Annotated in this window: 55 protein-coding genes and 1 other RNA gene (2 of these 56 cut by a window edge); 29 read left to right on the forward strand and 27 right to left on the reverse strand. The window is 47.4% G+C overall.

Features of this window, described 5'->3' with window-relative positions; genetic code table 11:
• From AC56AD_RS10780 to AC56AD_RS10790, 3 genes are all read left to right on the forward strand, one after another.
• On the forward strand, nt 1-280 hold the end of the coding sequence (locus AC56AD_RS10780; RefSeq protein WP_012508816.1) for a DEAD/DEAH box helicase. 2,504 nt of this gene lie to the left of the window's left edge; 280 of the gene's 2,784 nt are visible here — the last part of the coding sequence; the start codon falls outside the window, past its left edge; its stop codon occupies nt 278-280.
• A gap of 143 nt (nt 281-423) precedes the next feature.
• Nucleotides 424-1,665, forward strand: coding sequence for a HEPN-associated N-terminal domain-containing protein (locus AC56AD_RS10785; protein ID WP_012508817.1), 1,242 nt, complete (start codon nt 424-426; stop codon nt 1,663-1,665).
• Between the two features lie 1,012 nt (nt 1,666-2,677).
• Complete coding sequence (locus AC56AD_RS10790; RefSeq protein WP_012508819.1) at nt 2,678-3,271, forward strand: HEPN domain-containing protein; 594 nt, start codon at nt 2,678-2,680, stop codon at nt 3,269-3,271.
• 33 nt (nt 3,272-3,304) lie between these two features.
• Here AC56AD_RS10790 and AC56AD_RS10795 read toward each other — a convergent pair whose 3' ends face one another.
• The gene (locus AC56AD_RS10795) at nt 3,305-3,604 is read right to left on the reverse strand and encodes a hypothetical protein (protein WP_012508820.1); all 300 of its coding nucleotides are present in this window, start codon (nt 3,602-3,604) and stop codon (nt 3,305-3,307) included.
• Between the two features lie 300 nt (nt 3,605-3,904).
• On the opposite strand from AC56AD_RS10795, the gene AC56AD_RS10800 reads away from it, so the two are divergent.
• The 3 genes from AC56AD_RS10800 to AC56AD_RS10810 all read left to right on the forward strand — a co-directional run bounded on the left by AC56AD_RS10800 (nt 3,905) and on the right by AC56AD_RS10810 (nt 4,641).
• Complete coding sequence (locus AC56AD_RS10800; RefSeq protein ID WP_317623612.1) at nt 3,905-4,138, forward strand: hypothetical protein; 234 nt, start codon at nt 3,905-3,907, stop codon at nt 4,136-4,138.
• 52 nt (nt 4,139-4,190) lie between these two features.
• On the forward strand, nt 4,191-4,310 hold the full coding sequence (locus tag AC56AD_RS10805; protein WP_397234048.1) for a hypothetical protein: 120 nt from the start codon (nt 4,191-4,193) through the stop codon (nt 4,308-4,310).
• A gap of 121 nt (nt 4,311-4,431) precedes the next feature.
• Nucleotides 4,432-4,641, forward strand: coding sequence for a DUF2283 domain-containing protein (locus AC56AD_RS10810; RefSeq protein WP_012508821.1), 210 nt, complete (start codon nt 4,432-4,434; stop codon nt 4,639-4,641).
• 189 nt (nt 4,642-4,830) lie between these two features.
• Here the strand turns inward: AC56AD_RS10810 and ssrA are convergent.
• From ssrA to bcp, 3 genes are all read right to left on the reverse strand, one after another.
• Nucleotides 4,831-5,234, reverse strand: a transfer-messenger RNA (tmRNA) gene (ssrA, locus tag AC56AD_RS10815).
• A gap of 117 nt (nt 5,235-5,351) precedes the next feature.
• On the reverse strand, nt 5,352-5,915 hold the full coding sequence (locus tag AC56AD_RS10820) for a YqgE/AlgH family protein (protein ID WP_012508822.1): 564 nt from the start codon (nt 5,913-5,915) through the stop codon (nt 5,352-5,354).
• Nucleotides 5,916-5,924: 9 nt separating this feature from the next.
• Nucleotides 5,925-6,395: a thioredoxin-dependent thiol peroxidase gene (gene bcp, locus AC56AD_RS10825; protein ID WP_012508823.1), complete on the reverse strand. Its 471-nt coding sequence runs from the start codon at nt 6,393-6,395 to the stop codon at nt 5,925-5,927.
• 84 nt (nt 6,396-6,479) lie between these two features.
• On the opposite strand from bcp, the gene AC56AD_RS10830 reads away from it, so the two are divergent.
• On the forward strand, nt 6,480-6,995 hold the full coding sequence (locus tag AC56AD_RS10830; RefSeq protein WP_012508824.1) for an NUDIX hydrolase: 516 nt from the start codon (nt 6,480-6,482) through the stop codon (nt 6,993-6,995).
• Nucleotide 6,996: 1 nt separating this feature from the next.
• On the opposite strand, the gene AC56AD_RS10835 is transcribed toward AC56AD_RS10830, so the two are convergent.
• Both AC56AD_RS10835 and AC56AD_RS10840 read right to left on the reverse strand, forming a co-directional pair.
• A complete protein-coding gene (locus AC56AD_RS10835) occupies nt 6,997-10,371 on the reverse strand; it encodes a GAF domain-containing protein (RefSeq protein WP_012508825.1) in 3,375 nt (1,124 codons plus the stop codon).
• A 31-nt stretch (nt 10,372-10,402) separates the two neighbouring features.
• Entirely contained in the window at nt 10,403-11,386 is a 984-nt protein-coding gene (locus tag AC56AD_RS10840) for an ABC transporter ATP-binding protein (protein ID WP_012508826.1), read from the reverse strand.
• An 83-nt stretch (nt 11,387-11,469) separates the two neighbouring features.
• Here AC56AD_RS10840 and mfd point away from each other — a divergent pair, with 83 nt between their 5' ends.
• The 4 genes from mfd (at nt 11,470) to AC56AD_RS10860 (ending at nt 17,629) form a co-directional block, all read left to right on the forward strand.
• Nucleotides 11,470-14,781 carry a transcription-repair coupling factor gene (gene mfd, locus AC56AD_RS10845; protein WP_012508827.1) on the forward strand — a complete coding sequence of 1,104 codons (3,312 nt, stop codon included), beginning with the start codon at nt 11,470-11,472 and terminating at the stop codon, nt 14,779-14,781.
• A gap of 115 nt (nt 14,782-14,896) precedes the next feature.
• The gene (locus AC56AD_RS10850; RefSeq protein ID WP_012508828.1) at nt 14,897-15,514 is read left to right on the forward strand and encodes a 2Fe-2S iron-sulfur cluster-binding protein; all 618 of its coding nucleotides are present in this window, start codon (nt 14,897-14,899) and stop codon (nt 15,512-15,514) included.
• Between the two features lie 162 nt (nt 15,515-15,676).
• A complete protein-coding gene (locus AC56AD_RS10855) occupies nt 15,677-16,357 on the forward strand; it encodes a 2Fe-2S iron-sulfur cluster-binding protein (protein ID WP_012508829.1) in 681 nt (226 codons plus the stop codon).
• Between the two features lie 51 nt (nt 16,358-16,408).
• Nucleotides 16,409-17,629 (forward strand): alanine dehydrogenase, encoded by a 1,221-nt coding sequence (locus tag AC56AD_RS10860; RefSeq protein WP_012508830.1) that lies wholly within the window; start codon nt 16,409-16,411, stop codon nt 17,627-17,629.
• Between the two features lie 9 nt (nt 17,630-17,638).
• Here AC56AD_RS10860 and AC56AD_RS10865 read toward each other — a convergent pair whose 3' ends face one another.
• Nucleotides 17,639-19,165, reverse strand: coding sequence for an FAD-dependent oxidoreductase (locus AC56AD_RS10865; protein ID WP_012508831.1), 1,527 nt, complete (start codon nt 19,163-19,165; stop codon nt 17,639-17,641).
• A gap of 135 nt (nt 19,166-19,300) precedes the next feature.
• Here AC56AD_RS10865 and AC56AD_RS10870 point away from each other — a divergent pair, with 135 nt between their 5' ends.
• From AC56AD_RS10870 to pscD, 6 genes are all read left to right on the forward strand, one after another.
• Nucleotides 19,301-19,930 carry a sigma-70 family RNA polymerase sigma factor gene (locus tag AC56AD_RS10870; RefSeq protein WP_012508832.1) on the forward strand — a complete coding sequence of 210 codons (630 nt, stop codon included), beginning with the start codon at nt 19,301-19,303 and terminating at the stop codon, nt 19,928-19,930.
• 27 nt (nt 19,931-19,957) lie between these two features.
• The gene (locus AC56AD_RS10875) at nt 19,958-20,215 is read left to right on the forward strand and encodes an anti-sigma factor family protein (protein WP_012508833.1); all 258 of its coding nucleotides are present in this window, start codon (nt 19,958-19,960) and stop codon (nt 20,213-20,215) included.
• Nucleotides 20,216-20,367: 152 nt separating this feature from the next.
• Complete coding sequence (locus tag AC56AD_RS10880) at nt 20,368-20,757, forward strand: ArsR/SmtB family transcription factor (protein WP_012508834.1); 390 nt, start codon at nt 20,368-20,370, stop codon at nt 20,755-20,757.
• Between the two features lie 247 nt (nt 20,758-21,004).
• Nucleotides 21,005-21,403, forward strand: coding sequence for an Hsp20/alpha crystallin family protein (locus AC56AD_RS10885; RefSeq protein ID WP_012508835.1), 399 nt, complete (start codon nt 21,005-21,007; stop codon nt 21,401-21,403).
• 84 nt (nt 21,404-21,487) lie between these two features.
• A complete protein-coding gene (dnaK, locus tag AC56AD_RS10890; RefSeq protein WP_012508836.1) occupies nt 21,488-23,410 on the forward strand; it encodes a molecular chaperone DnaK in 1,923 nt (640 codons plus the stop codon).
• Between the two features lie 140 nt (nt 23,411-23,550).
• On the forward strand, nt 23,551-23,985 hold the full coding sequence (gene pscD, locus AC56AD_RS10895) for a photosystem P840 reaction center protein PscD (RefSeq protein WP_012508837.1): 435 nt from the start codon (nt 23,551-23,553) through the stop codon (nt 23,983-23,985).
• 260 nt (nt 23,986-24,245) lie between these two features.
• Here pscD and AC56AD_RS10900 read toward each other — a convergent pair whose 3' ends face one another.
• From AC56AD_RS10900 to AC56AD_RS10940, 9 genes are all read right to left on the reverse strand, one after another.
• On the reverse strand, nt 24,246-25,034 hold the full coding sequence (locus AC56AD_RS10900; RefSeq protein ID WP_012508838.1) for a tetratricopeptide repeat protein: 789 nt from the start codon (nt 25,032-25,034) through the stop codon (nt 24,246-24,248).
• Nucleotides 25,035-25,038: 4 nt separating this feature from the next.
• A complete protein-coding gene (gene pal, locus AC56AD_RS10905) occupies nt 25,039-25,560 on the reverse strand; it encodes a peptidoglycan-associated lipoprotein Pal (protein ID WP_012508839.1) in 522 nt (173 codons plus the stop codon).
• A gap of 84 nt (nt 25,561-25,644) precedes the next feature.
• Nucleotides 25,645-26,118, reverse strand: a complete 474-nt coding sequence (gene pal / locus AC56AD_RS10910) for a peptidoglycan-associated lipoprotein Pal (RefSeq protein ID WP_012508840.1) — start codon at nt 26,116-26,118, stop codon at nt 25,645-25,647.
• A gap of 42 nt (nt 26,119-26,160) precedes the next feature.
• The gene (tolB, locus tag AC56AD_RS10915; RefSeq protein ID WP_012508841.1) at nt 26,161-27,483 is read right to left on the reverse strand and encodes a Tol-Pal system beta propeller repeat protein TolB; all 1,323 of its coding nucleotides are present in this window, start codon (nt 27,481-27,483) and stop codon (nt 26,161-26,163) included.
• A gap of 174 nt (nt 27,484-27,657) precedes the next feature.
• Nucleotides 27,658-28,554 (reverse strand): energy transducer TonB, encoded by an 897-nt coding sequence (locus AC56AD_RS10920; protein ID WP_012508842.1) that lies wholly within the window; start codon nt 28,552-28,554, stop codon nt 27,658-27,660.
• A gap of 8 nt (nt 28,555-28,562) precedes the next feature.
• Entirely contained in the window at nt 28,563-28,958 is a 396-nt protein-coding gene (gene tolR / locus AC56AD_RS10925; RefSeq protein ID WP_012508843.1) for a protein TolR, read from the reverse strand.
• A 29-nt stretch (nt 28,959-28,987) separates the two neighbouring features.
• A complete protein-coding gene (gene tolQ / locus AC56AD_RS10930; protein WP_012508844.1) occupies nt 28,988-29,647 on the reverse strand; it encodes a protein TolQ in 660 nt (219 codons plus the stop codon).
• A 24-nt stretch (nt 29,648-29,671) separates the two neighbouring features.
• Complete coding sequence (locus tag AC56AD_RS10935) at nt 29,672-31,252, reverse strand: DUF92 domain-containing protein (protein ID WP_012508845.1); 1,581 nt, start codon at nt 31,250-31,252, stop codon at nt 29,672-29,674.
• Between the two features lie 70 nt (nt 31,253-31,322).
• Nucleotides 31,323-31,547, reverse strand: a complete 225-nt coding sequence (locus AC56AD_RS10940) for a hypothetical protein (protein WP_012508846.1) — start codon at nt 31,545-31,547, stop codon at nt 31,323-31,325.
• A gap of 157 nt (nt 31,548-31,704) precedes the next feature.
• Between AC56AD_RS10940 and ilvD the strand changes: the two genes are divergently transcribed.
• From ilvD to cimA, 10 genes are all read left to right on the forward strand, one after another.
• Nucleotides 31,705-33,402, forward strand: a complete 1,698-nt coding sequence (gene ilvD / locus AC56AD_RS10945) for a dihydroxy-acid dehydratase (RefSeq protein WP_012508847.1) — start codon at nt 31,705-31,707, stop codon at nt 33,400-33,402.
• Nucleotides 33,403-33,409: 7 nt separating this feature from the next.
• Complete coding sequence (ilvB, locus tag AC56AD_RS10950; RefSeq protein ID WP_012508848.1) at nt 33,410-35,131, forward strand: biosynthetic-type acetolactate synthase large subunit; 1,722 nt, start codon at nt 33,410-33,412, stop codon at nt 35,129-35,131.
• A 239-nt stretch (nt 35,132-35,370) separates the two neighbouring features.
• Complete coding sequence (locus AC56AD_RS10955) at nt 35,371-38,817, forward strand: PAS domain S-box protein (protein ID WP_012508849.1); 3,447 nt, start codon at nt 35,371-35,373, stop codon at nt 38,815-38,817.
• 229 nt (nt 38,818-39,046) lie between these two features.
• Nucleotides 39,047-39,523 carry an acetolactate synthase small subunit gene (gene ilvN / locus AC56AD_RS10960; RefSeq protein WP_012508851.1) on the forward strand — a complete coding sequence of 159 codons (477 nt, stop codon included), beginning with the start codon at nt 39,047-39,049 and terminating at the stop codon, nt 39,521-39,523.
• 42 nt (nt 39,524-39,565) lie between these two features.
• Nucleotides 39,566-40,558: a ketol-acid reductoisomerase gene (gene ilvC, locus AC56AD_RS10965; RefSeq protein ID WP_012508852.1), complete on the forward strand. Its 993-nt coding sequence runs from the start codon at nt 39,566-39,568 to the stop codon at nt 40,556-40,558.
• Between the two features lie 16 nt (nt 40,559-40,574).
• Complete coding sequence (gene leuB / locus AC56AD_RS10970) at nt 40,575-41,633, forward strand: 3-isopropylmalate dehydrogenase (protein ID WP_012508853.1); 1,059 nt, start codon at nt 40,575-40,577, stop codon at nt 41,631-41,633.
• A gap of 24 nt (nt 41,634-41,657) precedes the next feature.
• Nucleotides 41,658-43,226, forward strand: a complete 1,569-nt coding sequence (locus AC56AD_RS10975) for a 2-isopropylmalate synthase (protein ID WP_041526849.1) — start codon at nt 41,658-41,660, stop codon at nt 43,224-43,226.
• A 7-nt stretch (nt 43,227-43,233) separates the two neighbouring features.
• Nucleotides 43,234-44,529, forward strand: a complete 1,296-nt coding sequence (locus tag AC56AD_RS10980) for a 3-isopropylmalate dehydratase large subunit (protein ID WP_012508855.1) — start codon at nt 43,234-43,236, stop codon at nt 44,527-44,529.
• A gap of 34 nt (nt 44,530-44,563) precedes the next feature.
• Nucleotides 44,564-45,130, forward strand: coding sequence for a LeuD/DmdB family oxidoreductase small subunit (locus AC56AD_RS10985; protein ID WP_012508856.1), 567 nt, complete (start codon nt 44,564-44,566; stop codon nt 45,128-45,130).
• A 3-nt stretch (nt 45,131-45,133) separates the two neighbouring features.
• Nucleotides 45,134-46,744, forward strand: a complete 1,611-nt coding sequence (gene cimA / locus AC56AD_RS10990) for a citramalate synthase (protein WP_012508857.1) — start codon at nt 45,134-45,136, stop codon at nt 46,742-46,744.
• A gap of 97 nt (nt 46,745-46,841) precedes the next feature.
• Here cimA and AC56AD_RS10995 read toward each other — a convergent pair whose 3' ends face one another.
• Nucleotides 46,842-47,096 carry a hypothetical protein gene (locus tag AC56AD_RS10995; protein ID WP_012508858.1) on the reverse strand — a complete coding sequence of 85 codons (255 nt, stop codon included), beginning with the start codon at nt 47,094-47,096 and terminating at the stop codon, nt 46,842-46,844.
• 188 nt (nt 47,097-47,284) lie between these two features.
• Here AC56AD_RS10995 and AC56AD_RS11000 point away from each other — a divergent pair, with 188 nt between their 5' ends.
• A complete protein-coding gene (locus AC56AD_RS11000) occupies nt 47,285-47,827 on the forward strand; it encodes a coenzyme F420 hydrogenase/dehydrogenase beta subunit N-terminal domain-containing protein (protein WP_223293904.1) in 543 nt (180 codons plus the stop codon).
• A 54-nt stretch (nt 47,828-47,881) separates the two neighbouring features.
• Complete coding sequence (locus AC56AD_RS11005) at nt 47,882-48,493, forward strand: Coenzyme F420 hydrogenase/dehydrogenase, beta subunit C-terminal domain (protein WP_263053207.1); 612 nt, start codon at nt 47,882-47,884, stop codon at nt 48,491-48,493.
• On the opposite strand, the gene AC56AD_RS11010 is transcribed toward AC56AD_RS11005, so the two are convergent.
• The 10 genes from AC56AD_RS11010 to AC56AD_RS11055 form a co-directional block, all read right to left on the reverse strand.
• Nucleotides 48,462-48,620, reverse strand: a complete 159-nt coding sequence (locus AC56AD_RS11010; RefSeq protein WP_012508859.1) for an SDR family oxidoreductase — start codon at nt 48,618-48,620, stop codon at nt 48,462-48,464. The two genes, AC56AD_RS11005 and AC56AD_RS11010, sit on opposite strands and share 32 nt — an antisense overlap.
• Before the next feature lie 406 nt (nt 48,621-49,026).
• Nucleotides 49,027-49,272, reverse strand: a complete 246-nt coding sequence (locus AC56AD_RS11015; RefSeq protein ID WP_041526537.1) for a type II toxin-antitoxin system Phd/YefM family antitoxin — start codon at nt 49,270-49,272, stop codon at nt 49,027-49,029.
• A 372-nt stretch (nt 49,273-49,644) separates the two neighbouring features.
• Nucleotides 49,645-50,169, reverse strand: a complete 525-nt coding sequence (locus tag AC56AD_RS11020; protein ID WP_012508863.1) for a lipocalin family protein — start codon at nt 50,167-50,169, stop codon at nt 49,645-49,647.
• Nucleotides 50,170-50,244: 75 nt separating this feature from the next.
• The gene (locus tag AC56AD_RS11025) at nt 50,245-53,256 is read right to left on the reverse strand and encodes an SUMF1/EgtB/PvdO family nonheme iron enzyme (RefSeq protein ID WP_150085681.1); all 3,012 of its coding nucleotides are present in this window, start codon (nt 53,254-53,256) and stop codon (nt 50,245-50,247) included.
• Between the two features lie 83 nt (nt 53,257-53,339).
• Nucleotides 53,340-54,737, reverse strand: a complete 1,398-nt coding sequence (locus AC56AD_RS11030) for an SUMF1/EgtB/PvdO family nonheme iron enzyme (protein WP_273278675.1) — start codon at nt 54,735-54,737, stop codon at nt 53,340-53,342.
• A gap of 82 nt (nt 54,738-54,819) precedes the next feature.
• A complete protein-coding gene (locus AC56AD_RS11035; protein ID WP_012508865.1) occupies nt 54,820-55,047 on the reverse strand; it encodes a type II toxin-antitoxin system Phd/YefM family antitoxin in 228 nt (75 codons plus the stop codon).
• 142 nt (nt 55,048-55,189) lie between these two features.
• Nucleotides 55,190-56,221: an RNA-directed DNA polymerase gene (locus AC56AD_RS11040; protein WP_012508866.1), complete on the reverse strand. Its 1,032-nt coding sequence runs from the start codon at nt 56,219-56,221 to the stop codon at nt 55,190-55,192.
• 182 nt (nt 56,222-56,403) lie between these two features.
• Nucleotides 56,404-56,541 carry an SUMF1/EgtB/PvdO family nonheme iron enzyme gene (locus AC56AD_RS11045; protein ID WP_083765329.1) on the reverse strand — a complete coding sequence of 46 codons (138 nt, stop codon included), beginning with the start codon at nt 56,539-56,541 and terminating at the stop codon, nt 56,404-56,406.
• Nucleotides 56,542-56,616: 75 nt separating this feature from the next.
• Complete coding sequence (avd, locus tag AC56AD_RS11050; protein WP_012508867.1) at nt 56,617-56,937, reverse strand: diversity-generating retroelement protein Avd; 321 nt, start codon at nt 56,935-56,937, stop codon at nt 56,617-56,619.
• A 60-nt stretch (nt 56,938-56,997) separates the two neighbouring features.
• A protein-coding gene (locus tag AC56AD_RS11055; RefSeq protein WP_012508868.1) for an NACHT domain-containing protein crosses the window boundary here: on the reverse strand, nt 56,998-57,671 show its end. The gene runs 2,476 nt beyond the window's last position; 674 of the gene's 3,150 nt are visible here — the last part of the coding sequence; the start codon falls outside the window, past its right edge — the gene reads right to left on this strand; the stop codon is at nt 56,998-57,000.

Genomic DNA, 57,671 nt, shown 5'->3' on the forward strand with positions numbered 1-57,671 from the left:
CACAGGTAATGGTGACCGCCGTATCGTCATTCAACCTATAGCCATTACACTGGACGGCATAAGGGTTCCCGCCATTGAACGTCAAGGTGGACACTACCTGCAGGCCACTCCAGCCCGGCCTTGGCTTTTGCCTGAACAACGCTTTGAAATTTTCTCCCGTATAGTCGAACCAACCCTTCAACGAGAGCTTAAACACAAAGGCACCACCAACGGCGACAGCAGCTATTCTGCCGAATTGATTGCCTATGTTGAAATAAGCACCGGAAAAATTCATGGTTGATAACGGTTAAAATATAAAGGCAAAGCGGTTGATGCCTGGGCATATCGGCATCAGGTAAAGCTGGTATTCAAGAGACTGAGCAATCCTGTCATAGCCATACAAGGTTGGGGCGGTAAAAGAAATGATGTAACCGTTAAGATGAAATGGGACAAGTAAAGAAAATGTGGGAAGAAGCCATGGAGCGCGGCTATTATGTTGATGAGGAAATTGTTGTATGTCCTCATTGTTTCGAAGAAGAATCGCTACAGGATTTCATCAGAAGCCGAGGTGGAAAGTCCCCCTGTACATATTGTGGAGCCGTTGCCGAAGGTACCTGTATGCTTGATGAGTTGCTGAATCATGCAATGGATTGCATTAGGACAGAATGGAGACACCCAGCGGACGAAGGGCTGCCTTGTGAAACAAGAGAAGGTGGATGGCAATTCGCAGAAGTAATTGGCACGCAAGAGTTGTTTGAACGAGTAGGTTTCTATGCATTGAACGACGATTTGCAAAATAAAATAAACACCACCGTAGATGATGATGAGTGGTGCGAACGCAGTCCGTATTTACTCCGTAGAGATCAGACCCTTTTGTATGGATGGAAAGAGTTCTCAACGTTCGTTATGCATGAAGCCAGATACGTTTTTTTGAATGCAACACCTGAGAGCTACGATGATTCAAGGCCTGATGAAATCCATCCAGTCAAAATTCTTGACGCACTTGCAAACCTGGCTGAGGAAATTGGCCTAATTGGCAAAATTGAACCAGAGACCAGTTTATATCGTGTACACATCGTAGATCAAAGTGAATCTCTTACGTCAGCCAAACGACTCGGCTCCCCTCCACTTGATCAGGCATTATATTCAAACAGGATGAGCCCGGCAGGGATATCAATGTTTTATGGCGCATTGGATATGAATACCGCTATTCTTGAGATATTTGACCCATGCAAAGGGAACAGGAAAAAAGCCGCTTACGGTATTTTTTTCCCTGTGCGACCATTGCGAGTACTGGATCTTTCAAAGATACCTGATGTGCCCAGTATATTTGATTTGGCAAAACATAACATTCGACCAGGAATTATGTTCTTGCATGATTTTCTTCGAGATTTTACCAAACCTATTTCAAAAGACGAAAAAGCTCATGTAGAATATGTTCCCACTCAAGTTGTAACAGAATATTTCCGTCATATTTTTCGTACAGCAACCGGGGAGCGACTGGATGGAATAATGTACCCAAGTTCCAAGCATGAAAACCAAACGGCCGTCGTAATCTTTGCAAACAACGATGCCTGCGTCGAGGCGGGAGACATTTCGCTACCCAATGCTCTGCTCGTCCTCAGAAGCTATGGAATTACGGAACTGGTGAAAACCCTTCCAACAACCTTGAAAAAATTAATTTAGCTCTATCGAATCTATCAGCAGGAAATCTATGAGGGCACTCACAAATTCATAAAATTATAAAGCAGCAGAAGCCCTTACCATTTTGTTCACCACCGACAGAATGCACACACAACCCAAAAACATAATCTCCCAAGCGCCGTACTCCGCTTCGCTCCGTTTGCGCAGCCCGGCCAGCCCCATTCATCCCTGCACCCTCCCAAAAGCAGGATCGAAAGCGGACTACCGCCTTCTACCTGGAGCAGCTCACCCCGATAACCACGACCCCCGGCGCCCTTGGTTCCAAGAGCGCCAACAAAATACAAGCTTGCGCCCGTCACCTCCGCTCCGCGCCATTCCCCCTCCCCAAAGGTGAGACGTGCCTGATGAATAAAATGAGGCTGTCGAACCGCTTTAAATCAAAGCACTTGTGTATATTATTGCGTAGATATTCCTGCTTATCGACTAACTTGTCCAAGAGTGCAATGGAAAACAATAGGTAAAGCAAACAACCCTTTTCTTTACATAGCAACCACGACATGTAAAAAAAACAACCCTTTCTTTCCATGTCAACAATCTCACAGATAAAAAGCAACCAATTTTTTACACCGGTAACCAGCCATGTCCTATAGCATACCCACATTACCCCTTGCGATTGAACTGGAAACAGTTCCTGTGCTTAAAAAAGCCGCATCAACTTGCTACATTTTCATGGATAGGGTAAAAGTCAGACCTTACTGGAAAAGGAGGTATGAAGAAATGGGAGAAAATCAAACCCGTCGCAAGTTCAGCAAGCAGTTCAAATTGATGAAGTAGAACTGTCGCTACGAAGCAACAAAATGGTTATCGAAATAGCTGGGGTTCTTGGAATCCATGCTGAACTATTCTATCCTTGGAAAAAAGAGTTTCAGGCAAAGCAAACCGCATCCGTTCCCTGTAACGGTCATTCGCTTCGCTTTCATTTTTTTATATTTTCTTAATAGCAACAGGAAATACTTGTCATCGTCGTTTAACACAAATTGTTCTGGAAATTCCCATGCAAAACCGAAAAGTTAACTGGGATGATGTTCACGTCTCAAATTATGAGTCAGCAGCATTCTGGGACGTGAAATGGATATCGAAGGCACGTGACCTGTACGAGTGTGCAAAAAAACTTGAACCCGAAGTAGTTCGTATATGGGAAAACTGGCGAGCAGTGTCAAGTAATGAAAGTGTAAAACTTCAGGCTGACCACTATCAGGGGGTCTATTTCATGCTACTTTCATATGCTTTGGAAAACCTTTTAAAGGCGTCACTGGTCGCCAAGAATGGGAGTCAGTATAAGGAAAAAAAGAAATTCCCAGAAGATCTCAAATGTCACGATCTTGTCAAGCTTGCTAATCGCATCAATCTGAAACTTGAGGCTGGAGAGGAAGATCTTTTTCGACGTCTTACACGCAGTGCTATTTGGCACGGGCGATACCCTGCGCCGCTGAAATACTCTGATATGAGCGGTGTCGACGCATTTCTTGACGGTAGTAAACATTCGGTAAGTTGGTATGGCGAAAGCGACATAGAACGTTTGAATGCGCTCATATCAGGTCTTCCCGCACGATTAGCTCTTGATGTGCAGTATTGGGAAAGATGCTGATTATAGCTTTGGTTTACCTGTTTAACCATTCTATTACCCAATAACCACCACCTCATTCCTCGGCCCGTCATCCGCCGGAGGAGCCTCCCATTTAGCCCACCGCTCAGGATGCTTCCGCTCCAGAAACCACGCCGACGCAAACCAGCTCTTCGCCGAAGCCGTCTCAATATTCTTCAGGTGAAACACCTCCGCCTTAGCCTCAGCCTGCTCAACCGCCAGGTACAGCTCATGGTATATCCCTGACCGTTCCCGCTCACCCCGCTTCAGCCAATTCAACAGCACCTTCCCAATCCCCGCAAGCTTGCAATCCACCTCCCGATAATGACCCGCCACAAGGCACCTCGGTGATCCACCAGATAATCTCCGCTTCGTTCCATTTGCGCCGCATCCCTGGTGCGCAGGCCAACAGAAGCTTGCCTGCACTGCAACAGAAGTTCATACGAAAACAATCACAAGAAAACGTACATTTCCGATACAACAATTTCCATGAGCAAAGAACCGATAATCAACAACAGGTGTTATGCCGACGATAGCCATGTTCTATGGAATTATAATCCGGATGTATTGCTCACCCGGTGAACATAATCCCCCCATATCCGTGCTTACTATCAGGAATTCAAGGCGATTATTGACATAAATAATTGTGAATTGTCAGAGGGAAGGCTCCCATCGAAGCAAATGAAGCTTGCTTTGGCATGGCCGAAATTCATAAAGAAGAACTTTTGGCAGATTGGGAACTGGCTTCGAATGGGGAACTTCCGTTTCCCATCAATCCATTACAATAAGGAGTTCGTCATGTACCCTTCAGTGGTAAGTGTTAAACCATTAAACGATTACAAGTTATTGCCTGTGTTCGAAACCCCGTGAAAAAAGAATTTTTGATGTAGCTCCCTACCTCAATACCGGTAAATTTGCAGAACTGCGAAACCCCTCGGTATTTCATACGGTAAAGGTCAAGTTCGACACGATAGAATGGTCAAACCAGTTAGATATCGATCCAGAGTTTTTGTATGAAAAAAGTGTAAAAGCTGAGCTCTAACTCTTTGCTGTGGCCCGCTACGGCTTCAGAACCTGCAATGCGCCCTGCCGGAGTACCGGCAAAAGATGGCGAAACCGTTCATAATGCTTTTTTCGATCGATCATACAAGGAGAGCTAAACCATGAAAGTGAAATATTTTGAAGATACTGATACCGCTTATGTTGAATTACTTGATAAACCGGTGTTTGAAACTCGCGAGATTAGTGAAAACATCTTGATTGATGTTGATGAGAAGGGAAATCTTGTCAGTATGACTATTGAGCATGCCAAAGAAAATGCTGGTTTATGGGAATTTTCTTATCAGGAAATCCCTCATCGGGAAACAGCGTAAACCTGTTTTGTATCGACAACCCGCTTAAGAAATAATCAGGCACGATATTCATTTCAGCTTTAAGCCTCTGAATTTCTACGATATACAGAATTTGCGGCATCTGCAAAAAGGGATTTGGGTATATCCCTGTGGACTGCCTGAGAAGCAGGAAACAAAAAAGCCCGTACCGAAAATGTCGATACGGGCCAATTGTGGAGATGGCGGGAGTCGAACCCGCGTCCAAAACATTGCTCAATAAAGCTGCCACACTCATCTCAGGTGTTCAGTGTTTCATGAACCGGTGCTACACCTGTAAAGTTCGGTTCACTATCCCTCTTTGTTTCACCCGCCTGCCTTTCCGGGCAAAAGCAGTCGGAGCTTACTTGCGCGAACCGAAGCTCAAGCGCGGGTTATGCCATCCGGTGGCTTCAGAGTAAGCGCCTCCCCCATCGGACGATGGCTGATTAATTAACTTGTGCTAATCAGGCAGCCATTGCATACGAATAATCGTCTGCATGTAATGTTTGCATAGACTTCTTTAACGAGTCCATCCATGCTGAAACTCGGAGTGCAACTCCATCTTACACCTGCCCTGTCGAAAGCCTGTCATCCCCAGTGTATCAAAGAACGGTTCCGAATAAACGGAGTACTATATATGCTTTTCCAGGCAATAGAACAACAACTATTCCCCTCCATTAATTTCTGTCAGGGAAAAGAGGGGTTCCGTTTGCTCAGTTCAACCCGGGCAGTTCGGGAGAGTTTGCGACAATCTGGTACTCTCCTCCCTTCGAACGCACGGTGCGACCCCACATCCTTTCATAGGCATCACTGAAGATAATATCCTTCGAAGCTTCGGCGGTGTACCAGGCCCCCTCTTCAAACTCTGCCTCAAGCTGACCTGCACTCCAACCTGCATAGCCAAGAAAAAAGCGGATCTCGGAGGGCATCATCACTCCGGTATTGAGAAGATAACTCAGTTCATTTTTGTCACCTCCCCAAAAGATTCCGGGAAGTATCTCAAGTGAACCGTCAATGAGATCGCCTCTTGAATGAAGAAAATGAACGGTATCCACCTCAACAGGCCCGCCCATATGTAACCGTTCTTCTACCTCTTCAAAGCCGGAAACTGCCTCACAAACCTTGAATTCCATTGGACGATTCAATATAAATGCCAACGAACCGCGTTCATTATGCTCACACACAACCAGAACAGTCCGCTTGAAACTCGATTCAAGCATATTGGCCGAAGCAAGCAGTAGTTTTCCGGCTTTAAGCTTGTCAAATTCGTTTACCATGTTTCTCTCTCAGGTTTTTTGCTGCAAATAGTTGAGCAACTCTTCGGCATGTTGAGCCGGTGTAACTTTCGGCCACACATGTTCGATGATTCCTTCCTCATTGATAAGATAGGTCACCCTCGCGGTACCCATATACTCGCGCCCCATGAATTTTTTCAGCCCCCACACACCATACGCTTCAACAATCCTCTTGTCAGGGTCGGAAACAAGCCGGAAAGGGAGTTGATACTTTTCCGAAAACTTTTTATGCTTGCCCTCATCATCGATACTGACACCGAGTACTTCCACCCCCGCGCTGTTAAATTTAGGGAAATTATCACGAAAAGCACAAGCCTCTTTGGTACATCCGGGTGTGTCATCTTTCGGATAAAAATAGAGCACAACCTTACGGCCACGGTACTCTTCGAGCGTCACCAACTTTCCATCCTGATCTTTTGCCGCTATGGCCGGGGCAGGAATACCCTCCTGAAGTATTGACATTGGCATGAATGAAGCTTATTCTGTTGATAGAGTTGTTCTCTTGTGTCAATCAATCGTTACAGCAAAAAGTTTCTTTCCTGAACCATGAAGTCATATTCATTCTGTCCTATTTGCGCAACAACCCTTGAACGGGCCATGATTGATGGCCGTGACAGGATGTTTTGCCCATCCTGCTCCTGGGTGCACTATATTAACCCTCTTCCTGTAGCTGTCGCCTATACTATCAATAGCAACAACGAACTCCTTGTCATCCGCAGGGCTCATGAACCTGCGCTCAATGAGTGGGCTCTTCCAGGAGGATTTCTTGAAGCGGGTGAAGAGCCGCACGAGGCGTGTTTACGTGAGTTGATGGAGGAAACCTCTCTGAAGGGAAAAATTGATCGTATGATAGGCATCTATCAGAGGGAGGTTGAACTCTACGGTTCGCTGCTTGTTGTCGCCTATCGGGTCATTGTTGACGATGATGCCATAACCATCAACCATGAGCTGTTTGAAGCTGGCTTCTATCCTCACCACCTTATTCCTGAAGTACGAATTCCCCTGCACCGCCAGATTATCACCGATGCGGCGCTGCACGATTCCGTTCCTCGAGGCTCTTGATTCACACTTTGGGATGCGAAACATGCAGCGTATCGTAGACTTTATTTGTCAATCCTTTTATGGAAAATGGCTTCAGAATAAGATTCATAACCTCGTCAACTCCTCCCTGACTGGCGATAATATCGGCAGTATATCCCGACATAAAAAGCACCTTGATGTTGGGAAAAATCGAGTAAATTTTTTCGGAAAGATCACGACCATTCATTTCAGGCATAATAATGTCTGTTAGCAGAAGATTAATCTCTCCCTTGTACCCTTGGGCAATCTGGATGGCTTGCGCAGGAGTGCCTGCAGTCAGGACGTGGTAGCCCTGATTTTGCAAAATCATTTTACTCAATTTCAAAATCTCATTTTCGTCGTCAACGATGAGTATGGTTTCCTCACCAGGCTTGACCTTTTCTGCTGGCAATTCTCTCTTGGACGAAAAAGCCTCACCGGTATATCCCGGGAAATAGACACTGAATTCCGTTCCTTTACCCGGTTCACTGGAGAACCTGATGAAGCCATTATTCTGTTTCACAAGACCATAAACCGTCGACAACCCTAAACCAGTACCTTTCCCGGACTCTTTTGTCGTAAAAAATGGCTCGAAAATATATCCAGCATCTTTTTCTTCTATACCCCTGCCATTATCACTCACTGAGAGAAGAACATATGCACCTGAAGAACCAACTTCCCCATCGACAGCATAGGGTTCATGAAGCATAACATTTTTGGTCTCAATAACGATTTTTCCGATTTCCGTTATGGCATCACGGGCGTTAACGCAAAGATTGATGAGAATCTGGTCAATGTGGGAGGAGTCCATGTTTACAGGATAGAGGAGTTTTTCTGGACTCCAAACCAGAGTAATATCTTCACCAATGAGCCGTCTGAGCATGTTGAGCATACCCTCAATAACAACATTAAGGTCAAGAACCTTCGGAATCAGGGGTTGTTTTCGGGCAAACGCAAGTAATTGATGGGTAAGGTCGGCAGATTTTTCTGCTGCGTTGAAAATTTCCTGAAGACTTTCCCTGAGTGATTCATTGAGCTGATTATCGAGCAGGGCCATTTCTGCATGACCAAGAATCACACAAAGCATATTGTTGAAATCATGAGCGATACCACCAGCCAGCCTGCCAACAAGCTCCATTTTCTGCGCCTTGACCAGCTCGTTCTGAATTCTGCTTTCCGACAACTCGGCCTTCTTTCGGGCAATAATGTCCCAGGCAATACCAGCCATGGAGGACAAAAGCTTCACATCTTCCTGATCGTAATCGACCACTTTATTGCCAATACCAATAATGGCGGTGATTTTCTCACCACGCATGATAGGAACAACCAGCTCACGCTCAACGGCAATATGACCTTGCGGCATCCCTTTCCGGTTTGAGAGGGCGTCGTAATTGTTATGGATCATCGCCCGACGTTCACGAATGGCGTCAGCCCAGACCCCGGCATCCTTCAGTGGATAATGGCGGCGAAAACCATCTTCTACCAGGCACAAATTCTTTTCGGTATTGGTTGACCATGCCTGCAATGAAATGCTGATCTGGTCTGGTTCGATGAAATGAATAAAGCCAATGGTACTTCCTGTCAGCCTCTCCGCTTCGTCAAGTGTTTCGCGAAGCACCTCTTCAATGGAATAGGAGTCAGCGAGCAAAAGCAGGTGCAGGCGAAATGCAATAACCGCTTCATTACGCTTTCGCTCCGTGATATCATGGATCAGGCCAATAATACCAAAAGAGCCGTTGTCATAGTAATAGTGCAGATGTACTTCCCCACAAAAGACTGCTCCGTTTTTTTTCTGGTATTTGAATTCAAGAATCTGGAGCGTCAACTGATTCAACAAGGCCTCATTGAAAATGGCAAGCGCTCGAGAAATCTCGTTTTCTACAAGATATTCAGTAAATAAATGACCAATAACCTCTTGAGAGGTATAGCCGAAGATTTTTTCAATTGCTGATGATGCGTAGGTTAGATGGCCAAAATTGTCGGTGACAAAAACCACCTCTGCCATTTGTTCTGTAATGGAGCGAAACTTTTTTTCACTCTCAAGCAAGGCATTTTCCGTCTGCTTGCGTTCAGTGATGACATCAAAGACGGTAACGAAGTGACCAGATTTTGTACTGTATACCGAAATATCAAGCCACGTTTTCAGGGATTCCAGATAAAATTCAAGCCGTTCTGTTATACCGGTTTTTGCTACCCGCCCGAAGATCTTCAAAAGCTCGGGATTGATGTCATGAATACCGGGAATCACCTCTGAAATCTTCTTGCCCTCAACATTTTTCAGACCGGTCACTTTTTCGAAGCGCACATTAACCTGTTCATAGATAAAATCGACTGGACGCTCCTCCTCATAAATCATCCGGCAATAGGCAATAGCATTCAGTGTGTTACTGAAAAGGGAGCGATAACGCTCATTGCTTTGTTGTAATGCCTCCTCTTTTTCTGCCCTTTCGATAATGTCTGCGGTCTGACTGGCAAGCAGATGCAGCAGTTTCAGAACCCTCTCTTCAGGGTGATAGACGACAGGAAAATAGGTGGAGAGTATGCCAAGCAACTTTCCACTACGGTTGACCATTGGCGTTAATTGCAGTGACCGTACTCCGTCAGCAAGATGCGCTTCAACCTCTTTTTTGCCCCAGATGAGCGTACTTTGCGTTATATCCGCCACCATAATCTGCTCTTTTCTTCGCATGACCCTGTCGCATACACAGGGCCCGACTGCAGAATCATGGCAGCATTCCTGAAAGGGATCGGTAAAACCTTTCTGGGCAGCGATTTTCAGGTGGCCTGATTTTGCATCGACAAGACGCACAGAACCCATGTCTGAGCCTGTAATGGCACATGCCGCATCAATGACTTTATCAAAAATCCCCTCTACATTACCCTTGCGAACAAAAAGTGTGGAAATTTCATGAAGTTTTGACATCGCTTCAAGATCTTTGTCCAGAACAGTTTGCGCTGCTATCAGACTCTCTTCCGTACGCTTGAGTTCCGTAATATCCTGTGAATAGACAACCAGCCGATCGACCTCTCCGACTGAGCCAAAAAGAGGACAGATATGGTGCATCTTTCTGCCCTGAAGCAGACGATCCCCCTCCAACTCTCCCTCGAAAGAGAGGCGTTTGCCAGTACGCAATACCTCCTCAACCTTTTTCCTTCGATGAAGCGCTACATCAGGAGAGAGCAGATCGTAAACGTTTATTCCGGGACACTCTGAAAGGCTTTTACCAAAGCGTGCCGCGAAAGATTCATTGGCCTCAAGCACTATGCCCTGACAATCCATGATGAACATGGATTCAGGAATTGCATTAAACAGAAAGCGAAGGGTCTGCTCAGTTGAGTGCCGTTCTAAATCTGCCTCGTCGTATTTTGGAAGATCCATTGTAATGAATTACCGATCAAGCCTTTTTAAATCAAAGGAAGCCTCTGTGACTCCCAACTTTCCAGCAAGCTGCCTCGTGGCCTGCTTCATAAACAACCAGCTCAGGCTGTTCCTGACGACAATGAGCATCAGCCTCAGGGCATCTTCCAGCGAACCGGCACCCTTCAGGCAGGTTTACTGCGCTCGGCACATTGCCTTCAATGACATGAAGGCGCTCTTTTGAAGAGCCGAGACGAGGAATAGAGTGCAGCAACCCTCTGGTATAGGGGTGGAGTGGATTATTAAAGAGCTGCTGAACCGAACCGGTCTCAACCACTCTTGATGCATACATGACAAGCACCTCTTCACATAACTCTGCCACAACCCCGAAGTCGTGGGTAATGAGCATCACGCTCATCGCGTTATCGGACTGCAGTTTACCGATAAGGTCAAGAATCTGTGCCTGAACGGTGACATCAAGCGCCGTAGTCGGTTCATCAGCAATGAGCAGCTCGGGATTGCAGGAGAGCGCCATGGCAATCATCACCCGCTGACGCATACCACCTGAAAGTTCGTGCGGATAAGATGAAAAGCGCTCCGCAGGGTTCGGAATTCCGACCAGGTGGAGCAGCTCGACGGAGCGTTTTTTTGCCTCTGCATGATTGAGGTCACGATGAATAAGAATCTGCTCCATTATCTGGCTGCCGCAGGTAAAGACTGGATTGAGCGAACTCATCGGTTCCTGGAAGATCATGGCAATCTCATTGCCTCTCAGGTGGCGCATCTCCTCTTCCGACAGCTTCAGAAGATCTCTTCCCTTCCAGAAAATCTCTCCTCCAGCAAAATATCCTGGCGGCATGGGCACAAGACGCATCAGAGAGAGTGCTGTCACCGACTTTCCGCAACCGGATTCCCCGACAATTCCCAGCGTACGGTTCCTCCCAAGAGAAAAACTCACACCATCAACAGCTTTTGCAATGCCATTATCGGTTGAGTAGTAGGTCTTGAGATTTTTCAGTTCAAGAATTTTTTCCATATATAACAATCATTCCCGCACTCGCTGGTTTAAAGATTCCCTTTGCCGGAGTCAAGCATGAAAATATGGTTTGTCCGCTACATATGAAAACGTTATCAGGAATAGAGCCACAAAGCGCTGCCGTCACAAAAAAAAATCCCGGGTTCCTCATCGATACCATCAGGCAATCGAAACCGTTCATTCTGCTGAAAGAGGCGCTGCGTAGCGCTCTGCCTGATAAAACAGGCTGTTATGACCCGGCTGATGTGGCCGGCCTGCAGGGCTCACTCTCTTCAATCATGGCTGCAACCCTGTTTACTGACCTCCCCTCCCCTCTCATGCTGCTTTGCGGCCAGAACAGCTTCGAGCGCTATGAAAATGATTTTGCGGCGCTTCTTCCTAAAGAGTGCATCTGCAATACATCGGATGAACTCTCTCTCTCTATCGGAGCGCTATCTACCGGAAAAAAATCGCTTATCCTCTCTTTTTTCGATGATCTTGACGTCACACTCTGCCAGCCAGGCGAAGCAGAAAACCGGATTTTCCGTCTGAAAACAGAGTTCGATGCGGGATATGAACCCCTGAAACGCTTTTTGACGGCCAACAGCTTTGAACAAAGAGAGTTTGTTGAAGATGAAGGCGAGTTTTCGGTGCGGGGCTCAATCATCGATGTCTTCCCTTTTGGAGCAGGTGAACCCCTGCGCATAGAATTTTTCGGCGATACCATCACCTCACTGCGAGTATTCGATATCAACAGTCAGCTCTCAGGAAAAACTTTGCTGGCAGCCGATCTCACGGCCAGCTTTACCGATGCCCTGAACAGCGCCCCGGAGAGCGAAACAACCATTCTTGACTATCTTGATCCGGCAACCCTCATCATCATTGATGATTCAACCGAGTTTGCATTGCGGGATAACCATGAGAGCCTCACCATGGCGCTTTCACGCTTCCGCACTGTCAGAATCAGCCAACTCTCGCCTTCTGCAATAGATTTCTGTTCCGGCCCCCAGAAAAAACTGAACGCCAATTTCCGTTCGCTTGCCGCCCAACTCCAGCAGGAAACTGCAGAACACAAAAAGCCGCTTTTTGCAACCAGTTCACGCCGCGAGATCGCTGAATTGACAGATTTTCTTGCAGAGGAAATTTCAAGTTCAAAAAAAACCGGACAACTTGAAGCGAGCTGGATTCCGGTCAATTTGCATACCGGATTTACTTTTGGCGATCTTGATCTCTATACCGAATCCGATATCTTCGGCAAGCTGCACGCCCATAAAGCACACCGGAAACGGAAAATCCGGGGAATTTCACTCAAAGATCTCCAGAAGCTTAAAGTTGGCGATTATGTTGTCCATGAGGATTACGGTATCGGAATTTTCCGCTCCCTTGAAACCATAACGGCAGGGAATTCCGAACAGGAGTGTGTGCTTGTTGAATATGCCGGAGGAGACAAGCTTTTTGTCAATATCCAGAATATCCGGCTGCTCTCGAAATATACCGCATCCGAAAGCTCTCTTCCTGCCCTCTCAAAACTTGGCAGTTCAAAATGGGCGGCAAAAAAGGATAAAGTTCGCAAGCAGCTCCGCGATATTGCCATCAATCTGATCAAGGTTTATGCACAGCGAAAAATGCAAATCGGATTTGGTTTTGCTCCCGACTCCATCTACATGCGGGAGTTCGAAGCCTCATTTATTTTTGACGAAACGCCCGATCAGCTCAAGGCGATTCATGACGTCAAAAAAGATATGCAGGAGCCCCACCCGATGGATCGTCTGATCTGCGGTGACGCCGGATTCGGAAAAACCGAGATTGCCATGAGGGCCGCATTCAAGGCGGTGGAATCGGGCAAACAGGTTGCCGTACTGACCCCAACAACCATTCTTTCTCACCAGCACGCAGAATCCTTTACCAGAAGATTTGAAAATTTCCCGATTTCAATAGCCGTGCTCAGCCGTTTTGTGCCACGCAAGGAGCAGCAGAAGGTTATTAAAAGAATAGCAGAGGGAACCATTGATATTGTAATCGGCACTCACCGGCTGGTCTCAAAGGATGTGCTCTTCAAGGATCTCGGACTCCTCGTCATTGATGAAGAGCAGCACTTTGGCGTAGAGGTAAAAGAGAAGCTGCGTGAACAGTTCCCCGGAGTCGATACGCTGACCATGTCGGCCACACCCATTCCGCGAACCCTGCAGTTTTCCATGCTTGGCGCCAGGGATCTCTCCATTGTCTCGACCCCTCCAAAAAACCGCCAGCCCGTTGAAACCCTTATTACCGACTATGATCCGGCGCTCATTCAATCGGCTATCCGCCGGGAAATAAAGCGGGAGGGGCAGGTCTTTTTTCTGCATAACCGCATTGCATCGCTTGACGATATTCTCCAGACACTCCGCGAGCTTGTTCCCTCGGCCCGGATTGTTTTCGCTCATGGCCAACTGCCCCCGAGAGAGCTTGAAAAGATCATGATGGATTTCATGCAAAAAGAGGTAGACGTGCTCATCTCTACCACCATCATTGGCTCCGGGCTCGACATCTCCAATGCCAATACCATAATCATCAACCGCGCCGACATGTTTGGACTCTCTGATCTCTACCAGTTGCGCGGAAGAGTTGGAAGAAGTGAACGAAAGGCTTACTGCTACCTTATCGCACCACCGCTGAATACCCTGAAAAAAGAGGCCGTTCAGCGTCTTGCCGTTATTGAGAGCTTTACTGAACTGGGATCTGGTTTCAACATCGCCCTGCGCGACCTTGATATCCGGGGAGCAGGCAACCTGCTCGGAGCGGAGCAGTCGGGATACATCCATGAACTCGGCTTCGATCTCTACCAGAAAATGCTTGAAGAGACCGTTGCCGAACTCAAATCGACCGAGTTCAGCCACATGTTTTCCGCCGAAGGCGCCAAGGCCGCAAGAAGCGCCAAAACGTGTGACCTGCTCTTCTTTTTTGATGCCCTCATTCCGGAATACTATCTCACCGCAACCCCTGAGCGCTTCGCCTTTTATGACAAAATTGCGAAAGCCTCAACAGAGCATAAGGTCGATACCCTCGAGGCAGAGCTCAAGGATCGCTTCGGCCCCCTCCCCGAAGAGGTCGGAAACCTGCTGCTGCTGACAAAACTCAAAATCACGGGATCGGCGCTCGGACTGGAAAAAATTGACCTCCAGCCACAAAGCGCCATCCTCTTTCTGCCCGATCAGGATAACGACCATCTTGCCAACAAGGCCTTCCTCCAATACCTCTTTGTATCAGTGCAGGAACCCTGGATGGAGGAGTATAAACCGGGATTCAAGATGGATAAAAAGATGAAGCTGGTGCTGCACCACCCTTCCGGCAGCGATACATCACCGGCAGGACTGCTCCACCGGTACACCGAGCTGCTGAAAAAACTTGAGCTGGCTTCGAAGGAGATGGCATTATAACCCCGCTTCAATTCCATGAATTTGTTGATTTACTGCAACTTTTGCTCTTGCGTTGATGTTCAAAATACAAGACATAATTGGTCTTATATTTTTAGAATCATAACAGTACATCATCATGCATATCACGATCAATAATCAGCAGTATGAGGCAAACGAGGGTGACCGGTTACTTGATATCGCTCGTACGAATCATGCTCACATAGGCTATTTCTGCGGGGGGAATGGAATTTGTCAAACCTGCTATGTCAGGGTTCTTGAAGGCAGTGAGCTTCTCTCTCCGCTCAGTGAAGAGGAAAAAGCGCTCCTTTCTGATGCTCTTTTGAGCGAGGGGACAAGAATGGGCTGTATGGCTAAAGTTGAAAAACCCGGGACGATAAGGATCATATCAGCAGTCGAAGAGGTCAAGCAAATGGTTGAAACCAATCCGCTGCAATTGGCAGGGTATGCCGCCAAAATGGGCAGGGAGGCGCTTGTAAAGTTTCCCGAAACCATGCAGTTGCAGTCGAAAAGGGAGTTTGATCTGTGGCAACTCTTTTCTGACATTGTCGGTGGCATCGGAAATGCTTTCCAGCTTTTCTTCCAGGCCTTTACCGCGCCGCTATCGTGTGATAGTCAACATGAGGAGGGCTGCTGCGTCAGGCCCTTTGCAGAGAAATCAACTGCCTCTGAACCATCATGCAGCAGCAACAAAGGGAAGATAACCACGATGACGAGAGCGCATATTGCAGCATAATAAGCGAATGTATCTTTCAGGAGATGAGTTGCAGCTTCAATCGAACCCTTTATGCTGATCGGAGCAAAGAGGTTTGGTTGAGGCTGCGGCAAAATTTTGTATATTTTGTATCGAAGGAAGTCAATTACGGTTTAATTAACTCACCATTAATTACAAAAAACCATGATCATATTCATCAACGATAAACCTTGTGAAGCAAAAACAGGTGATTTGCTCCTGAAGGTTGCGCAACGTCATAACTGCCACATTGGTTATATCTGCGGGGGAAATGGTATCTGCCAGAGTTGCTTTGTTTATGTCAAGGAGGGGATGGACTCTCTTTCAGCTCCGAACAATATTGAAAAGGCCTTTATTTCTGATAAACTGTTTCAGGAGGGAGGAAGGCTTGCCTGTCAGTGTGTGATTATCAAAGAGGGAACTGTTCGGCTTCTTTCAAGGGCCGAGAACCTCAAACGCATTGTTCTCTCTCTGAACGTACCTGGTTTTATCACCTATGCCCAAACCATTGGCTATAATGTTGTCAATAAACTGCCTGAAGGTGCAGGTACCCTTGTTGACAGAATCAAAAAGGGGCAGATAAGTCCGGGCGATTCTCTCGGCAAAATTGGCAACGGGGTGGTTCAGGCATCACAACTGCTTTCCAGTACCGTTATGGAATCCTTCCCCTTTCTGCAATACCCCGCTACCATCCTTGCCGATGGAGCCAAGGGCGCATTGAAAGGTGCAACAGAGATGGTATGCACTGTTTCAGGAGGACGTCTGCATTTGCCAGGAACAGATGCTTCCTGCTGCAAGAGTGAAAAAACTCCGGTTATTGAGCCGGTAAAAATATCTGTAAAGTAGTTTTTCCCCTTTTTTGATCGGGGGCCAGAAACAACAACCATTGAATTGCTGATGGGGTACTCTTCTGATATCGGAAATGTTGAGTTTGAGCTTGGTGCCAAAACCCTTGAGCGCTGGCTGATAAAGCCTGAGAAAACGATGGAAATTGTTCTTGGGATTCCCCGTGAACGGCTTCAGGATGAACGCCGGGTGGCTATATCACCTCCCGGTGTTCAGATACTCGTTGAGCAGGGCATCAAGGTTATCGTTGAAAAATCTGCCGGTAATTTCTGTAACTTCACCGATCTCGCATATGGCGAAGCTGGAGCAACCATTGCCGAATCCCCGGAGGAGCTCTACCAGCAGTCGAATGTCATTGTGAAGGTCTCTCCCCCGATGACCGAAGAGCTTCCCCTTTTTATGCCAGGTCAGATGCTCATCTCAGCCCTCCATCTTGGAACAATCACCCCGGATCTGATAAAAGCACTGATCGAGAAGAATATTACCGCTCTCGGATTTGAGTTTATCGAAACAAGGGATGGCGAGCTGCCGATTGTCAGGACGCTGAGCGAAATCGCCGGTTCACTGGCCATACAGACAGCGGCCAAATACCTTGAAACAGGTTACGGGGGCAGCGGCATTCTCCTTGGAGGCATTGCAGGTGTTCCACCGGCCTGGGTCACCATTATCGGGGCTGGAACCGTCGGGCTTTTTGCCGCACAGGATGCGCTTGGACTCGGTGCGCAGGTTACCGTTATCGATAAGGAGATCAATCGGTTGCGACGATTCGAAGCATTTTTCAACCGTCACCTTGTCACCGCCATTGCAAACGATCATTACATTGCCGAAATTGCGAAGATGTCGGACGTTCTGATTGGCGCACTGAGCCCGCGTCAGAAAATCATCAAGCCACTGGTCAGCGAACAGGTGGTCAAGTCGATGAAGCCCGGTTCGGTGATTATTGATGTCTCGATTGATCAGGGTGCCTGTTTCGCTACCAGCCGCCATACATCCCACACCAATCCCATTTATGTCAAGCACGGCGTTACCCATTACTGCGTACCGAATATCCCGTCAGCCGTCGCAAAAACAGCCTCTTTCGCCCTGACCAATACCCTTTTGCCTTTTCTTCTGAAACTGACAGGACATGAGACCGTTTCAGAGATTCTCTGGAAAAGTCACAGTTTGCGGAAGGGAACCTACATTTTCAAGGGCTATGTCACACAAAAAATTCTTGCTGAATTGACAGACATTCCTTTCAGAGAGATCGATATGCTACTTGCTGCCTCCTGACGCTCCCGATTACACTAACGGATCAAGCGGCTTGCCAAATTTTCTGGCAATCAGGGATGCGCACGATACCCCCGAATAGGTTACGGCTATGACGCCCTGCCCGGGAAAAGTACTGTCGCCTACAGCAAAGAGATTTTTTATCGGTGTTGTGTTCTGGGGTTTCTGGAGAATACTCTGCCCCGGTTTGAGCAGAGGCCCGTATGATCCTTTAAAGCGATTGAGATAGCGCTCATGGGTAAGCGGCGTAGCAAGTACCTTTAGTTTTACAGCTTTCGATAATCCGGGTAAAATCCGCTCTATCCGGAAAATTATCCCGGCTGCAACCTCATCCTTTGCTGCAAGGTAGGCACTGCTACCCCTCTCATAATGTTGCCACTCTTCAACCTCTCCAGTAACGAAAGCATGAACAATATGTCTGCCGGGAGGCGCCAGTGATGGATCAAGAATGGTTGGTGCAGAAAAATAGATGGTTCCTCCCAACTGGTTATAGCTCTTCCAGTCGTCGACCAGAATATGGTGCATATGAAACCCTTCGGGAATAACAGAAGCATCAACACCGAGAAAAAGCTGGAACCAGCTCGGCGCCCTCAGAAAACGTTTTTCATCCACCCTGTAGCGCGAGTCGATAACAAGGCGATTAAAGGTATCCCAGACTGTTGCATTGCTGATTACCGCTTTTGCATAGTACTCTGTGCCATCGGCAAGCCTGACGCCACGGGCCTCACCGTTGCTGACCAGAATCTCGGTAACCTCTGATTGATAACAAATACGTCCGCCAAACTTCCTGATCCCCTTGCAAAGCCCATCAGGAATAGCGCCGGAACCGCCGATCGGATAATTGATGCCGCCGAAATGGCGATCGGCAAGACAGATGCTGGCATTGACCAGTGGGGTTGCAAGAGCATCCTGCACCGCCCAGGAGTAGGCCTCAATGTCGATAAAATGGAGCAGTTCTTCATCCTTAATATAACTTCTGGCGGTTTTCCCCATTGAACGAAAGCTTTTCAGCGCAAGAGCCATGGTCTTGAGAGGATGTGCAGCACCGACCGAGAGCAGATGTGTCACATCCTCAAGCGAGCCCGCAGGCAGAGCGCTGAGAATGTCATAAACCTCCGTGAGCTCATGATAAAATTTTCTGATTCCGTCACTCTCATGCGGAAAACGAGCGGCAAGAGCATCAAGAAATGCTTGTTGGTTATAAGAGGCTGGTAGAGAAAAACCACCGGGCAGGTGATAATGGATCTGAACAGGGTCAAAAATTGTGAGCACCTCAATATCGAGCTTTCTGAATATTCGCGTATGCAGGTTCAGGGTGCCACTGCTGCTATTGTCACCAAAACCATAAAAAACCGATGCTCCGGCATCAAAACGATACCCCTCCCGCTGGAAAGAAGAGCAACTTCCCCCCGCATATCGGTTCTTCTCGAAAACAAGGGTTGAAATGCCCCTCTCCTGAAGCAATGCTGCTGCAGTGAGCCCTCCAACTCCTGAACCGATAACAATCACATCAGCAGAAAGATCAGCGGATACATTCATGGAACACATGCCTTTGGATTATGTTTACGAAGTTCAGAAAAGCCTTAAAGTATATTGCTTTAAATATATTAATTTATGAAAAGATTCTTCGGAATGCAAAACAACGTTTCTTTGAACCCTGGAAGATATCATCCCATGGATAAACCTGATCCTGCTCGCGACTTAAAAACCGGGACAAAAAAAGAGACGCTCTCCCGAGATGAGCGACGAAAGCAACTTGAGTTTCAAAATGAAGCCGTTGTTCATCTTAACGCCCTCTATAACTATGCTCTTCACTTGACCATGAATCCAAGTGATGCTGAGGATCTGGTGCAGGAGACCTATCTGAAGGCATATAGATTTTTTAATTCTTTTGAGCGGGGAACAAACTGTAAGGCATGGCTGTTTAAAATCCTGAAAAACAACTATATCAACCGCTTCAGGAAAAATTCGAAGGAACCTGGAAAAGTTGATTATGATCTTATTAAAGATTTTTATCATTCAATCAAAGACACCCGAAGTGATACCACTGAGTCAGAAAGCGATTATTTCCATTCATTGCTGCACGAAGAGGTCTATCAGGCGCTTCACTCTCTGCCCGAGGAGTTCAGGGAGGTGATTCAGTTGTGTGATATTGAGGGATTTACCTATGAGGAAATTGCAAATATGGTAGAAAGCCCTATCGGAACGGTGAGGTCAAGGTTATATCGGGGCAGGAAGCTGCTTCGCAGTCAGCTTGAGGGATATGCAAAGAAATACGGCTTCAACACCGATAACGTTCAATAAATCGAGACGCACAAACTTTTTTTTACTATGAACTGCAAAAAGGCCAGCGTGCTTATGAGTGCCTCTCTGGATGGAGAGCTTTCCCACCTTGAAGAGCAGGATTTTCTCCTTCACATTTCGGAGTGCAAAGAGTGCCACAGAGAGTTTGAGGAGGCAAAAAAAACCAAAATGATCATCAGGGAAAAAATTATCCAGTTCAAGGCCCCTCAGACGTTGGTTATGTCAATCATGCAGCTTACCAGTTTCAATACCAAAGAGCACGAAGACACCCTCCTTTGTGAATAGCACCTGCTGCCCGGGTTATTCACTCTGGAAAATAATTCATATCTTGTCCGGTTTGAATTGTACGAATTAATAGCTATATACTCGTTCACGTTAACAATAGATTATCACTGCATAAAGGGAGGCAGTACTCCCCGGCGGTAACCAGGTATCCCATGAGCAAAACGGTCACGATTACAGAAGAAGATGTAAAAAAATGGCATCTTAATATGCCTGATGAGATGTTTGAAGCGGTTTCCAATCGATTCAAGCTGCTCTCTGAACCAATGAGACTGAGAATTTTACGTGTGCTTTGTGAGAGCGAGCATACCGTTCAGGAAATTGTCAATGAAATACACGCAAGCCAGGCAAACATCTCAAAACATCTGGCCCTGATGTATGAGAGTGGTGTTGTAACCCGCAGGAAAGAGGGCTTGAAATGCTATTATCGTATCGCTGACGATAGTGTTATCTACGCTTGTTATCTGAGTTCAAAAAGTGTAGTTGATAACCTTCAGGAGCGACTTTGCTGGGTACAAAAAGTCCAGTCTAACCTCTCCAGTTGACACTCTTTCCATTTTCCGCATCTCAATCCGGCACGCCTCCTCCTTTACGCCTCCTCCGCCTGACTTTTTGTCATACTGACACCAAATTCATGACATTTTCGCTATCAACAAGTCATTTTGATGAAACTCCCTCAGGTGAAAAGGCGTATTTCAGTTTTGGCATGGTTTTTGATGTTTATTAGCATGGAATTGTTCATTACCATCAATTACTGTAATCATAACAAACAAGAGCGAAAAGGAGATTACCATGCTGGTACAATTAGCGAAAGACCCAATGAGACTGTTTGATGATATCTGGTCAGGTGCACAACAGCCTTCAGCCCCGGCTTTTAAGGTTGATATTTCAGAAGATGAGGCCGGATTCCATATTGATGCCGAACTTCCCGGTATCGCCAAAGAGAATGTGGTACTCCACATTGAAGATGATGTACTGACCATCAAAGCAGAGAGAACGGCGGAAACGGAAGAGAGCAAGAAAAATTATCATCGTATTGAGAGGAGCTCCGGAAGTTTTTCAAGGAGTTTTAATCTTGGTGAAATGATTGATCAGGAGAGCATCAGTGCAGATTTCAAGAACGGAATACTTCATGTAACGCTTCCGAAAGCTGTGCCGGTAAAGAAGAAAAAAGAGATTACGATTAATTAAAATCACGTTCAGGAACCACCCGAACTCAGACATTATTAGTTGTAAAACTGTTTTATATCACATTCAAAACAAGGAATAGACATTATGGGTAAAATTATCGGCATCGACCTTGGCACGACGAACTCTTGTGTTTCGGTTATGCAGGGATCGCAGCCAACAGTTATCGAAAATTCAGAGGGAAACCGTACAACACCCTCTATCATAGCCTTAACCAAAACCGGTGATCGTTTGGTTGGCCAGGCTGCAAAAAGACAGGCGATAACCAATCCGAAGAACACGATCTTTTCTATCAAGCGTTTCATGGGACGCAAATATGATGAAATCAATGACGAAAAAAAGCTTGCTCCCTATGAAATTATCAACGAAGGTGGTGAAGCCCGCGTAAAAATCAATGACAAAATCTATTCTCCCCAGGAAGTTTCAGCAATGATCCTGCAGAAAATGAAGCAGACGGCTGAGGACTTTCTTGGTGAAAAAGTTACCGAAGCAGTCATCACGGTGCCGGCATACTTCAATGATGCCCAGCGGCAGGCGACAAAAGATGCCGGGCGTATTGCCGGACTTGATGTCAAGCGTATCATCAATGAACCTACCGCTGCTGCTCTTGCCTACGGCCTTGACAGAAAGCAGACGAGTGAAAAAGTTGCGGTCTTCGATCTTGGTGGAGGAACATTTGATATCTCCGTTCTTGAGCTTGGTGATGGTGTTTTTGAGGTGAAGTCAACTGACGGCGATACCCATCTCGGCGGTGACAACTTTGACCAGAAAATTATCGATTATATTGCTGACGAGTTTAAAAAACAGGAGGGTATTGATCTTCGCAAGGATGCCATTACCCTTCAGCGCTTGAAGGAAGCCGCTGAAAAAGCAAAAATCGAACTCTCTTCAAGGACTGATACCGAAATCAATCTTCCCTTCATTACTGCAACACAGGAAGGGCCGAAACACCTGGTGATCAATCTCACCCGTGCAAAATTCGAGGCATTGTGCGCTGATCTGTTCGACAAGATTCTTGATCCCTGTCGTCGTGCCATCAAGAATTCCAAGCTTGAGATGAAGGAGATCGACGAGGTGGTTCTTGTTGGAGGTTCCACCCGTATACCAAAAGTGCAGGCTTTGGTCAAAGACTTTTTCGGCAAAGAGCCGAACAAAAGTGTCAATCCTGATGAAGTTGTTGCTATCGGCGCGGCTATTCAGGGTGGTGTTCTGAAAGGTGACGTCACTGATGTTCTGCTGCTTGATGTAACACCTCTTTCGCTTGGTATTGAAACCCTTGGCGGTGTAATGACGAAGCTCATCGATGCAAACACCACTATTCCGACAAGAAAGCAGGAGGTTTTTTCAACTGCAGGTGATAATCAGACCTCGGTTGAGGTACATGTTTTACAGGGAGAGCGCCCAATGGCTACCGACAACAAAACACTGGGTCGGTTCCACCTTGGCGATATTCCTCCCTCTCCAAGAGGCATACCACAGATCGAAGTGACGTTTGATATCGATTCCAACGGTATTCTGCATGTTTCAGCAAAAGACAAGGCAACAGGAAAAGAGCAGAGCATCAAAATTGAATCGAGCAGCAAGCTCACCGACGCTGAAATCAGCAAAATGAAGGAGGACGCAAAAGAACATGCTGCTGAAGATCAGAAACGCAAGGAAGAGATCGACACCAGAAATATTGCAGACTCCCTGATTTTCAGCACTGAAAAACAGTTGAAAGAGCTCGGCGATAAAATACCGGCAGACAAACGTCCCGTACTGGAAGGTTCGCTTGAAAAACTCAAGGAAGCTTACAAGAACGGAACCGTTGAGTCTCTTAAAAGTGCGATGGAGGAGCTCAACAAGGAGTGGAGTGAGATTGCCTCTCATCTCTACCAGTCTCAGGGTCCGGAATCGTCACAGCCTGAAACGGCAGCACAGAGTGACAGCGGTGAAAAATCGAAAAAAAATAGCGGCGATGGTAATGTTGAAAATGCTGAATACGAAGTTATTGACGGCAACGACAAATAAGCTGTAAAAAGATCTCGTCTTGAACAAAGGGATTCCTGTGTGAATCCCTTTGTTTATTTAACCGGGTTTTGCTAATTTGAACACTGTTGAAGGTAGAACACCAGAGTGTGATATATTTGCAAATTTTAACCGTGCAAACAATGCAACCTCAGCTCAGCCGTCCGAACACCGGCGATAACCAGGTCAGGGTAAGTACAGCAGGGCCATGGTCAGGCAATGCTGCTCATAAAGCAGAAAAGTATTTTATCACCTCAGCAAAAAGAGATAATCGTGGTAACCTTCAGGTGCAGATAAGTCCCTCTTCGGGACGAAGAAAGTTATCGCCGACAAAGGTTATGATCGATAAAATCATTTCCGGGGAAATTGAACTCTTTGTTCTTACGACACAGCCTGATATCGGTATTGATATCAAGAAGAAGATTATTGACAACGAGAATCGTTATGTCATTGACTTTGACAATCGTGGAATAAAATGGACCATGAGGGATATCCCTGTCTTTTACAGCTCATTATTACGGGAACTTTGCATTGAGATTGACCGGCGAACCTATACACTTGATGAATTTTTCAAGTAATTGATAATTCACGGCTTTGCAAGTTGAGCTGGCTTTGAAGTCACGGCTCTCTCAAAAAGATGGAAATCAATAAAAAAGGCTATCCGGAGGGGTGGCCTTTTTTATTGACAGATTCTGAATCACACTCTTATTGCGAAATAGTGAGCCCGGCATTATCCATTAGGTCAGATGCTTATAGTAAACGAAAAAGCTGCCTCATAACGTGAGTCATGAGACAGCAGCTCCATTGTTCTGTTCATTTCATAAGAGAGATGGATGAACTATTGCAATTTTTTGCGCGCCTGAGTCGCTTGAGGTGCATCAGGATAAACGTTGACCAGATCCTTGAACCTTGCCTTTGCGTTGGCAGGGTCGCCTATAAATTCAAAGGAGAGCGCCTGTTTGTAGAGCGCTTCAGGACGTTTGTTGCTTTTGAGGTATTTGGCAATCACAACCTGATATTCAAGAATGGCCTTTTCATACCATTTTTCACCAAAATAGCTCTCCGCTATAAAGAACTGTGCCTGATCGGCAAGAGCAGATGGCGGTGTGCGTTGCATCAGTAAACCGAAACTTTCCCGTGAAGCAACATAATTTTTACTTTTGAGTCTCTCCCGCCCCTCTTCAAGCAATGCGGCATCAGTAAGAGCAGAAGGCTTTTGAGCGCTCTGTACCGTATCATTCTGTTGTAACGGCGCTGCTGAAGGGGGGCTCTGCTCTTTGGCAAGAGCAATATATTGCTCCATTTTCTGCAACCTCAACTCCAGCTCATCAACCTTGTGCACAAGGAGGGAATCCTCCATACCAAGGCGACCAAAAGTCAGCCGATTATTATGAGAAATCTCCTCAATACTGCCCTGTAAGCGAGAAACATCATCCCGAACCTGTTGAACATCCGAATAGGAGACCGCAGACTGCGACTTAATGGTTTCCGAATCCGTTTTGAGCTTTTTCAGATTATCTTCAACAACGAGAAGATCCTGTTTTGATGCACAGGCCGACAGTGCAAGAACTGGAAGAAAAAGAAAAGGTCTTATCTTTTTATACATGGTCAGCAAAGGATTCTTCATACCATTATTTTACGACAAAATGCGCCCGACGGTTTTTTGCCCAGGACTCTTCATTACTGCCGGCAGCAAATGGACGCTCTTCGCCATAACTCACCGTTTCAAGACGGGATGGAGCCACACCAAACCTGACCAGATACTCTTTAGCACTTATCGCCCTGCGATCGCCAAGCGCAAGATTGTATTCTGAAGTACCCCTCTCATCACAATGACCTTCAATAAGAGCTCCTTTGCGAGCATTGCTTCCCATCCATACTCCATTTTGGTGGAGTTGCTCCTGAGCCTCGGCACTCAGCGTAGCGCTGTCATAATCAAAAAACACATCGCCCAGAGGTCCGGTTTGCCATTGATCAAATCCATAACCGGATGGTGAGGATGGCAACAATGGTAAAGACGGCGACGACGATGAAGGTAATGATGCGGAACCACTCCCTGCACTCCCTGCATCAGGGGTCACTGCACTTTTTGATGAACATCCAGCGGTCACCATCAAGGCCAGAACAATGATGCCGTTTATTTTTTTTGTCATGGATCCAATTCAATTAAACATTGATAAAAAAAGGGGCAGCAAGAACAACAACCTGCCCCTTGTCGTCTTCAACAAAACATCTCTTTATTCCGCAACAAAGTGTGCCCTTCTGTTCTGAGCCCATGCCTCTTCATTGCTGCCGTCAGCAAATGGTTTTTCCTCACCGAAACTAACCGTCTTCAGACGGACAGGAGCAACACCCAAATTGACGATGTAATCCTTTGCACTGTTTGCACGGCGCTGGCCAAGAGCAAGGTTATACTCCGCAGTGCCTCTTTCATCGCAATGCCCTTCGATGATGACACTCTTCTCTGTATTTGCCTGTATCCAGTTGAAATTGGTTTTCAACTGCTCAACGGCATCTGCGCGGAGCTCAGAACGGTCAAAATCATAGAAAACATCGCCAAGACCAGGCATTACAACCACAACTGGCGGAGGTGGAGGAGGAAGTGGTGGTGGTGGTGGGGCCACAACGACCTCTTTTCCGCAACCACATGCACCAAGAAACAGCATGGTCGGAATAACAAGACTTCTCAATAACGGCTTCATAGTTTTCATTTGTCCCCCTTTTTCATTGTTTATGTTACAAAATATACCGCACTAACGTAAAGACCAGGATGGCTGCGTCTGCTGACCATCAACCTGCAATAAAGCCCTCTGTTTATCCCCTTTCGAATCCATTGTGTAAAGTTTCTGTTTTCCTGAGCGGTTAGACGAAAACACTATCATCTGTCCATCCGGAGACCACGAGGGGCAGATGTTCTCTCCGCATCGCCGTGTTAACTGCATGAGCCCTGAGCCATCAGCACTCACGGTAAATATATTTATTTCACCATTCTTTTCCCATGTTGTATAGGCAATTTTATCTCCGGCAGGAGACCATGATGGCTGGGTATTATAACGGCCACTGAACGTCAATCTTTTTACCTGACCAGACTGAATATCCTGGATAAAGATCTGGGGAAGACCATTTCTTGAAGAGACAAATGCCATCTTGCTGCCATCGGGAGAAAACGCAGGAGAAATATCAATACTCCTGCTATTGGTAAGCCTTCGCGAAAGTGTGCCATCAGTTTTAACAAGATAAATCTGCTGATTGCCATCAAAGGAGAGTGTTGCTGCCACCTCGCTGCCACTTCTCCAGGCAGGGTCAATACTGACACCACTATTGCCAACTGACGCAGTTTTCCTCTCACCAAGGTTCTGGATACGAAGAACAGAACGGCCAGAAGAAAAATCAATGTAGGCAAGATGTCTTCCATCCGGAGAAAGAGATGGATTCATGGTAATCGATCTCGAATTGGTCAGTTGCTCAACTCCATATCCATCAAAATCACACTGATAGATCTCTTTATACCCGGTATTATTCGAAACAAAAACAATTTTACTGCCAAATACAGAAGATTTACCGGTAAGAAGTGCAACAAGATCAGCGCAGAACGCATGACCGATTGAACGAAGTTCATCCTCCTTGCCCGTATAGGTTTTCCTTAAAAGCAATCTGGAGCCAGCAGTCTCGTAGACCGACATATCCAGATTGATCATTCCTGACTTTATCGTAACCGTACCTCCTGCATAGACCTCTGCACCTACCGAAGTCAGTGCTCCAAAATTGATGACAACACTCTTTTTGTCACTGTTGTCCATAATATTAAGAGGTGGAGGAAGCATGGAGAATATCCCTGCAAAATCGAGACCATCATGCATAACGGTATCAAGACCCTGCCCAAATCGGGACTCCTTTTTTCCATCTGCATGGAGCTTGTCGAGTACAAGAACAATATTGCCAGACCCCTCTTTACGGATGGCTATATACTCTCCTGTCTCTCCCGTCTCGCCTGCACAGAGGTGCAGAGGAAATACGAGCAGAAAAAAGAGCGCCACAAAAATGCCAGAGAAAACATGTTTAAAAAATCGCACCATAACACAACAACGCTTTAGCTGTTACACATAATCTGATAACCTGCCGACCTTATACGAAACCAAAAGAACATGTTTCTGCTCTAAACAACAATGGCAGACTAAACATCACCACAATAAGCATACTCAAGGCAAATATATAAAAAAAGTTTTTTCCACACCAGCCAGCCACGAACCCTACTCAATACCTTCCGGAGTAAACACAAATCCAATCCAAACATCCCTGAACCCCTCCTCTTTCGGCAAAACAGGAAGAGGTGATGATTTTTCAAGGGCTTTTTTTACTGAACTGTTCAAATATTCACTTGGCGCCCTCTTATCAAAAATAATCTGGCGAATCGTCCCATCAGCAATAATGTTAATACGAACATAGACACTCATGCCGTAACTGTTTTTCAGCATCTGCCCGGAAAAAACCCAGTTCCGCTGAATAATTGACGCAATTTCAGCTTTATAGGGATCTGCAGTTCCACCACCACCACTCCCCTTTCCCGCACCACTTCTGCCACCGGACGAGCCGGGTTTTCCGCCGCCACTACCCTGCAAAGGCTGTTTATCAGAGCTCACCTTCTGCTGAAGCGTCGCAAGCGCTTTGTTCAAAGCACTGGCAGATGGTTGCGGTAATTGCGCTGTTTTCTTTTCAATGTTTTGCTTGAGCCGCTGAAGAGCTGTACTCATATCAGAGGGCTTTTCAACAACCTTCGGCTTCAGTGGTTCCACAGAAATTTTTTTTGGAGGCTCCACAACAACCTGCTTAAGGGCAGGCGGCTGCGGTTTTTCCGGCAACGCCTCCTTAACGACCTTGTTGACAACAGGGGGAGGAGTATTGATTTGAGGCTCTGCAGAGGGTGCTTCGGTACTACCACCCTTCCCTTCAGATCGTTGAGGCGAACCACCGGAACCGGGTAGGGAAACAAGAGAGACACTCACAATTTTCAGCTTGACATGCCGGCCAGCATCCCATAACTGGAGATAAACAGCTAAAAAAAACACCATGGCATGCATTACTGCCGCAGCAACAAGCCAAAGCAAAAACTTTTGTTCTGCAGAAACATGATTACGACTTTTTTTCATAAACGCACCTATATCCCGCCTTCCCTCGAAATGGGAACGGGTTCGGTCACCATGCCAATCTTCTCAATTCCGGCATCCCTGATCTGGGCCATAACATCCATTACCAGACCATAAGGTAATGATTTATCAGCCTTAAGGTAAACCTCTCCTGTTTGCTTGACATCAAGAATCATCGGAAGCTTCTGACGAACCTCTGAAGCATTCAACTGATATTGATTGATAAAGACCCTCCGCGAAGCATCAATACTGATCACAAGAGCCTTTTCATGCACATCCATTTTCTGATGAGTCGTTTGTGGCGTTTCAACCTTTACACCATGCGTCATCATGGGAGCGGTTACCATAAAAATGATCAGCAGCACGAGCATGACATCAACAAACGGTGTTACGTTAATATCACTCATCAACCGGCCTTTTCCCGATGTTATCATATCTACGGTTCGTTAATGAATGCTGAAACAAATTCAGGAGAAAACTCCTCAAGGTCCCGCTCGATCATGCCGATCTGCTGTGCAAAAAAGTTATAGCCCATCACAGCAGGAATAGCCGCAGCAAGGCCTGCTGCCGTAGCAATAAGGGCTTCTGAAATACCGGGAGCAACCGCAGCAAGCGAAGCGGATTGAGTCATGCCAATGTTCTGAAATGAATTCATAATCCCCCATACCGTGCCAAAAAGTCCGATAAAGGGCGCCGTATTACCAACTGTTGCAAGAAAAGGAACAAGAGTTGACAGCCGCTTGTTTTCCGCATTGACCTCACGTTTCATTGCCCGGGCAATACGGGCTCGCCCCTGCCGGAGATCACTCTTGTCGCCAAGCGACCGGTATTCAATATAACAGGCACGAAAAACCCTTGGCAGTGAACCCGTTCTGAAATTCTCGCATTCCGTAAAAACCTTATCGACATTACTGACTGCAAAAAAATAGTCAAGAAAAAGCCTCGACTCACGCAAGGATTTTCTGAGATAACCAAATTTAAACGCAATGATTGCCCATGATATGACAGAAAATGCAAGAAGAATGGAAAGCACCATCAACACAACCGGTCCGGCATCCGAAAACAGGCCAAAAATCCCGAGTCTGGAATCAAACATACGCGTACAAGCAATTAAAATTCATTAAAACAGATGAACATTCTGGATAACCACATAGGCTAACGCCGAACCGGAAAGGGCACAAAGCGTATTGACCAGATCATTATTGACCAGAGGGGTGCCTTTAAGCAACCTGTTTTCAACCAGAACACCATCAGGCGACATACTATGGGTTCTCTCCGTTACCTTTTCACGGATTGGATCAAAATACTGAGCCTGAACAGTTGCTCCGAAAAAACTGTCAACCAGGCTGGCAAGAAGCCCTGAAAATCCAATAAGAAGAAAAGACTGCAGGACACCGAAATCCATCAACCAACGGACATTGATCACCATCGCACTGGCACAGATAAAGAGGGAACCAAGAAAGGCCCCTGAAGTACCTGGTACAGAAACACCACCAGAAGTTCCAACAGGCACCTCTCTGAAAGTAGTCACTAACCAGGCTTTTGGATTCGGCCACATCGTACCGATTTCCGTCGCCCAGGTATCAGCCTGTACTGCAGCAAGCGTTCCGAGATAGGCAAAAAAGATTGCAGGATCATTGGTCAACGAAAAAGCAATCATCAGAATCCAGGCTATTCCCCCGTTGGCATAAACCTGACCGGCATCCCGCTGCGACCCTTTTTCAAAGACCAGATCAAATTTCGCCTTCCGCTTCTTGCCCAATTTCGACAAGACCGACGACAACAGATAAAAGGTTAGAAGCGGAACTGTCCACTCTATCCCTCCGATACCAAAAATAGTTGTTCCCAGCAAAAATGTGGCCGTTGCCCCGCTGTTATTAAGAAATTTGACCTTGATTGAAAAAACAGCCAAAAGAAAAGCAAAAAGTCCACCAAGAAGAAAACGCTCAAGAAGAATGGTATGATTCATCTCAAGAACATAGAGCACATAAGCGATAGATACCGGAATAAAAAAATTATCGAGACCATGGGATAAAAGCGCCTCAACAGCCGTGGCTACAAGAGTAAGAAGAAGCGCAAGCGCTAAAAGCATCAACACCGACTTTCCGGCCAACCCTCCTGTGAAATTCTCGCTGAATACCATAAGAGCTGCGCTGAGAAGCAAAAAGCTGCTGACAAACATGGTGAGCGATCCCTCGAAAGTCTTGGGGTTTTTAGTCATATGCTCAATGTGCTTTTTACCAACTGAACTGCCAACAAGCGCCGCAAGAGAGTCACTGACGCCCATGACAAGCATAGAGGTCTGTAGTATCCATTTATGAGACTCCCAGAGAAAAAGAAGCTGAAGCAGAAAAACCAGAGGGAAAAGAAGCGAACCATAACTTTTTACTGCCGGTGACTGAGCGCTCTTCTCTTCAGGCAGGGCAAGCAGAGAACCAAACCATTGAAATCGAATGTTCAATCCATTAAAACAGAGAAAAATGGATGCTGCAAGCGCAGGATAAAAATTGGAATGGAAATAGGCCGGTATGAAAAAGATAACAACACCCATCGAGAGGTGAACAATTTTCCTGACAACAAGAGCGCTGACACTGAATTTCCTTGTCAACAGTTCGGCAAGAACAACAAAAAGCAGGATAAGGCAGAGCGTCAGGAAAAAGGCTGGAAAATCCTGAGGCAATGGAGCTTGGAGATTCAGCATGAGTCGATAGTTAATTCTGGTTGGACAAAAGGTGTAACGATAACGGTACAGAATAAACAGCAAATATCCATCAGATTATAACATTTTTAATGTTTGTTTTAATAAAACTTAAAATGTAATTTGCCTCCAGTTTTCGTTTTATACCGAAAAAACCTTTTCCATAAATGTCTGCATTCACATCACAGACCAGATTCTCCAGCAGCAGCGCCGAAACGGCTGCACCTTCGAGTGCACCCTTTTCCTGCGGTTTGGCCCCATATTTGTTGAACTCCCTCAATTCCAGGATCGTCATCATGGTCACTGTGGCTGTCCCACTGGTGAGCGTGTCCGTACTCTGAAACCCAGAGTCGATCCCAAGTCCATTTCTCTCTTTTCAATTGTATGTTCACTGTGGCTTCGGGATCGGCAGCCTCGGGGAAGATATCTGTTAATCGCCAAAAAAACTTACTGCCATGAGATCTGATACCATAAAAACAGGGTTTGAAAAAGCGCCGCACCGCAGTCTTCTTAAAGCTACCGGTTCTATTGTCTCAAATAATGACTTTAAAAAACCCTTTATCGGGATCTGTAACTCCTATAACGAACTCATCCCGGGCCACTCCCACCTGCAGGAGCTGGGTCGCATCGCAAAAGAGGAGGTTCGTAAAGCAGGAGGAGTGCCTTTCGAGTTCAATACCATCGGGGTATGCGACGGCATTGCAATGGGCCATATCGGTATGCGCTACTCGCTTGCAAGCCGTGAACTGATAGCCGACAGTGTCGAAACCGTTGCACAAGCCCACTGCCTCGACGGGCTTGTCTGTATTCCAAACTGCGACAAAATCACTCCTGGCATGATGATGGCCGCGCTGCGCATCAACATCCCGGTTATCTTTGTCTCCGGCGGCCCCATGAAAGCCGGCCACACCCCTTCAGGTCAAACGGTTGACCTGATCTCGGTCTTTGAAGCTGTCGGCCAGTTCAGCGCCGGTAAAATCGGCAACGAAGAACTTGAATCCATTGAAGAGAGCGCCTGCCCGGGTTGCGGCTCCTGTTCGGGCATGTTCACCGCAAACTCAATGAACTGCCTCAGTGAAGCGCTTGGCTTTGCCCTGCCCGGCAATGGCACCATCCTCGCCATTGATCCACGGCGCAACGAGCTGGTCAGAGAGGCCTCCCGCCGCATTATTGATCTCGTTAAAAAAGATATCAAGCCACGCGATATTCTCTCGCGCAACGCCCTGCTCAACGCTTTTGCCCTTGATTTCGCAATGGGAGGCAGCACCAACACCATCCTGCATACACTCGCCATTGCAAACGAAGCTGAGCTCGATTTTAATTTTTCTGAGTTGAACGCCCTTTCAGCCAAAACACCCTATATCTGCAAGGTCAGCCCTGCAACAATGGCTGTCCATATCGAAGATGTAGACCGGGCAGGTGGTGTATCGGCTATCCTTCATGAGCTCAGCAGAATTGACGGACTGCTTGACCTCTCCACCTTAACCGTAACCGGCAAAACACTTGGCGAAAACATCGCCGACGCAGAGATTCTTGACTACACCGTCATCAGAAGTATTGACGAACCCTACTCCGCAACGGGCGGCCTTGCCGTTCTTTTCGGAAACCTTGCTCCGCAGGGAGCCGTGGTCAAAACCGGTGCAGTAGCCCCTGAGATGATGAAGCATACCGGTCCGGCGAAAATCTATGACTGCCAGGACGACGCCATCAAAGGCATTATGGGTGATGATGTCAAGGCCGGAGATGTGGTCGTGATCCGCTATGAAGGCCCTAAAGGAGGTCCCGGAATGCCGGAAATGCTCTCTCCCACCAGCGCCATCATGGGCCGCGGGCTTGGAGAGTCGGTTGCACTCATTACCGACGGACGCTTCTCAGGAGGATCAAGAGGAGCCTGTATAGGCCATATTTCTCCCGAAGCTGCCGAGCGCGGCCCGATTGCCGCTTTGCATAACGGTGACTTAATCACCATTGATATTCCGTCAAGGAGCATCTCGGTCAATCTGACCGAAGAAACGATCAATGAGCGGCTGGCAGCGCTAAAGCCGTTTGAACCAAAAATAAAAAAAGGATATCTGGCCAGATATGCACAAATGGTCACCTCTGCCAATACCGGAGCAATCCTGAAAAATCCTGTTTCCTGTGAACCTAAATAAAACAGCCATGCAAGCATCAGGCCAAACACTCAATGGCTCAGAAATATTTTTCGAATGTCTGCGACGTGAAAACGTTGAATATATTTTCGGCTATCCGGGCGGATCTCTGCTGAAAGTTTACGAGACACTCTATGATATCGAAGACATCAAGCACATTCTGGTCCGTCATGAACAGGGCGCAACCCACATGGCCGAGGGATATGCCCGCGCCACGGGAAAGCCCGGTGTTGTTCTTGTCACCTCCGGCCCCGGAGCAACAAACACCGTCACCGGAATTGCCAACGCCTATATGGACTCCTCTCCAATGGTGGTCTTTACCGGACAGGTTCCCAGCTCACTGATTGGCAACGACGCCTTTCAGGAGGCTGATATTGTGGGCATCACCCGACCGATAACCAAGCACAACTTCCTTGTCAAGGATGTCAGGGAGCTTGCCATAACCATCCGAAAAGCCTTTTTCCTTGCAACAAACGGCAGGCCAGGACCGGTTCTTGTTGATATGCCAAAAGACATCCTGAATGCATCATGCCTCTTTCAGTGGCCTGAAACGGTTGATATCCGAGGCTTCAAACCAACCCTCAAATGCCACATCAACCAGATTCAAAAGGCGGCGCATAAAATTGCCAATGCAAAACGCCCCCTTCTTTACATCGGTGGCGGGGTTATCAGTGCGGAAGCATCCGAAGAGCTCCGCGCCTTTGCCATACAGCAGAATATACCGGTCACCATGACCCTTCAGGGGCTTGGTTCCTTTCCCGGAAACCATCCACTCAGCATGGGGATGCTCGGCATGCACGGCACCTACTGGGCAAACCGTGCGGTCAATGCCTGTGATCTCCTGATTGCTGTTGGTGCACGCTTCGACGACCGGGTCACCGGCAAAGTAGATACCTTTGCACCACAGGCATACAAGATCCATAATGACATCGACCCCACCAACGTTGACAAAAACGTCAAGGTTGACCTGCCCATTGTTGGTGACGCAAAACACTTTCTCTCTTCACTCATCGAAGAGATGCCCGACACGGTCGAAGAGCGCACAGCATGGCTTGCCCAAATCCATGAGTGGCAGGAGATGTGCCCGCTGACCTACAAAAGCGATGACAACGAGCTCAGAACCGAATTTGTTATTGACGAAGTTTCAAAACAAACCCAGGGCAACGCCGTAGTAGTCACCGATGTAGGCCAGCATCAGATGTGGACTTCGCAGTTCTATACCTTCATCAATCCACGATCGATCATCACCAGCGGTGGACTCGGCACCATGGGCTACGGCTTGCCTGCTGCCATCGGAGCCGCCTACGGCATTACGGATCGCCCGGTTGTTCTCTTCAGCGGAGATGGAGGCTTTATGATGAATGTCCAGGAGCTTGTTACAGCGGTACATGGTAAAGTCCCGATAAAGATCTTCCTGATCAACAACAGCTTTCTCGGTATGGTCCGCCAGTGGCAAGAGCTTTTCCACCAGGAAAAATACTCCTTTACCGATATTGGCGACAGCAACCCCGACTTTGTCAAGGTTGCTGAAGCATTCGGCTGCAAGGCCATCATGGCCGACAATCCTGATCGTGCCAGAGAGGCGATCAAGGAGGCGCTTGCCTGGAACGAAGGGCCGGTTCTTGTTGATTTCAGGGTTTTCAAAAAAGATATGGTCTTCCCTATGGTTCCCGCCGGAGGCTCAATTTCAGATATGCTCCTGGAACGGTTGAATCCAAAAACAATGGTCTGAACCAGATTCTGAAGAGGACTGCGAGTAAGAGAACACCGCAGGGTAAACTCGCAGCCCTCTTCATCTGATAACGAACTGAACAACCACCATCTCAGCCAACCACCCGCCAACTTTGGGAATTGCTTTGTGAATTACTTATAGTTAAAATCAGTCAACGAGTTACTGATTGTGCTGTAATGTATAAAAATGGTAATACGCATCGGGTTCCAGATGCGTAAACAGATTTTGCCAACAAAACGATGTGCACAACAAATTCCCTTCCGGAGAGCAAGCTGGCCAACGATCCGGTTTTTGCATTGCTGGAGTCCCTTCCTGAAGAAGCTCTTCTCATCGACCCAAACGGCATAATTCTTACTGCCAACACCCTGTTTGCCGCACGTTTCAGCATCTCTGCAGAGGAGTGCATCGGCTCTGTAGTCTATGATTTGATTGCAACCATACTGCAAATTCCAGAACAGGCGTTTCACTACAAAGAAAAGATTGGAGAGGTACTTCGCCTGGGCAAACGAATGGTTTTTGAAGATGGAAAAGGGAATTTGAATTGGAAATTTACCATTAATCCCGTCTTGTCACCGGAAGGGACGATCACTCGATTGTTCATCACCATTGCAGATATCTCCCGGCAAAAACAGAAGGAGACAAGGTTCAATGAATGCAAGGTAAAGTTTAACCAGGCCCTTGAAGCTGCACGAGCGGGCGTCTGGGAATGGGACTTGACAACGAACGATAATATCTGGTCGGACGAAATATGGCCGTTATACGGGCTGGAGCCAACCAATAATAATCCCTCCTTCCATCTCTGGGCAAGTGTCATTCATCCTGAAGATCGTGACTCTGTCATAAGCGCTGTTACTGAAGCCGCAAAATGTGACGCCGAGCTGAACATTGAATATCGCGTCTGTTATCCCGACGGCTCCATGCACTGGCTGATGTCCCGAGGCAAACCCTTGCATGACCTCAACGGCAGGACAGTGCGCTACATCGGAACGATTATTGATATCACCAAACGCAAGGAGTTTCAGGAGAGGCTTCTTGCCGCCAATGAGCGAATGCATTTTATTCTGGCCGCGACCAGTTCCGGTACCTGGGAACATGATATAACCACAAATACCAATATCTGGTCAGATGAAATATGGAGTCTCTACGGGCTTAAACCAAACAGTGTTGAACTGAACTATGAAAGCTGGATAAACACCATTATCCCGGAAGAGAGGGAACGAGTGAGACAAGCCACCATTGATGCCGTAAATAAGGGTTGCGAGTTCATTTGTTCCTGGCGTATTCCCGGAGCTGATGGAGCAGTACGATGGCTCATGTCGAAAGGAACTCCGGTAAAAGATTCCGAAGGAAAAATAGTTCGGTATGCCGGTATCATGATTGACATCACTGATCAAAAACAGAGGGATGATGCACTCAAAGAGAGCGAAAATCGCTTCAGGATGGTGTTTGAAAAGCATTCATCGATCATGCTCGTTATTGAGCCCGATACGGGCAGAATCATAGACGTGAATCAAGCGGCTGTCAACTTTTACAAGTGGCCAACTGAAACGCTCAAACAGATGACCATCCGGCAGATCACTACAGAGCCGTTTGAGAGCAGACAGAACCAGACCCATCAGATAGCCGATGGCTCAATACGTGATGTTGAAGTGTACAGTTGCTTGATTCCATTTGGTGAAAAGGAAATACTCTATGCCATCATGAACGACATCACGGAGCGCAAAAAGGTTGAACAGGCGCTAGCCGTAAGTGAAAAAATGTTTCGTTCCATTACCGAACAAATTTCCGAGATCGTTTTTATTACGGATCAAAGTGGAATTACAACCTATGTCTCACCTGCTGTTGAAACAATTTCCGGCTATAAAGCTGATGAGGTGATTGGTCATCGCTTTGTCGAGTTTATGGCTGAAGAGGACATTGAGAGGGCGATCAGCTCGTTTCAGAATGGGTTGATGATGCAGGTGGATGAAGTGCTCGAATTCCGCTACAGAAAAAAAGATCGCTCTCTCTTTTACGCAGAAATTCATGTGCAATTTTATAAGCATGAAGGATTTATCGGATATATCGGATTGATACGCGACATTACAGAACGAAAAAAATATGAGCAGGAGTTAATCGAAAGCAGACAGCTTCTCAAGAGTATCTATAATCAGGTCAATTACGCCATTTTTGTTGTCGACATTTTAACGGATGGCACTTACCGCTATAACTCCATTAACCCGCTCAGTGAGCAAATATCGGGCGTCACAAGTAATGAACTCGCCGGAAAAACACCTGAGCAATTCTTTCCTCCCCCTATTGCCAAATCGGTTACTCAGCACTATAACGACTGTATCCGTGAAAACAAGATCATTCACTATGAAGAGTCCATGATGTTTCATGGCAAAAGCTCTTTATGGGAGACCGTGCTGAACCCTGTTCGTAATGAAAACGGAGCTATTTTCAGAATTATCGGCACCAGCGTAGATATCACGGAACGCCGCCAAATCGAAGAGCAGAGAGCGGAACTTTCCGTTCAACTTCAACAGTCACAGAAAATGGAGATGGTCGGACGACTGGCTGGAGGTATCGCTCATGATTTCAATAATATGCTGACGGTTATTCTTGGTCATTCAGAAATGGCCATGGAAACGAGTGACCCCACACTGAAAACCTATGCCCAGTTTGTTGCTATCCACCAGGCGGCAACCCACTCTGCAAATCTGACCCGGCAACTGCTTGCTTTTGCCCGAAAACAGGTTGTCTCTCCAAAAATTGTTGAACTGAACACGGCGATTACAGAGATGCTTCCCATGTTGAGGCGTCTCATCGGTGAAAATATCATGCTGACCTGGATTCCGGAATGCAAAAATTGCTATATCAAAATTGATCCATCACAGATCGACCAGATTCTTGTCAATCTCTGTATCAATGCACGTGACGCTATAACTGGCAATGGCAGAATCACTATCGATAACCGTTGTGTCACTCTGCCTGAAATCCCCTGTGAAACCGATAAAACTGCGTGTCACTCCGCAGACTATGTCTCACTTTCTGTACATGATGATGGATGTGGTATTGAACCAAACGATCTTCAACATATTTTTGAGCCCTTTTTCACCACAAAAGAGAGTGGAAAAGGCACTGGACTCGGTCTTTCAACCGTCTATGGCATTGTCAAACAAAACAACGGCAATATTGAATGCCGAAGTGAACAGGGAAAAGGCACAACCATAACGATTCAACTGCCCAAGCATATGGTACAGGCCATAACGAATCCAGATAGAGATCAGAAGCAACTACTCAAGAAAGGGCATCAGACAATCCTGCTTGTCGAGGATGAACCTGGCATTCTCAAACTCTGCAAACTCATCCTTGAACAGAACGGTTATAACGTGCTGGCCTTTGAACGAGCCGCAGACGCCATTAGAATGGAAAAAAATTACCCTGGAACGATCGACCTTTTAGTGACCGATGTCATCATGCCGGAAATGAATGGAGCCGAGCTTTCGAAAAAGCTGCTTGCCGCACGCCCCGGACTTAATGTGCTCTTTATCTCAGGTTACACTGCTGACATTATTCCCCAAAATACAATAGTTGACAGTCAGCTAAACTTTATTCAAAAACCGTTTAACCCCAAAACGCTGACGACAATCATCTATAATATCCTCAATCCGAAGTTGCATAAGACACCGGTAATGGAATAAACTCGCCACAGCATATCAGTACCAACATTTGCAAGCGAGGATGCATGGGAAACATACTTCCCGGCCCGGCCCACTCATTTCAAAAAAAACTTTATATTGACTTTCATGTAAAGTTATACACTCCGCGTTTTTTTACCTTCGGATATTACAGCCAGGAATATCTGTAAATTTTTTGTAAATGGGCACTGTAACCCATGCCATGAGTTACAGTAAAAGGGATCAATAAACTATGAAACACATCATATCAGTACTGGTTGAAAACAAGTTTGGCTCTCTTAACCGGGTTGCCGCCATGTTCAGCGCCCGGGGGTTCAACCTTGAGAGCATCTCCATTGGAGAAACCGAGGATACGGAAATCTCACGCATGACCATTGTAACGAGAGGGGAAGACCAAATCGTCAGTCAGGTGCTCAAACAGTTGAACCGGCTGGTCGATACCATCAAGGTTACCGATCTCACCCGGCAGCCGCATGTTGAACGGGAGCTGCTCCTGATGACCCTGAAGCTCAGCAAGACGGTACAGCATGAGATTTTTGAGCTTATCAATGTTTTTAAAGGAAAAGTCGTGGATATAAAACAAAAATCCATTACTATTGAGGTCATCGGATCTCCGGACAAGATCAACACAACTATCGATATCTTCAAGCCGTACGGCATAAAAGAGCTTGCCCGTTCTGGCGCGGTAGCAATACACCGGGGAGAGTAACCTGTTTTTTACTGAATCACCAATCAAACCTATTCTACCAACATGAACGTTTACTATGAGCAGGATGCCGATCTCGGTTATCTTCAGGGAAAGAATATTGCAGTACTCGGTTATGGCAGTCAGGGTCATGCCCATGCCCTGAACCTCAAGGAGAGCGGCCTGAACGTCTGCGTCGGCCTTCGCCCCGAAAGCGCATCGTGCGCAAAAGCACGGGAAGCAGGCCTCGAAGTCAACACCGTTGCTGAAGCAACAAAATGGGCCGATATTGTGATGGTGCTTCTCCCCGACCAGAACCAGAAAGCGGTCTACGACGCAGAAATTGCTCCGAACCTTGTTGCCGGAAATACCCTTGCTTTTGGTCACGGCTTCAATATTCACTACAAACAGATTATTCCGGCAGAGTCAATCAACGTTATCATGATTGCGCCGAAAAGCCCCGGCCACCTTGTACGCCGTACCTTTACCGAAGGCAACGGTGTCCCCTGCCTTATCGCAGTGCATCAGGATGCTACCGGAGAGGCCAAACAGCAGGCGCTTGCATGGGCAAAAGCTCTTGGCGGAACCAAGGCTGGCGTTATTGAAACCTCCATCAAGAATGAGACTGAAACCGATCTTTTCGGTGAGCAGGCTGTGCTGTGCGGCGGTTCTGCCGAACTGATCAAAGCCGGTTTTGAAACCCTTGTTGAAGCAGGATACCCGGAAGAGCTTGCCTACTTCGAATGTATGCATGAGCTGAAACTGATTGTGGATCTCTATTATGAAGGCGGCCTTTCAAGAATGAACTACTCCGTCAGCGATACCGCTGAGTACGGCGGCATGACCCGCGGACCACGCCTTATCACTCCTGCGGTGAAGGCAGAGATGAAAAAAATTCTTGAAGAGGTACAGGATGGCCGTTTTGCCAAAGAGTTTATCGATGAATGCAACGGTGGCTACAAAAACCTGAACAAACTCAGAGAGGAAAACAGTGGTCATGCCATTGAAAAGGTAGGCGCAAAACTTCGCGACATGATGAGCTGGCTGATCAAAAAATAACCCATTCAACAGAAGAATGTACAAGATTGTCTCAATACCAGGTGACGGTATAGGCCCGGAAGTGGTTGCAGGAGCTGTTTCAGTACTGGAGCAGCTCTCCAGAAAACATGGCTTTGAAATTGTGATTGAAGAGCACCCCTTTGGCGGCGCCTCCTGGGAACTGCATGGAGAGATGCTCACCCAGGCAACGCTTGATGCCTGCCGGAACTGCGATGCCGTACTGCTTGGAGCCGTTGGCGGCCCCAAATGGGAGAGCCTGCCACACGAACACAAGCCGGAAGCTGCGCTGCTCAAAATCCGAAAAGAGCTTCAACTCTTTGCCAACCTCAGACCGGCAAAAGTCTACGACGCACTGATCGACGCATCCTCACTCAAAGCAGATGTGGTTCGTGGCACCGATTTCCTTGTTTTCAGAGAACTTACCGGCGGCATCTATTTCGGCCAGCCACGCGGCTTCGATGAAAACCGGGGCTGGAACACCATGGTCTATGAACGCTATGAAGTTGAGCGCATCGCCCGTCTGGCCTTTGAAACAGCCCGGAAACGGAAGGGCAAGGTCGTCTCGATCGACAAGGCAAATGTACTTGAAGTATCACAGCTCTGGAGAAATGTGGTGCATGAACTGCACAAGGAGTTTGCCGATGTGGAGCTGAGCGACATGTATGTAGACAACGCTGCAATGCAGATTGTCCGCAATCCGAAACAGTTTGATGTGATTGTAACAAGCAACCTCTTTGGTGACATTTTGAGCGACATTGCAGGCATGATTACCGGCAGTCTCGGTATGCTCCCTTCTGCAAGCATCGGTACAAAATATGCCCTCTACGAACCAATCCACGGAAGTGCACCGGACATTGCCAGCCAGAACAAGGCCAACCCGATAGCCACCATAGCATCGGTAGCCATGATGTTCGAACACAGCTTCAAAGTTCCGGAGATTGCCCGTGAGATCGAGCAGGCAATTGAGTCCGCCCTTGCCTCCGGCTGCCGGACAGCAGACATAGCCAATACAGGTGACAGGGTGATTTCAACAACAGAGATGACAGAAGCAATTGTCAGGCACCTCGGCGCCTGATCAAAAAAAAGGCCAAAAAGAGTGGTGAAAGAGAAGATAATCGTATTTGATACAACCCTGCGCGACGGAGAGCAATCCCCCGGGGCCTCGCTCAATGTGCAGGAAAAGGTAGAAATTGCCCGGCAGCTTGAAAAACTTGGGGTAGATGTGATAGAGGCTGGTTTTCCGGCTTCATCACCCCTGCAACTTGAAGCGGTTCAGCGGGTAAGCGCAGAGTCCAAAGCCGTTGTGGCCGCACTGGCCAGAGCGGTGGAAAAGGACATTACCGCCGCCTGGAAGGCGCTGCAGCAGGCACGCAAACCCCGCATTCACACCTTTATCGGCACCTCCGATATTCATATCACCGGGAAATTCGGCAGTGACCGTTACGGCCTCAGCCTGCAGGAAAAGCGGCAAACCGTTCTCAACATGGCGGTGAACGCCGTAACCTTTGCCAAAACCTTCACTTCGGATATTGAATTTTCCGCTGAAGATGCAGGACGCACCGATCAGGGTTTTCTCGCAGAAATCATCGAAGCCGTTATTGCGGCAGGTGCAACCACCGTCAACATTCCCGACACCACAGGCTATACCTGGCCTTCAGAATTTGGCCGGAAAATAGCCGACCTCCGGAGCCGCGTCAGCAACATCGGCAATGCCATCATCAGTGTCCACTGCCATAACGACCTCGGTCTTGCCGTAGCAAACACACTCAGTGCAGTTGAACATGGCGCTCGTCAGGTGGAGTGCTCCATGAACGGCATCGGAGAGCGGGCCGGAAACGCTTCGCTCGAAGAGATTGTGATGGCGCTGAAAGTACGCAGCGACCTGCACAACTTCTACACCGATATCGTCACCGAAGAGCTCTACAATACGAGCCGTATGGTCTCGACCTTTACCGGCATCATTATCCAGCCCAACAAGGCAATTGTTGGCGACAATGCATTTTCACACGAATCGGGCATTCACCAGGACGGGATGCTGAAAAACCGGCAAACCTATGAGGTGATGACACCTGAATCGGTAGGAGTGCCGCAAACAAGCATCGTGCTTGGCCGCCACTCCGGCAAACACGGTCTCTCATCCCGTCTTCTGAGCCTTGGCTATAACCTTGATGATACCGAACTCGAAGCGGTCTACAAGCGCTTTGTTGAAGTTGCCGACAAAAAAAAAGAGGTCTATGACGATGACCTGAGAGTGCTGATGGGCGATGAACGGAGCAAGCCGAAAAACGCTTATGAGCTCGATTACCTCCACATCAACAGCGGTACAGCCTCAATTCCGACCGCAACCATCAGGATCCGGCACAAAGAGCAGATCTTTGAAGAATCCGCAATCGGCGACGGCCCGGTAGATGCCTGCTTCAGAGCCATTGAGCGTGCCCTTGGCATCGAATCGATGGTTACCTCCTACTCCGTCCGCTCCACCACTGCCGGACGTCAGGCACTCGGAGAGGCGCTTGTCCGCATCCGGGACAAGAATGTCTCCTTTAACGGAAGAGGGGTCTCGACCGATATCATAGAGGCCAGCGCCAAAGCCTATCTGCAGGCTCTCGGCCTGCGCCAGCATCATTTTGACAACATCACTACAGAAACCATAGAAAGCGGGGTTTAAGAATACCATGGCACAAACAATAACCCAGAAGATCCTTTCAAAAGCCGCAAACAGAAAATTTGTCGACGCTGGTGAAAGCGTTTGGCTGAATGTCGACATCCTCCTTACCCACGATGTCTGCGGGCCACCAACCTTTGATATTTTCAAGCAGGAATTTGGCGCCGACGCAAAAGTATGGGATCCCCGTAAAGTTGTCGTCCTGCCTGACCACTATATTTTTACGGCAAACGAGCACGCCCATCGCAACATTGATCTCTTGCGCCAGTTTGCAAAAGAGCAGCAGCTTGAGCACTACTATGATGTCGGCACCGACCGCTACAAAGGCGTCTGCCATGTAGCCCTGGCGGAAGAGGGATTCAATCTGCCCGGCACCGTGCTCTTCGGAACCGACTCCCATACCTGTACTTCCGGAGCTTTCGGCATGTTCGGCTCGGGCATTGGCAACACCGATGCAGCCTTCATTCTTGGCACTGGCAAGCTCTGGGAAAAAGTTCCGGAATCCATCCTCTTCACCTTCGATGGTCAGATGCCCGAATATCTGACAGCAAAAGATCTCATTCTGCAGATTCTTGGCGACATCACAACCGACGGCGCAACCTATTGTGCGATGGAATTTGACGGCGAAGCGATTTTTTCCCTTCCGATGGAAGAGAGAATGACCCTGACCAACATGGCCATCGAAGCGGGTGGCATGAACGGCATCATCGCAGCAGACAGCATCGCAGAAAATTATGTCAAGGCAAGAAGCCAGAAACCCTACGAGCTCTTCCAGAGCGACCCGGATGCCCGATATCACAGCAAGTACCGCTACGACGTCAGGACGCTTGAACCTGTGGTTGCACAGCCGCACAGCCCCGACAACCGCGCCACCGTCAGAAGTGTTCAGGGAACAAAGATTACCAAGTCCTATATCGGCTCCTGCACCGGCGGCAAACTGACCGATTTTATGATGGCCGCAAAAATTCTGAAGGGTCATAAGGTTTCCGTTACCACCAACATCGTGCCAGCCACAGTAAAGGTTGCCCGTGACCTTGAGTGCGAACTCTACGACGGACAGAGCCTGAAACAGATCTTTGAAGATGCCGGATGCACCATTGCCCTTCCCTCATGCGCCGCATGTCTGGGTGGCCCTGCCGATACCGTCGGACGCTCGGTTGACAACGATGTTGTCGTCTCAACCACAAACCGCAATTTCCCCGGACGAATGGGCAGCAAACATGCAGGGGTATACCTTGCCTCCCCACTCACAGCAGCCGCATCGGCAATTACGGGTAAACTCACCGATCCGAGAGATTTCCTCTGATCGCACTTGAACTTTGGGCAAACAGACACAAATAATGGAAACCATCATTCAGGGAAAAGCCTACGTTTTAGGCAAAAATATTGATACCGACCAGATCATTCCAGCCGAACATCTGGTCTACAGCCTCTCCGATCCCGAAGAGGTGATTCTCTACGGCAAATATGCCCTTTCAGGAGTACCACCCGAACAGGGAGGGCTGCCCCAGGGCAACATCCTCTTCATCGAGGAGGGAAGCTGCCACTCAAACTATACGATCATCATTGCCGGGCCAAACTTCGGTTGCGGATCGTCACGGGAGCACGCTCCCTTCGCCCTCAAGGTTGCCGGAGTCAAGGCCATTGTAGCCGAATCGTACGCACGTATTTTTTATCGCAACTGCGTTGACGGCGGTTTTGCCATCCCCTACGAAAGTGCGGAACAACTGAACCAGCTCATCAAAACCGGTGACGAACTGAAAATCGACGTCGAAGCCAACACCATCGAAAATCTGACAAGCAACATCACCTACAAGCTCAATCCCCTTGGCGATGTCTTCAATATTGTTGAGGCTGGCGGTATTTTTGCCTATGCCCGTCAGGAAAATTTAATGCCCCAACACTGATTTATGACTGTTACCACAAAAAAAATAGAACTTTACGACACCACCCTCCGTGATGGCACACAGGGTGAGCATATCAACCTCTCGGTTCAGGACAAGCTCCTTATCGCACAGAAGCTTGACGAATTCGGCATGGACTATATCGAAGGTGGATGGCCGAGCAGCAACCCGAAAGATGAAGAGTTTTTCATCAAGGCACGGCAGCTTTCGTTCAAACATGCCAGGCTCACCGCCTTCGGTTCAACAGCCCGTTTTGTAAAAAGCGTTGAAAGCGACCCCAACCTGCTCGGGCTGCTCCACTCCGAAACACCGGTGATCACCATCTTCGGCAAAACATGGCAGGCACACTCTGAAAAAAGTCTTGGTATTTCCGATGAAGAGAATGCCGAACTGATCTATCGCTCCGTTGCCTTTCTCAAGCAGCAGGGACGAGAGGTCTTTTTTGATGCCGAACACTTTTTCGATGGCTACAAAAACAACCCGGAATTTGCCCTGAAAATGCTCCTTTCAGCCGTTGAGGGTGGAGCGTCAAGAATTGTACTTTGCGACACCAACGGAGGTTCACTGCCCCATGAGGTGACCGATATCGTATCCCGTGTTCTGGCCGTCACCGGTGTTCCTGTGGGTATTCACAGCCACAATGATGGTGATCTCGCCGTAGCAAACTCCATCGCCTCCGTCATGGCTGGAGCAACCCATATCCAGGGAACCATCAACGGCATCGGCGAACGGTGCGGCAACGCCAACCTCATCAGCATTATTCCCAACGTCATGCTGAAGCTGCAACGCTCATTCACCTTTGTCGAGCACCTCACCCAGCTCACCTCACTCTCGAAGTTTGTCTACGAGATTCTCAACATGCCGTCAAATACCCGGGCGCCTTTTGTCGGGAAATCGGCATTTGCCCACAAAGGGGGTATCCATGTCAGCGCAGTCATGAAAGAGAGCTCACTCTACGAGCATATCAACCCCACACAGGTCGGAAACCGCCAAAGGGTCCTTGTCTCCGAGCTTGCCGGCCAGAGCAACATCCGGTACAAGGCACACGAACTCGGCATCACCCTGCCCGAAAAAAGCGAACTCTTCAAGAATATCGTGCACCACATCAAGGAGCTCGAACACGAAGGGTACCAGTTTGACGGAGCCGAAGCCTCATTCGAACTCCTGCTGCATAAAGAGATCGGCAACTTCAAGCCATTTTTTGAAGTGCTTGAAACCAAGGTGCATATCGAATCGAGCAAGAACGCCAAAAACGTCGACCAGGCAGTACTCAAGGTCAGGGTTGGAGAGGAGATAGAACATATCGCCGCCGACGGTGACGGCCCGGTCAACGCCCTCGACAAGGCGCTCCGCAAAGCGCTGATCCACTTCTACCCCGAAATCAAGAGCATCAAGCTGGTTGACTATAAAGTTCGTGTACTCGAAGAAAAACGGGGAACCAGCGCCAAGGTGCGGGTACTGATAGAGTCAAGCAATGGCCGCTTCACCTGGGGAACAGTCGGTGTCTCCACAAACATCATTGAAGCAAGCCTCCACGCCCTTGAAGACAGCATGAACTACCACCTCTTCACGCTGAAGGCATCAGCTCCTGCTGCAAAACAGGTACCACAGGGATGATATCTCAACATTTCGAAAAACCAGCGCCACACTCTACTCCCTGAAAGGATAAGAGGGTGATGCTGGTTCAAGGGCTTAAAACGGGATGTTCTTCTTTTCAGGATTGTTTGCCATCCATGACCGCTTTCTGTGCATCATCTTTTTTCAGAATGCCATCTTCGACCATTTTGTTGATCGCCTGTGAAAGTTGCTCATGGGTACGAAGCAAGGCTGGCATTGACATCGCCAGCGCCGCAACAGGCCTGATATTTGCTTTTTCTTTTTCAAACTGCATGATATTGACAAGATCAAAACGGATGATGCCATCAATCAGTGTAATATTGGCTACTCCGTCAGCATAGATAGTCTGCATATTTTTTCTCCCTTGAAAATGATTTGTGTTTCGTTTCGCTTACCATAGCGAAGCCACAATATATTAACCGCTGCATCTTATTTTATAAATAATTCGTTGATGTATACGGAATTATCCCTATTTTTTGACCAACCCGTGTTGTCGTATAAAAGAAAAACCTCATAACCACAAGCGCACTCGATCCCGGTATGCCTACTTCAGACAAAGGACTCTGCAGTTCATGCGGTCTCTGTTCCAATCAGGCTTGGCCGGTTGAACAAAGTCTCCAAAGCTGTGTTTTTAAAAATGGCTGGCTCGGCGAAAGGGAGAAACAGCTTTTCGGGCGGGAACGCAAGCTCGATGATCCGGTTGAAATGCGCTTTGGCATCACACTTGACCGTTTTACAGCTCAACTGAAACTGCCGCTACCCGGATCGCAGTGGAGCGGAATCATTACCCGAATGGCCATGAAGGCCTTTGAAGAGAAGCTTGTTGAAGGCGTTGTATCGCTGCAGCACACTCCCGGCAACCATTTTTTCTCTCAACCGGTGTTAGCCCGAAACAGCGATGAGATCTACGCAACAAGAGGCAATAAACCGGTGCTCTCCCCACTCTTATCCTCCCTTGAAAGCGCATATCATCAGGGGCTGAAAAAAGTCCTTGTCATTGGAGCGGCATGTCACCTCCATACACTCCGGGATTTCAAGGAACGATTCGAATACCTGCAAGAGATGGAGCTCCTCACCATATGAATTCCCTGCATAGACAACGTCGCACGCTCAAAATGGCCGTGGATTCTGGAGAGAATGTCGAAATCACCCGATACCGCCTGCCATATGGAGTTCATGCAGGACTTCAGGATTCACATCCGTCACCTTGACGGCAGCATTGAAAAAGTCCCCTTCTTCAGCCTTCCGGAAGAGCTTTCAAATCCCGCCATCTTCCCCTCTGCATGTATGAGCTGCTTTGACTATCTCAACAGCCTTGCCGACATCACCGTAGGCTATATCGGAGCAGAACTGAAGCCAAAGCAGAAGCGGCAATGGATTCTGGTACGAACCGAAACAGGGCAAAAACTGCTAAAGCTGATTGAAGCTGAACTCGAACGGTTTCCGGAATCAGGCAAGTGGGAGTGCCGATCATTTGTCGAAAACACGACGAAACGCATCATCGAGAGCATGAAGGAGAGGGATAAAGAGTATTCATCGAAAAGCAGAATCCCGCTCTGGCTCGGCAACCTGCTTGCAGGAGCGCTTGGCATGATCGGGCCAAAAGGGGTCGGGTTTGCCCACTACTCGGTTGACTTTCATCTGATCAGGCATTACTACTACCTCAAATTCCGCCACCCGGAGCGGATCGAAAAGCTGGTGCCACGGCATGTCCGGGTTATCCTTGAGGAATACGGACTTCCCCTTTGAAAGAGGAGCGCTTCAGGCAAAAAGGTTCCGTCTCCTCAGTGGCGCCAACACCATCTTCCCAACCATCCTCTGCAAGACCAAACCCTATCCCCCTGGTGCTGCCGGTAATAACAACCGTTTTTCCCATGTTACCGCTACCCTCTTCCAAAATTATACCAGTTGAATTCCTTCTCCATAAGCTGCTACCACAGTATCTGAAGTAATCAACAACATTTCTTCTGTCCGGGCTTGTGTAATAAGCATCCGGTCAAAAGGATCTTTATGCAAGAAAGGAAGCATAGTTACAGCCACAGCATGTTCACTGCTGATAGCTAATTCCCGTTACGCATGAAACAAAAGCATGCGCCTGAACCGGAAGGGATCAACATTAAAATCAGAGCGCCCAAGTACGGATTTGATACTGATTTCCCAGAGACTTGCTGCACTGAAAAACAAATTATTTACCGGGTTAACAAGCATATCTTTGCATCCCTCCGGTAAAAGATCAGGTTGAGCTGCAGCCCAAAGAAGAATATGCGTATCAAGCAATAAATTCACTGTGCATTTTCGTTAAATAACCCAGCAATCTCGCTACTGCCCATACGATCGAAATCTTCCGGCACAGAAATTTCACCAATCATAAAACCAAGGCGTTCTGAACTCCCAGTCATAGAGTCATAGGGTATCACTTTAACCATCGGTCGTCCCGCCTTGCTGATAATAAAAGCCTTGCCAAGCGCTGCCTGCTCAACCAATCTCACAAGCTGATTTTCCGCATCATGCAGCGTAATTGTGTGCATCGACGATATCATTATTCTCCCCCATGCTCATCGAAAAAATTGAAAGAATTATTTTTGGTACGCACCCGCGAAACCTGTTAGCGGAAAACATTTTCCTGCCTTTAAGCCCCCTTGACCAAAATACACCACTCATAAAAAAACCACTGTCAGGCCTGTCGCCATCATAACGTTCACCCTGCCACAATCACAGCGATAACGTAAAAGTATAAGCATTTCTCTCCTATAAACGATCGTAAACTCAAAGGAAACCGCTTCCTCTATTTCTGTCTTTCGATGATGAAGAAATTGAAGCCTTCGACATGTATCAAAAAGATGATGCCCCATATATGGCAATCTCAATTGCCGGGAAATTTCAGCTCCCCGCAATGATCCTTACGGTTTCTGTTTGCCCAGATAGCGGAGTTTGGCGGTATCAAAACCGAGCGCCGTCGCCCTGGCCACCAGCGCCTTGAGTTGAGCCTGCTCCATAACAGAATCTTTCGACAAAATCCAGAAAAGAGATTTATCACGGCCACAAACCATCGCCCAGCGATAGCCCGCCCTGTCGAGATCAATCACATTGTAGCTCGCATAAAATGGGCCGAAAAAAGAGACCTTTAACGCACCCTCGGTGGTTTTTTTATCATCAAGAAAAACACCGCGCCCCTGAATGGTTTTCCACTCCTGTTTTTTCAGATCATACCCCTTGTTCATCACCTTGACGCTGCCATCCGGGGCAAGCGAGTAGGTCGCCGATACCGGATCAAGCTCCTTTTCAAACCGGTTATCGAGACGAACAATTTCATGCCAGGTACCGAGATAACGATCGAGAGAAAAATTATCAACAACCGTGATTCCCTGCGGAACACCGGTGCATCCTGCAAGCAAGAGAAAACAGAGCAATAAAAGTTTTTTCATGTGGCATACTCCAATTATGATTGTTTCAAAAAAAAATTCCCCTTTCAGAGTTCCAGAAAACAGAAAGACAGAAGATCAGGAAGAGGGACTGGAACGGACAACCCGAAAGCCAAAACCGCTGAGCCAGCTCGCCGGATGACTGAAGTACCGGGCAGAGCAACGCAGAACGCCGGGAACATAGCCCCAGGAACCGCCGCGCAACGCACGGGCAAGAGCGTATTTTTCGTGTATATCATCCGTCCACTCCCACACATTGCCAGCCATATCGTACAACCCTTCCGGAGTTGCACCTTCAGGATAGCGCCCAACCGGTGTTGTGGCTCCCTCATTTTGATTAAAATTTGCCAGTTTTGAATTAGGCGCTGTATTTCCCCACGGATATTCACGTCCATCCTCCCCGGCAGCAGCATATTCCCACTCGATTTCTTTGGGCAATCGATAAATATTAGCAATCCTGCCTTCGCTTTCCAGAAGAGAGAGCCACAAGCAATAGGCTTTGGCTGCATACCAGCTTATATCCATCACCGGTTGTTCCTCCTTGTTAAATCGCTTGTCGTCATCCGATTCAGAGCGGAAAAGCTTTGCCAGATCTCGTTTATCCTGAAGATAATCGCTGAATCCATTAATGCTGTTCGCCATTTTCTGTAAGTGGTTGTGGTACAATTCCAGGGTAACAGCATCAATATCGGGCACCTTTCCTGACTGTAGGTAATTGAGGAACTGCCGGTACAACTCGTTGGTAACCGTATATTTAGCGACATAAAGATCTGGCATCTTTTCAAGCTTCTCAGTCAACGAGAAAGCAAATGTGCCACCTTTTATCAGAATGTACTCTGCATGAAGTTTGTCAAATAAAACATTGTTTCTTCCTGATTCGATAAACGTCTTCACTATTGCAAGTGCTTCAGGCTTGCCAATGATTTTCAGGCACTCCATGATATATCGCTGCCGGTTTGGCGTGGTCTGAAGGTCAAACAACTTCTTTTGCAAGGCATCGATCTTCCGCTGTGGAGCCTCTTCGACAAGGGTGACGAGCAAGTCCTGCTGCTTTGATGTCAAGTTTTCCGTAACCGGCGAATCGAAAAGCTTCTGCATGAAGCTGTCAAAAAGCTCTTCATTTTCAACATGGCCGATAAAAAAGCGAAGCGGTTCTTGCCACCAATCGTCTCCAAACCTGGTAACAATGGTGTCGAGATAGTCTGGCCGGTACATATTTTTGAGCAGTTGAACACCCGCAAGGTACTCACGGAATGATTTGTGCCGAAAAACATACTCCTTGTCGCCATACTCCACCAGCACCCCGGCCCGGTCCACAAGATTTTTGCAGAACTCCCCTGCGGGAAGAGAATTGTAGAGCGTGTCGAGCAGCTTTTGCATTTTCTGCTGCATTGCAATCCGGTCAGCTTCGTCTGTTTTCAGCTCTTCCTGCATCCAGAGAGAAACCGGGCTCAGTACTCGCCGAGCATCTTTGGCTGCAAGCAGCGGATAGATTCCCCTGCGACGGTCACGATAATCGAGCATATAATTCAATGCAGCATCATAGAGTTCTGAACGCCCTGCTGGCAGAAACTCCCTCTCTTTCCAGAGCATTGCCATAATCTGCAAGAGCAGGGGGACACCTGCCAGAGAGTGCATACTCCTGTTTTTTTCCTGCGCGAGAAACGTAATAACTGCGTCAGCTTTTTGCGCCGCTTTTTGAGCGGCCTGTTGTTCCTGCCGAGCTCTCAACTCCGGTTCATCCCGAGCACTGAGAGGTATCTCCCGAAAAAATGCTGCACTAAACCAAAGATGCAAAAACTCAGCCTGTTTTTCCTTGGTAAAGTCCATGATATCGGCCCGCAGATGGCTTGCCTCAAGCTCGATGCCATCCCCCTTCCGGTAACCTGTGCTTCGGGAGGTAACCACAAATCGGGCATTTGTAAACCTTGAAACCGTTCGGTCAATCCAGTCACAAGCAGCCTTCCGATCATCGACGTTGCTGATTTCATCCAGTCCATCAAGGAGTACAAGGGTTGAGTCCTCACCAAGCCAGCCCGCAAAAAGGTTTTCTTTAATTTTGAGAAAATATTTTTCAGACCATGCGGAAAGAGCTGCCGGCAATGAGGGATAACCGGTATCACTCTTGTTGATATCACGCAACGGGAGGTAAAAAACATTGACTGGTTCACTAAAACCAAATTCATGACATCTACCGTTATCAAGGCATGAAAGTGCATAATATTTGAGCAATGTTGTTTTACCAGAACCCGGATCGCCAATAACCAGTAGCAAGTGATGCTTTTGAAAAACAAAACTCATCACTTCTTCAGGGGCACGAACGCGCTCTTCTTTTTTGGGTTCACAGAGATCGCCCTCAGTATGGGATCGTGCTTCGCAGCGCCATGTATCAGAAAGACTCAACGAAACAAAGGTATCCTTATGCCTTACAGAAAAACTCTCGATTGCCGGAGAACCCGAAAGGTTGGTATTGCCAAGTTGCTCTGTCAGCGTTGAGTGGTAGAGCTGGAGAAGCGAATCTGTGTTGAAATCAAGTGGTTGATACCTGTTTTTCATTGAGGTATCATCACCACATTCTTTTGAACAGAACCACCGGTGAACCTGTATATCAAGCTGATGAGCAAGTTTTTCCCGGAACTCATGACGCTCGTCATACTCCTCTATCAGCGCATTCGATTGTAGTGATTCCCTGAAGCGATCAAGTGCCTCAATCTGTTCGATAGTAACATCCTTCCTCCGGTATGGCACATTTGAGAAATAGAGCATGACCAATTTTCCGGCTGCCATCATTCTCTCAACCTCTTCAACCGCCCCGCCTGGAGCAACACCAGTACCTGTGCCAATGCGTGTCCAGAAAATACCGATAGCAAAATCACATTCATCAACAATCTGTTTATTGAGTATCCCCTGCACCCGCCCCCCGGTTTCAGGCGCTGCATGTGATTCCCATAACACCGCTTCGAGCATCAGCGGACGCTGTGGCCGAGCATTCCATTTCTTTATGACATCTTCCGCCATTTCACGCTCAGCAACAACATCAGAGGGTGATGCGACAAGTACCTTTATGATCCGAATATTTTTATCACTCATTCTTTCTATCATTTATCAATCATTTTCTGACAAAAATAACGCCGTCAATGCCGTCCAATTTCATAACACAACATCTCAGAAGTTCATGACGGAGAAGCAGAACGAACAACCCGAAAACCAATCTCGGAGGAACTATAAAACGGACTCTGAAAACCGGGAGCTGAGCAGCGCAGATAATCGGGAGTAGTGTCCCACGAACCGCCTCTCAAGAAAAAACGCTCTTTTTCTTTCTCATTCTCATTCCTGTGTTCCATCCACTCCCACACATTTCCTGCCATATCATACAACCCGTCAGGAGTCGCACCATCGGGATAAACACCAACCAGTGTTGTTGTCTCTTTCTTGCTCATCTTATAATTTGCACGTTGCTGCGTTGGAGAAGAACTGCCCCATGGATAGGGGCGTTGTTCCTTGCCGCTGGCACAATATTCCCACTCAATCTCTGTCGGCAGCCGATACAATCCTGCATCCATGCATCCCGTTTCAAGACATGAAAGCCAGTAGCAATACGCTTTTGCGGCATACCAGCTTACCCCAACCACCGGTTGATGATCCTTGTTGAATCGGTCATCATCTTCATAAACGGAACGTAAGCGCTCTGTCAAATCCGACTCCCCCTGAAGATAGTCGTAGAATCCCGTCTCGTGAATTTTGTTTGCATAAGCAAGCAACTTTTGCCTAAAAATTTCGGTAGACAGTACCTCAATAAAAGAGCCCTTGCCTGACAGGTAGTTGATAAACTGTCGATAGCGAGAGTTAGTCACAGCATATTTTGCCATGTAGAGATCAGTCACAACTTCGGACTTGTCTGTCAAAGAGTAGGTGAATGTACCTCCCTTGATCAGGATATAATGTGCACCAAGCTTGTCAAGCAGCATAAAGTTTAGCCAGCGCTCTACCAACAAAACTTTATCTGCGTAAGAGATATCATCAAGATCCAACCCTCGTTGTTTCATAAGATCGGGCTGAGTCGCCTTAAACTCCATATAATTGTCAAGAATCACTTTAGGCCCAGGAATTGCATCATTAATCTTGAGTGCATGCAAAACATCCCTGATACACTTGATCAACTTCTTAATATCATTGTCATGAGATTTGACATCTTGACCCGATATATCCGAAATAAACTGTTGATAACGATGGGGATCCCTGTCAAGAATAAGCGACACTTTAGACTTCTGCAACTTTGAACCAAATCGTTTGGCACCAAGAAAAAGCCCTAGCTCAAAGGGCATATTAAATCTGGGCAGCTTGGTCTTTTTATCAGGTTCTGTTCTTGATATATCATGGATTCCACAACAACACTCTTCAATGATTCGATTGATTTTTTCTATGCGTACCTGGCCGCCATCATCAAATTCGTAAGCACAGCGAGGACGAAAACCACACTTATAGACCGTAAAAAGAATAGCATCAAAAAACGGAATGTACTCTTTGTCAAAAGGGCAATTAATAAACACATTGAGGTTATGTGGTGGCATGGCAAACGCAATTATGATTTATCCTGTACCGTAGCAACACTTGGATTTAATGACCTGTTGCTCCAATTTTCACCAATCATCACTACGGGACATCCTCTCCCGATCGTGAATCCTCTACAGCCTCCAGAATATCTTTCGTTGCTGCTCTTGTTTTCACCCCTTTGACATCAAAAGGAGAATTTGAAAGCTGTTTATACACAACGGCAAATTGTTCACCACTCCGTTTTTTGATAATCACCTCTTCCGTACGAGCAAGATCAAACACCTTGGCGAATTTCTTTCGCGCTTCAGAATAGCTGTAAACTTTCATAACGTCTACGTCATAATTGTGATACCAATTCTACACAATATCAGCGATGGAATCAAGCCATCGTTTCAAAACCAGTCAATACCAGATTTTTATGGATACTCGTGCCTTGAATAACAATCAGTTCTCAAAAAGTTACAAGCTGTCAGCTCTTTTCCACCAGCCCCAACGAGCGCAACAGATTGCGGGTATCGGCCTGCCGGGCGTGACCAACCCACCCGGCAAGGCTTTTCTGCAAGGTTTCCGGCTTGGCAAGCAGGGTGCATTGTATCCGTTTTTTTGCTCTCCGAACATTTGCTGAAGGAAGTAACCGGTAGCTCTGAAAAACTTTTTGCCCGAGAAAGCACTTCCCTTCTGTTGCCGGGTAAAGCTCTGTTCTCCCTGAATTAAGCGTCAATCTGAATTGTTGCAAAAACTCTTCGATTGCTTTTTTCCACTCCCACAATTCATCCTTGCTATCGGAAAACAAGACGTAATCATCAACGTATCTTACGTAGCCTTTGCATCGCAACACCTCTTTTACGTAGTGATCCAGAAAGCTGAGGTAGTAGTTGGCAAAAAACTGGCTGGTCAGGTTCCCGATAGGCAGCCCTTTTCTCCGTTCATGAGGGGTAAAAAGGGTGTCACCGGGGAAATAGTGAAAATGCTCTGCCTGTATGTTACTGTTATCAATAATGGTATCAATAAGCCACAAAGTGTCAGCGCAGGCTATTTTTCTGCGAAGCAACGATTTGAGTATCTCGTGATCGATTGATGGAAAATATTTCCGGATATCACACTTCAGCACATAAGCATACTTTTTCAGATAGTGCTGGTAGCGCTCTATGGCCTTGTGTGTTCCCTTGGCCGTTCTGTTGGCATAGGTGTCGAAAATAAAGCTCCGTTCAAGAAGAGGGCCAACAATAGTGATCAGGGCATGATGCACAACGCGGTCTTTAAAGGGAGCTGCGCTGATCATTCTTGGTTTTGGCTTGTAGATGCTGAAGGTTTTGTATGAACCGGGCTGCCAGGTTTTCGTTCGCAACTCCGAAAGAATCTGCCAGAGGTTCTCTTCCAGAAAGGTGAAAAAGTGCAGCACCGACTGGTTTTCGCGCTTTCCTTTCGCCGCTTTTTGGGCTGCTGAAAGCACATTTTCGAAGGTTACAATGCTCTGAAAAAGGTTTTTGCTGGTTTTCATCGTTTTGCCAGAAAAAAAACAGGCCGCTTTTTCAATTACTTACTCAAGCGACCTGTTTTATGGGTACTGTTCGTGCATGTTCCACTGAGTGCAATGGCAACATGCCGCAGGAGAAAGAGCCCGGGATGTCATGCCCAAAAAACTGTCCGTTATTCCTTGAAAGAACGGCATCATAATGGGCTTTAACACGCATCGAAAGGGGCATGATTGGAACGGACAACCCGAAAGCCAATATTGTTGTTCCTGTTCGCCGGATGATTGTTGTTCCGGGCAGAGCAACGCAGATTGTCGGGATTATTGTTCCAGGAACCGCCGCGCAACGCACGGGCAGATCAGTTACCGGCTCTTTTCCATCATTCTGAACAAACGATAATTACCATTTATCAACGACTTATTCAAGCTTTTTTTATCCATCCGCCCAGCATCTTCCCCAATTCTGAAATCTGGCTGCTCCCAAACTCATAGGAGTTCAAGCTGATAAATTTCATGTCAAAACTCAATCGAACCAGAATGCGCAAACGCGTCAGCACCTCATCGGCCTGCTCCAGCAATGGTCGTTTGACGTTCCGCATATTGGCAACTGCCACAAGCTCTGTAAACTCGAGTATAGAATTTTCGATACGCACAGCAATACTGAACCGGTAGCTTTTGGGAAATTTCCCAGTATGCAGCAGCAGCCATTTCGAAAAATCGTAGGCCTTTTTGACGATCAGCATTTCATGATTCTGCACAAATTTTTTCCCTTTCAGAGTTCCAGAAAACAGAAAGACAGAAGATCAGGAAGAGGGACTGGAACGGACAACCCGAAAGCCAACATTGCCGCTCCTGTGCGCCGGATGAAGGTCGTACCGGGCAGAGCAACGCAGACCGTCGGGATACTTGCTCCAGGAACCGCCGCGCAACGCACGGGCAGATTTAAAATACTCATCCGACGTATTGTTTTCGTATAAATCTTCCATCCACTCCCACACATTGCCTGCCATATCATATAGCCCCTCCGGTGTAGCGCCATCGGGATAGCGCCCTACAGGAGTTGTGGCGCCTTCATTACTATCATAATTGGCTCTAGTGGTTGAGGGCTCCTCCTCGCCCCAAGGGTATGTTCTGTTCTCTTTGCCACCTGCGGCATATTCCCACTCCTTTTCTGTGGGCAAATGATAAAGGGTGCCATCCTGACCATTGCTCTCAAGCAACGAAAGCCAGAGGCAATAGGCCTTGGCGGCATACCAGGTTACACCCATCACCGGTTGATCTTCCTTGTTGAATCGCTTGTCGTCATCATAAAAAGAAGCAAGAAGCTTTACCAGCGATTCTTCACCCTTGAGATAATCGCCAAACCCCTCAATCTCCCCAGCCTCAGATCGTAGAGTTTTTGTATACAATTCAACCGATACATCCTTGGCAAATACAGGCTCTCGGGAATCCAGATAAGCAATAAATTGCCGGTACA

The organism is Pelodictyon clathratiforme, assembly GCF_982375515.1.

Coding starts and splice junctions, on each gene's coding strand:
- ilvB (WP_012508848.1), top strand. CDS start 33,410: ATGCAAGCATCAGGCCAAACACTCAATGGCTCAGAAATATTTTTCGAA.
- AC56AD_RS11000 (WP_223293904.1), top strand. CDS start 47,285: ATGCCTACTTCAGACAAAGGACTCTGCAGTTCATGCGGTCTCTGTTCC.
- AC56AD_RS11025 (WP_150085681.1), bottom strand. CDS start 53,256: ATGAGTGATAAAAATATTCGGATCATAAAGGTACTTGTCGCATCACCC.
- AC56AD_RS10940 (WP_012508846.1), bottom strand. CDS start 31,547: ATGATGACGATCCTGGAATTGAGGGAGTTCAACAAATATGGGGCCAAA.
- AC56AD_RS10820 (WP_012508822.1), bottom strand. CDS start 5,915: ATGGTAAACGAATTTGACAAGCTTAAAGCCGGAAAACTACTGCTTGCT.
- mfd (WP_012508827.1), top strand. CDS start 11,470: ATGAAAACGTTATCAGGAATAGAGCCACAAAGCGCTGCCGTCACAAAA.
- AC56AD_RS10875 (WP_012508833.1), top strand. CDS start 19,958: ATGAACTGCAAAAAGGCCAGCGTGCTTATGAGTGCCTCTCTGGATGGA.
- AC56AD_RS11040 (WP_012508866.1), bottom strand. CDS start 56,221: ATGAAAACCAGCAAAAACCTTTTTCAGAGCATTGTAACCTTCGAAAAT.
- pal (WP_012508839.1), bottom strand. CDS start 25,560: ATGACAAAAAAAATAAACGGCATCATTGTTCTGGCCTTGATGGTGACC.
- bcp (WP_012508823.1), bottom strand. CDS start 6,395: ATGTCAATACTTCAGGAGGGTATTCCTGCCCCGGCCATAGCGGCAAAA.
- AC56AD_RS10985 (WP_012508856.1), top strand. CDS start 44,564: ATGGAAACCATCATTCAGGGAAAAGCCTACGTTTTAGGCAAAAATATT.
- AC56AD_RS11030 (WP_273278675.1), bottom strand. CDS start 54,737: ATGCCACCACATAACCTCAATGTGTTTATTAATTGCCCTTTTGACAAA.
- AC56AD_RS10880 (WP_012508834.1), top strand. CDS start 20,368: ATGAGCAAAACGGTCACGATTACAGAAGAAGATGTAAAAAAATGGCAT.
- avd (WP_012508867.1), bottom strand. CDS start 56,937: ATGCTGATCGTCAAAAAGGCCTACGATTTTTCGAAATGGCTGCTGCTG.
- pal (WP_012508840.1), bottom strand. CDS start 26,118: ATGAAAACTATGAAGCCGTTATTGAGAAGTCTTGTTATTCCGACCATG.
- AC56AD_RS10935 (WP_012508845.1), bottom strand. CDS start 31,252: ATGCTGAATCTCCAAGCTCCATTGCCTCAGGATTTTCCAGCCTTTTTC.
- AC56AD_RS10860 (WP_012508830.1), top strand. CDS start 16,409: ATGGGGTACTCTTCTGATATCGGAAATGTTGAGTTTGAGCTTGGTGCC.
- cimA (WP_012508857.1), top strand. CDS start 45,134: ATGACTGTTACCACAAAAAAAATAGAACTTTACGACACCACCCTCCGT.
- AC56AD_RS10870 (WP_012508832.1), top strand. CDS start 19,301: ATGGATAAACCTGATCCTGCTCGCGACTTAAAAACCGGGACAAAAAAA.
- AC56AD_RS11005 (WP_263053207.1), top strand. CDS start 47,882: ATGTCGAAATCACCCGATACCGCCTGCCATATGGAGTTCATGCAGGAC.
- AC56AD_RS10810 (WP_012508821.1), top strand. CDS start 4,432: ATGAAAGTGAAATATTTTGAAGATACTGATACCGCTTATGTTGAATTA.
- AC56AD_RS10900 (WP_012508838.1), bottom strand. CDS start 25,034: ATGAAGAATCCTTTGCTGACCATGTATAAAAAGATAAGACCTTTTCTT.
- AC56AD_RS10995 (WP_012508858.1), bottom strand. CDS start 47,096: ATGCAGACTATCTATGCTGACGGAGTAGCCAATATTACACTGATTGAT.
- AC56AD_RS10855 (WP_012508829.1), top strand. CDS start 15,677: ATGATCATATTCATCAACGATAAACCTTGTGAAGCAAAAACAGGTGAT.
- AC56AD_RS10885 (WP_012508835.1), top strand. CDS start 21,005: ATGCTGGTACAATTAGCGAAAGACCCAATGAGACTGTTTGATGATATC.
- AC56AD_RS10830 (WP_012508824.1), top strand. CDS start 6,480: ATGAAGTCATATTCATTCTGTCCTATTTGCGCAACAACCCTTGAACGG.
- pscD (WP_012508837.1), top strand. CDS start 23,551: ATGCAACCTCAGCTCAGCCGTCCGAACACCGGCGATAACCAGGTCAGG.
- AC56AD_RS10955 (WP_012508849.1), top strand. CDS start 35,371: ATGTGCACAACAAATTCCCTTCCGGAGAGCAAGCTGGCCAACGATCCG.
- ilvC (WP_012508852.1), top strand. CDS start 39,566: ATGAACGTTTACTATGAGCAGGATGCCGATCTCGGTTATCTTCAGGGA.
- tolB (WP_012508841.1), bottom strand. CDS start 27,483: ATGGTGCGATTTTTTAAACATGTTTTCTCTGGCATTTTTGTGGCGCTC.
- AC56AD_RS10790 (WP_012508819.1), top strand. CDS start 2,678: ATGCAAAACCGAAAAGTTAACTGGGATGATGTTCACGTCTCAAATTAT.
- tolQ (WP_012508844.1), bottom strand. CDS start 29,647: ATGTTTGATTCCAGACTCGGGATTTTTGGCCTGTTTTCGGATGCCGGA.
- ilvN (WP_012508851.1), top strand. CDS start 39,047: ATGAAACACATCATATCAGTACTGGTTGAAAACAAGTTTGGCTCTCTT.
- AC56AD_RS10980 (WP_012508855.1), top strand. CDS start 43,234: ATGGCACAAACAATAACCCAGAAGATCCTTTCAAAAGCCGCAAACAGA.
- AC56AD_RS10865 (WP_012508831.1), bottom strand. CDS start 19,165: ATGAATGTATCCGCTGATCTTTCTGCTGATGTGATTGTTATCGGTTCA.
- AC56AD_RS11035 (WP_012508865.1), bottom strand. CDS start 55,047: ATGAAAGTTTACAGCTATTCTGAAGCGCGAAAGAAATTCGCCAAGGTG.
- AC56AD_RS11020 (WP_012508863.1), bottom strand. CDS start 50,169: ATGAAAAAACTTTTATTGCTCTGTTTTCTCTTGCTTGCAGGATGCACC.
- dnaK (WP_012508836.1), top strand. CDS start 21,488: ATGGGTAAAATTATCGGCATCGACCTTGGCACGACGAACTCTTGTGTT.
- AC56AD_RS10920 (WP_012508842.1), bottom strand. CDS start 28,554: ATGAAAAAAAGTCGTAATCATGTTTCTGCAGAACAAAAGTTTTTGCTT.
- AC56AD_RS11010 (WP_012508859.1), bottom strand. CDS start 48,620: ATGGGAAAAACGGTTGTTATTACCGGCAGCACCAGGGGGATAGGGTTT.
- leuB (WP_012508853.1), top strand. CDS start 40,575: ATGTACAAGATTGTCTCAATACCAGGTGACGGTATAGGCCCGGAAGTG.
- AC56AD_RS11015 (WP_041526537.1), bottom strand. CDS start 49,272: ATGCACACAATTACGCTGCATGATGCGGAAAATCAGCTTGTGAGATTG.
- tolR (WP_012508843.1), bottom strand. CDS start 28,958: ATGAGTGATATTAACGTAACACCGTTTGTTGATGTCATGCTCGTGCTG.
- ilvD (WP_012508847.1), top strand. CDS start 31,705: ATGAGATCTGATACCATAAAAACAGGGTTTGAAAAAGCGCCGCACCGC.
- AC56AD_RS10850 (WP_012508828.1), top strand. CDS start 14,897: ATGCATATCACGATCAATAATCAGCAGTATGAGGCAAACGAGGGTGAC.
- AC56AD_RS10835 (WP_012508825.1), bottom strand. CDS start 10,371: ATGGATCTTCCAAAATACGACGAGGCAGATTTAGAACGGCACTCAACT.
- AC56AD_RS10840 (WP_012508826.1), bottom strand. CDS start 11,386: ATGGAAAAAATTCTTGAACTGAAAAATCTCAAGACCTACTACTCAACC.
- AC56AD_RS10785 (WP_012508817.1), top strand. CDS start 424: ATGGGACAAGTAAAGAAAATGTGGGAAGAAGCCATGGAGCGCGGCTAT.